The organism is Mesorhizobium sp. WSM4313 (genome assembly GCF_002294725.1).
Lineage (GTDB): Bacteria > Pseudomonadota > Alphaproteobacteria > Rhizobiales > Rhizobiaceae > Mesorhizobium.
Genome location: NZ_NSFT01000010.1, coordinates 1 through 55,052 on the forward strand (window position 1 = coordinate 1; position 55,052 = coordinate 55,052).

Genomic DNA, 55,052 nt, shown 5'->3' on the forward strand with positions numbered 1-55,052 from the left:
TACCGGCCTAGGGGCCGCACCGCCACCATCAAACTCAACCCCAAGGCCAAATCGCCCACCAAGCACAACACACTTCGCGGTCAAAACCCCTCTGCGAGCCTGTTCTCGCTAACTGCGCAACAGGCCCCTTGTGGGAGAAGGTGGATCGGCGCGCAGCGCCGAGACGGATGAGGGGTGTTCCAGCGGAGTGAGGCGTAGGCATTCCCTGGAGCACCCCTCATCCGTCGCCTTCGGCGACACCTTCTCCCACAAGGGGAGAAGGTGGAATCGCACTACTCCCTTGCGATAATCTCCTGGCCGTCGATGACCAGCCTCAGGCCCAGATTGCCGGCCTTGCGGCGGGCGAGGAAGCGCGGGCGGCGCGTGGTGGAGACGCGGCCTTTGCGGCGCTCCTGCGGCGGCAGGGCCTTGATGGCGGCGCCGAGCGATTCTTCCAGGGTGCGGGCAATGCCGTCGGCCTCGATCAGCAGCATCGGCAGGCGATAGGCATCGGCCCAGGCGCGCCAGTCGGCGGCGACGTCGTCGAGGTCGTCGGCGACCAGGAGCGGCACAGACAGCATCGGATCATTGTGGAGGAGCTCGAGCGTCACGGTCACGTTGCCGTCGGGATCCTCCATGGCGCGCGCGGCGACGCCGCGGAACGCATTGGGGGGCAGCGCGATGATCGCCGGCACGCCGCTCATCTCCAGCACACGGCGGATGACGGCGCCGCGCTGGTCGATGGTGAAGGTCACATCGCCATAGTCGTCGCGGGTGGCATAGCTCACCATCTGCGGCAGGCGAAATGGGTCGAGACGCATGTTGCGCCCGGCCCAGACTGGCTTCAGTCCAGTGTTCATCGATGTCTTCCCTGTTAGTCCTGAGGGCCGTTTTTCCGGTTCTCTCAGGGCCGGTTTTTCCGGCCTCGTTATGGGAAGAAACATTAGCGCTCGCTTCTTACCGGCGCGCTTAAGAAAGTCGGTTAAATTTTGCTGATCTGAGCCGATGGTTATCGGAATGCGACCGGCCGGCGGATCGAGGAAGGATCAGATAACCTTACCGGGATTCATGATGCCGGCCGGATCGATGGCCGCCTTCACGCGGCGCATCAGTTCGATCGCCATCGGCGGCGCCGTGGCGATCAGCTCGTCGCGCTTCAATTGGCCGATGCCGTGCTCGGCCGAGATCGAGCCATGGAAGGAGCGCACGACATCGTGCACGGCCTGGTTCATAGGGTGGTAGAGTTCGAGGAACGCCTCGTCCTGCCAATCCACGGGACGCGAGGTGTTGTAGTGCAGGTTGCCGTCGCCCATGTGGCCGAAGCAGACGACGCGCGCGCCGGGGCAGACTCCCTCCACCACGCCGGCCGCCTTTTCAATGAACTCCGGGATCGAGGCGATCGGCACCGAAATGTCGTGCTTGATCGAAGCGCCTTCGGGCTTCTGGCATTCGGGAAGCGTCTCGCGGAAATTCCAGAAGGCGTCGCCTTGGGCAAGGCTTGCCGATACTACCGCGTCGCCGACGACGCCCTGATCGAGAGCCTCGGCCAGGACTTCTTCGATCAGCGCCCTGCCGTCTTCCTCGGAGCGGCCGGAAGAGACCTGCATCAGCACATACCACGGCCAGTCGTCGGCCAGCGGCCGCGTGATGCCTTGCCCGTGCTTGAGCGTGAAATCGTATGGCCTTTTGCCGATCAGCTCGAAAGCGGTGAGCGATGCGCCGGCGCGATCCATCGCCAGGGTGAACAGCGAAAGCGCATCTTTCGGCGACGATGGCAGGCCGGCAAAGGCCACCTCCCTGCCCTTCGGCTTCGGGAACAATTTCATCACCGCGGCGGTGATGACGCCGAGCGTCCCTTCGGCGCCGACGAAGAGGTTCTTCAGATCGTAGCCGGTGTTGTCCTTCTTCAGCTTGCGCAGATCGTCGAACACCTCGCCGGTCGGCAGCACCACTTCGACGCCGAGGCAGAGCTCGCGCGCATTGCCATAGGCAAGCACACCGGTGCCGCCGGCGTTGGAGGAGAGATTGCCGCCGATCTGGCACGACCCTTGCGCGGCGAGCGAGAGCGGAAACAGCCGATCGGCGGCGTCGGCCGCCTCCTGCAGCGTCTGCAGGATGACGCCGGCCTCGACCGTTACCGTGTTCGACAGGACATCGATCTCGCGGATGCGGTTCAGTCGCGACAGCGAGACCACGATGTCGCGGCCGGATTTGTCCGGCACCTGGGCGCCGACCAGGCCTGTATTGCCGCTTTGCGGCACGATCGGCGTTCCGGTCTCGGTCGCAAGTCGCATGATGCGGCTCACTTCCTCAACGCTGCCGGGTCTCAGCACCAGTGATGTGCGGCCGTGCCAAAGGCCGCGCCGCTCGGTGATGTAAGGCGCGATGTCGGCCTGATCGCGCAATGCATATTTGTCGCCGACGATTGCCGCGAAGCGGTCGATGAGGGCGGGATCGAGGTCCAAGGGCTGATCGTTCATGGGCGGCGAGACTAGAGCAATTCCAGGAAAAGTGCGAAGCGGTTTCCGTCCGGAATTGCGTCAGAACAAAGAGATAGACTCAGGCCGGCTTATCACGCGGCGCGGCGGCGCGGGCGAGCCGGTCATTGATCGCCTCGCCCAGGCCCTCGAACGGGATCGGCTCGACGGCGATGGTCGCGGCGCCGACACGGTCGAGCGCCTGCATATAGGCAAAGAGGTTGCTTGCCGCTTCGCGCAGGTCGCCCCTTTCAGAGAGATTGCGCAGCGCAACGGCCCGTTCCCAGCCCTCGGCGCGGTTGCGGCCGAACGCAAGCAACGCCTCGCCTTCGGCAATTTTTCCGACGTTGAGCCGCATCGCGGCGGCCGGCGCGTAATGCGAGGCGAGCATGCCCGGCGCCTCGATGCCGCCAGCGCCGCGCGACAATTTCGCGCCGGCCACCGCCTCGATCTCCTCGGCGCCGATGCCGCCGGGCCGCAGCAGCCGCAACTTGCCGTTCTCGACCTTGAGAATAGTCGATTCCAGGCCTACGGGCGTCGCGCCGCCATCGACGACCAGCCTGATCCTGTCGCCGAGATCGGCGGCGACCGCTTGCGCTGTCGTGCCGCTGATCCTTCCGGAGGAATTGGCGCTGGGAGCGGCGAGCGGCCTGCCGAGCCGGGCAATCAGCTCGCCGCCGACCCCGCGCGGCATGCGCAGCGCGATGGTGTCCAGCCCCGCAGTGACGAGCGGGTGGATGCCGTTGCCGCCGCGCTGCGGCAGCACCAGCGTCAGCGGGCCGGGCCAAAAGGCTTCGGCCAGTTTTGCCGAGAGCGGATCGAAGCCGGCGATACGGTCCGCCATCGCGCGATCGGCGACATGGGCGATCAGCGGGTTGAAGCGCGGCCGTCCCTTGGCCTCGAAGATGCGCGCCACGGCAACGCCATTGGTGGCATCGCCGGCCAGGCCGTAAACCGTCTCGGTCGGGATGGCGACCACGTCGCCACCTTCGAGCAGCGCCAATGCTTGCTCCAGAGCCTCGCCGACCGCCAGTATCTCAGCCAAATCCGTCACCAGTCCTGAACATGCCGGTCCCGTAATACGGCCGCTTGCATCGGGCAAGTGCGGGCATTGGCGATTTATCAATCCCTAAAATGTTAGGTTTCCGCGCAAGCCGGCTTCAATGTGCCGGCCCTAAGGTGCGAGTTCGATGTGGTTGCGGGCTTGGGAGTTGTTGTGATGCGTTTGCTTGGAGCGTTCGGGATCAGCCTTCTGGCGATGAACGGCGCGGCACATGCCTCGTCAATCGTCGTGGTGGCACCCTCGACCTCGACGCCTTCGGTTATCAGGCTGAATGCGATCGACCCGACCAAGCTGTCCGCGGCCTCGGCGCCGTCGATGATAGCGCTTGGCGAGCCTGTGCCCGCCGTCACCGACGAAAAGGTCGCGGCAATCCCCGCGAAGTCCGGGCGCCAGCAGGCCCCGATGATCATTCGCGGCGGCATTGTCGGCGGCGCTTTCGAAACGCCCGCGGCGGCCAAGCCCACAGCACCGGCAAACACTACCGCCGCCGCGCCGGCAAACGGCACCACGCCGGCAACGCCCGTGAACGGCACAGCGTCCGCTTCGAACGGCAACAGCGGAACCGGCGGACAGCCGGCCGCGACGGCCAATGCGTCGGGCGGCGGCGCGCAGCCGCAAGGCGCCCCGTCGGTGCCGCGCGTCGGCAAGGCGATGTAGATCACACTGGATCCGGCCTTGGCATGCTAGGCGCTTAACTTGTCCGATTCCCGTGATCGGATCGGGCACGATTGCGCCGGCATTTCAAAAAAAGGGGGTTTCATGACTGTTTCGAAAGCAATGACCGTTGCCGCACTGTTGGCGACGACGACACTGGGCACGGGTACGGCACGGGCCGACGACATGCTTGGCTCTTACACGGCGCGGATTTCCGACCGCGATCACCGCGCCAGCGACGGCTACCCGCTCGGCAGCGCGGCGCAGATGGTGCGGCAGGACCGCGCCAACTGGCATAAATTCCACCAGCGCGACAGCGACGACCAGGGTGATGCCTGGTTCCGCAGCGACGGCTCGCGCGCCGACCTGCAGCGCATGCTGGAACGCGGCGGCGCCATGAGCAGCGCCACAAGGCGCGCCATCGTCAATGGCGAGCCGTTGATCGAGGTCGATCTCTATTCGGACGGTGTGCGGGTCAGCATAGTGGAGGATTAACGGGTCAATCTTCCTGGAAGACCGACAAGAGCCGCACCGAGGAAAAAGGGCGACGCGCGACGCGCCGCCCCTGATGGTTCAGACGAGAGGAGACGGCTCAGGCCGCTTCTTCCCTGTCGTCATCGTCGGACTCATCCTCATCGGCTTCGTCCTCATCATCGTCGCCATCTTCATCCTCGTCGTCGGACTCATCGTCGCCCGAGGCTTTGGCTTCTTCGTCGGCGTCTTCGTCGTCGCCGTCTTCGTCGCCTTCATCTTGGTCGTCCGACTCGTCGTCGGCCGAGGCAGTGGTTTCCTCGTCGCCGTCTTCCTCGTCGTCTTCGGACGGATCGGCGGATTCGACCGCCGCGGCGGCAGCGTGGTCGAGAAGGTTTTCGGAAGCGGATTCGATCGCCGCGGCGGCGGCCGGGGTCTCTTCATTCAGGTCGATATCGTCAACGGAATTCATGGCATGCCTCCGTGTTTTGGGAATGTCTTACGGCGCGCCCCACGAAACGATTTCGGGCAACGCGCCTTAGGTCTTTGGTTGATGCATGTCGTTGCCCCAGGACCGCTCAGCGCTTCTGGACGACATGCACCTTTGTCCCATGCGGAGGTCATCGTCATATGACTGTAAGCCGGCTCCGGCGCATTAAATTTCGAGCGCCGAATTGTTCAAGCCTGCCGGCATCCTAGCCGATGCGGGCAAGCTCGAATGTGCGGTTTTCCGAGCCGTCAGCCGACGATTTTTGAAAAATCCGCGACCTGATCGGTGGCGGCGCGGATGCGGGCGAGCAGCGCCAGACGGTTGGCGCGCACGGCCTGGTCCTCATCATTCACGAGAACACGCTCAAAGAATGAATCAACCGGTTCGCGCAACACGCTAAGCGCCAGCATGGCAGCAGAAAAATCTTCGTTTTGAATTGCTTGGCCGGCTTCCTTCTCGGCCTGATTCACCGCGGCAAAAAGCTTCTTTTCCGCCTCCTCGCGGAACAGCGCCGGCTCAACGGTCTCGGCGATTGCCGTTTTCTTCTTCTCCTCGGCGGCCAGGATGTTGGCGGCGCGCTTGGTTCCGGCAAGCAGGTTCTTGCCCTCCTCGGTGTCGAGCAAGGAGCCGAGCGCCTCGACGCGGCGCACGATCTGCAGGAGGTCGTCGTTCGGCGATTGCCCAATCTCCCCCCTTGTGGGGGAGATTGGGCGCGAGCCCGCTGACAGCACGGCATCGATCAAGTCATGCCGTGCACCGCTTTCACGCAGATAGACTTTCAGACGGTCGTGGAAGAAGGCAAGGAGGTCGGACGACTGGTCCGCGCCGCCTTTGAAGTTTGCAAAGGCCTTGGCGAAAACAGACGTCAGCGCCAGACGAATCCGGTTCTCGACGAGTATTCTGACCACGCCAAGAGCCGCACGTCGCAGCGCGAACGGATCCTTGCTGCCCGTGGGCTTTTCATCGATCGCCCAGAAGCCGGTGAGCGTGTCGAGCTTGTCGGCGAGCGCGACGGCAACCGAGACCGGATCTGTCGGCACGCGGTCGGATGGGCCTTGCGGTTTGTAGTGCTCCTCGGCGGCCGCGGCGACCGACGGATGCTCGCCCTGCAGCAGCGCATATTTGCGGCCCATGGCGCCTTGCAGCTCGGGGAACTCGCCGACCACTTCGGTTTGCAGGTCCGCCTTGGCAAGCACGGCGGCACGGCTTGCGAGCGCGGTAATCTCCCCCCTCGAGGGGGAGATGTCGCCGGAGGCGACCGTCGGCGCCAGTTCCTCAGCCAACCGCTTGATACGCTCAACGCGCGCGCCTTGCGTGCCCAGCTTCGCGTGAAAAGTCACGTTGAGATGATCGAGGCGCGCCATGCGCTGGTCGAGCGGCTTCTTCAAATCCAGGTCGAACTTCGCCGCCGATTCGTTCAGCTGGTCGAGGTCGGGCAAATCGCCTTGATCGGTCCGCCAGAAATAGAGCGCATCGGACAGGCGGGCGCGCACCACCTTGCCGTTGCCGTAGGCGATCTCCTTGCCGCCGTCGCTCGCCTCGATGTTGGCGACCAGCACGAAGCGGTTCGAAAGCGGCGATTGGCCAATCTCCCCCCTTGAGGGGGAGATGCCCGGCAGGGCAGAGAGGGGGGCCTCGCGCTGAGTCCCCTCTGTCGGCTTCCCCGACATCTCCCCCTCCAGCGGGGAGATCGGGCGCGACGTCACGAAACACTTCTGGTTGGCGCGGATGGTGAGGCGGATGACCTCGCCCGGAATGGTGAGGAAATCCTGCTCGAACTCGCCCATCAGCACGACCGGCCATTCCACCAGGCCGGAGACTTCCTCCAGCAGGCCCTCGTCCTCGACCAGGTCGAGGCCGTTGGCGAAGGCGATGTTGCGGGCGTCGGCCAGGATGATCTCCTTGCGCCGGTCGGCATCGAGCACGACCTTGGCCGCCTCGAGCTTCGCCACATAATCGTCGAAGCGGCGCACGGTGATCGCGCCCGGCGCGTGGAAGCGATGGCCATAGGTGACGTTGCCGGCGCGGATGCCGTCGATCTCGAAATCGACGATCACCGGCTCCTCGGTCTCCGGGCCGAAGGTGCAGACGATCGACTGCAGCGGCCGCACCCAGCGCAGCGAGCCGGGTTTCGCCGAGGCCGGCCCCCAGCGCATCGATTTCGGCCAGGGAAAGCTTTTGATGATGCCTGGCACCAGTTCGGCGATGATCTCTTCGGCCGCCCTGCCCGGCTTGGAGATGTGCGCGACGTAGAAGTCGCCCTTCTTCGGGTCGGAATGGACATGCGCCTCCCCGATCGAGGAAAGCCCGGCCTTGCGAAGGAAGCCCTGCACCGCCTGCTCGGGCGCCGTGGTCGAAGGACCCTTGATCTCCTCGCGGATGTCCTTCGAGCGCGCGGTCAGGCCACGGATGTCGAGCGCCAGACGCCGCGGCGTCCAATATTCGCGCGCCGCCTCATAGGTGAGACCCGCCTCGACCAGACCGTCGGTCAGCATCTTCCTGAGGTCGCCGGCCGCCTTGCGCTGCATGCGGGCGGGAATTTCCTCGGAGCGGAGTTCCAAGAGCAGGTCGGGCATAGTTAAGCTCCCCACCCTCCCCTTGATGGGGAGGGTCGGCGCGAAGCGCCGAAACGAATGGGCGGGAGATAGCAACTCGGCCGCCCGCTGTCACCCCGCCAGCAGATCGCCTCTTCGACCGATTTCGCGGAATTTTTCGACCCGCTGTCGGGTTGGCGCCGGCCCACCCGTCCTTGGAGCAGAACTTCCCATGAACCGAACGCTGCGCTGAAGCGACAAACGCTCAGGCAGAGACCTATTGGCTGAACGGCGATGAAGACGGCATCGAGAACCCTGCAGATCCTGGCGCTCAGCGCCTGCTTCGCCGCCCAGGCGCATGGCACCATCACGATGCCTGGGATCAGGCAGGCCATGCGCACGATCGACGGCGCATCGGCGCAGATCGTATTGCCGGCCGGCGCTGCCGTCGCGGCGGCGAAAGCCGTCTCGGCTTAGGCCGCCGCCAGCCCGCCCGCCCGCGTCTTGAGGAACGCCTCGCCGCAAGCCTTGGCCAGATTGCGCACGCGCAGGATATAGCTCTGGCGCTCGGTGACGGAGATCACGCCGCGCGCGTCGAGCAGGTTGAAGACATGGCTTGCCTTGATGCACTGGTCGTAGGCTGGGAAGACCATGCGGTGCATCGCCAGATTGTCGCTTGGCTTGGGCGTGCCGGCATCGAGCAGCGCCTTGCACTCGGCCTCGGCGTCCTCGAAGTGCCTCAGCAGCATCGCGGTATTGGCGAATTCGAAATTGTGGCGCGAATATTCCTGCTCTGCCTGCAGGAAGACGTCGCCGTAAGTGACCTTCTCGGCGCCCTCGCGGCCGTTGAAATTCAGATCGTAGACATTGTCGACGCCCTGCACATACATGGCGAGCCGCTCCAGCCCGTAGGTCAGCTCGCCGGCCACCGGCGCGCATTCGATGCCGCAGACCTGCTGGAAGTAGGTGAACTGCGAGACTTCCATGCCGTCGCACCAGCACTCCCAGCCGAGCCCCCAGGCGCCCAGCGTCGGGCTTTCCCAGTCGTCCTCGACGAAGCGAATGTCGTGCAGCAGCGGATCGACGCCGATTGCTTTCAGCGAGCCGAGATAGAGCTCCTGCAGGTTCGGCGGATTGGGCTTCAGGATCACCTGGTATTGGTAATAGTGCTGCAGGCGGTTCGGGTTCTCGCCGTAGCGGCCATCCTTCGGGCGGCGCGAGGGCTGCACATAGGCCGCGTTCCAGCGCAGCGGGCCCAGCGCGCGCAAGGTGGTGGCCGGATGGAAGGTGCCGGCGCCGACCTCCATGTCGTAGGGCTGCAGGATGACGCAACCATAGTCCGCCCAGTAATTGTGCAAGGTCAGGATCAGCCCCTGGAAGGAGCGGCTGGGATGCATATGGGCGGGAATCTCGATGGTCACGGCGGCCTCGGAAAGCGCGGGATGACGCTTCCCTAGTTGCCGGGCCGCCGAGCGTCAAGGCGGTGGCTCGCGCCCGGCAAGGCGGAAAGCTTTGCCGCGGTTGGCCCATTGCCGTCGAGCGGCGGTCGCCGTTTGCTCCGTTCCAGCTCAACGACAGAGGTTTCGCTATGTCCGGTCAACTCACCGTCCGACCCGTCACAAGGCAGGATTACGAGCAGTGGCTGCCACTGTGGGACGGCTACAACGCGTTTTACGGACGCTCCGGGCCGACGGCGCTTGCCGGCGAGATCACGCAGATGACATGGTCGCGTTTCTTCGATGCCTATGAGCCGGTGCATGCGCTGGTGGCCGAGCAGGAGGGCAAGCTTCTCGGCCTCGTCCACTATCTCTATCATCGCTCGACCACATCGATCGCGCCGAGCTGCTATCTGCAGGACCTCTTCACCACACAGGCCGCGCGCGGCCAGGGCGTCGGCCGGGCGCTGATCGAAGGTGTGTATGAACGCGCCAGGCAAGCGGGCGCGAACCGCGTCTACTGGCTGACGCATGAGACGAACCACACCGCGATGCAGCTCTACGACAAGATCGGCGAGAAGTCGGGGTTCGTCGTCTATAGAAAAATGTTCTAGTTTCCTCGACACAGGGAAAGGCAGCTGTTTGTCGGCGCAAGATTGTCACCGGTCATTTCCACGACAACCGCTGAGATTGGTTGAAGCCTTCCAACCTCGTCATTCCAGGGCGGAGCAGCTGCGAAGCGGCGTCGCGGAGACCCTGGAATCCATTCCGTGACCTGAGCCGCGGAGTGCAGCGGAGCAGAATTCTGCACCGCGACAGCGCTCGGAAGTCACGGAATGGATCCTCGGGTCTGCGCGCGTCGCTTCGCTCCTTGCTCCGCCCGTGGATGACGACGGGGTGGCCGTTTCGGCCAATCTCCACCTGCCAAGGCCCGAGCTCGGCAGACGCCGAGCCGAAACGAAAACGGGGCTCGATGAGCCCCGCATTCTTCAATGTTGACGAAAAGCGCTCAGCCTTTCGGCGCGGGCGTCGGCTCCGGCTTCACTTTGGGGGTTTCCTGCGCGGTGTTGGATTCGATCGGCGGCAGGCCCTTGAGCAGCTTCTGCTGCAAAGTGGCGAGCACATCCGGCTCGGGCTTCAGGTCGCGTGCCTGCGTCCACTGATAGGTGGCCTCGAGCTTGCGGCCGACGCGCCAGTAGGCATCGCCGAGATGATCGTTGAGGACCGGATCCTCGGGCTTCAGCGAGACGGCGCGCTCCATCTCGCGCACGGCGTCGTCGAAGCGGCCCATGCGGAAATAGGCCCAGCCCAGCGAATCGACGATGTAGCCGTCGTTCGGCCGCAGATCCACGGCCTTCTGGATCATCGCCAGGCCTTCCTTGAGGTTCATGTTCATGTCGACCCAGGAATAGCCGAGATAGTTCATGACCTGCGGCTGGTCGGGCTGCAGCTCCAGCGCCTTGCGGAAATTGGGTTCCGCCTTCGGCCATTCCTTCAGCCGCTCATAGGCGATGCCGCGCTGGTAGAAGATGTTCCAGTTGGCGGCGGTCGGCGTCTTCAGCTGCTCGACAGCCTTGTCGTAGAGACTGGCGGCCGAGCGGAAATCTTCCTTCGAGCCATAGACGCCGCCAAGCGCCAGATAGGCGCGCATGTCGTCCGGATGCCGGTCGAGATAGGCCTTGAGATGCGAAATCGCCTCGTCATGCTTGTCGAGATCGGCAAGGTTGAGGCCGATCTGCAGGTCGGAGAGCTCCTTCAGCGGCGAGGACGCCGGAATGCGGCGGTAGAGCGAGACGGCGCCTTCGCCGTCCTTCAACTGCTCGGCCACGGCGGCAAGCTGCACAAGGGCTGCGTCGCTGTCCGGCTTCAGCGCCAGGGCATATTGCAGATAGAGCCGCACGAAAGGCTCGCCGCCGCCGCGGTTGAGCGCGGTGGCAAGGTCAAGCAGGATTTCGGATGCGCCGTCGGCCGGACCGGTGACGAGCGGCTCGATCTTGTCGCCCTTGCTGATGCGGTCGCGCAGCGTGGTGATTTCGAGCTTGCCCGGCGCGAAGGCCTCGGCCTGGTTCAACACCGCCAGCGCCTTCGACTCGTCGCCCTTGCGGACCAGGAACGAGGCATAGGCCTGGGCGTTGCGCATCCAGGTTTCGGGCGCGGAGCCGCCGGCCGCGGTATCGGCCATGGTGGAGGCGTAAAGTTCCTCGGCCTTGTCGTTCAGGCCGGCGGCGTCGGCGATCAGCGCGCGGTGGAACGATTTGAACAGGCCGAACCAGTCCGGGCCCTTGAGCTTGTCGATGGAGTCCATGGCCTCGGACGCGTTGCCGGCACCTTCCTTGGCCCAGCCGTCCATGACGCCCGAGAGCAGCCGGTCGAGATCGGATTCCAGCGAGAGCTTCAGCCAGTACTGCGCCTTGGCGTAGTCCTTCTTGTGGAAGGAATCGATGGCCAGAGCCAGGCGCGAGAAGCGCTCGACGTCCGGCACTTCCTTCAGCTTGTCGGCATAGACCAGCGATTCCTCGAAGCGGCCTTGCGCGACCAGAGCCAGCATCAGGCTCTGCTGCAATTCCTTGTCGTTCGGCGCAAAGGCCAGCGCCTGCTTGTAATAGGCGATCGCATCGTCGAGATCGTTGTCGCTTTCGGCGATATGAGCCGCGAGATAGGCGCCCGAGAAAGACGTGATCTGGAGCGGTCGGGCCTCTTCCTTGGCCTGGACCGGCAGCACCCAAAGCGCCACACCGGTCAAAAATGCCAGCCTCGTCAGCCAGCGCGCACGTCCTTGCCGCATCGTATCCCTTTCAGCCAGATGCGATCCCGCCCTTGGCGGACCGCCCACAGACTCGCTCTTTTCCGGTCAAAGCATGGCCTTTTTGGGGTCAGGCTTCAATTGCCGGGCGAATCACAATGCAATCATCCGGCTTAAAAAACGATGCCGCGCCAGCGAAAATCCCGCGCGGAGGCCCGGGACGCCCATATGCGGCATCGGATTGCCTACAGATAGGTATCGCTGAATCCGCTGGCGGCAACCGTATCGCACAGGCCGGACCATTCGCAGCCGGAGCACGCCTGGCGCGTCAGGCCGGCGGAAAAAGCCTTGCGCATCCCCGCCAGTTTGTGGGCGTCCAGCACCAACCGGTCTCCGGCCTGGATCGGCCGCCCGAGGAGAGCGCCGACATCGCGCGCCGCTATCCGGTCCCGCTCGGCGGCGCTCTCACGCAGGCAATGCGGCTCCGGCTCGCCGAGCAGCGGGGCGCAGACATCGTCCGGACCGGCAACGATCACCACCGCCTCGCCCTCGCCCAGCCGCTTCACCACCTTGTCGTAATTGGCGGTGAAGGCCGGCGAGTAGCCCTTGCCGACATAGGTCAGCAGGCAGAGCAGATGATGGGCGCGCAGCTTGACGGTCATCGCGTCCCGGACGAGCGGTCGCCTTGCTCCGCACGATAGGTGGAAAAGAGCTTCAGCGTCGCCGCGCCCAGCGCCGACTTGAGCAGGCCGCCGACGATGAAGGGCACGAAGCCGAAGGTGATGGCCTTTTCAGCGCCGATCATGACGGCAAGCCAGGCGGTGCCCAGAACCAGGCAGAGCAGGTTGCCGATGAGCATGGCAGCGAAGGCAAGCATGACGCGGTTCCCGTTCCAGCCGCGTTCGGCCAGCCAGCCGACGACAGCGCCGACGACCGGGAAAGCGAAGAGATAGCCACCGGTCGGGCCAACGAAATGTTGTATTCCGGCCGCTCCGCCCGCCAGCACCGGAAACCCTGCCGCGCCCTCGACGAGCCAGGCGGCGATGGTCAGCGCACCGAAGCGCCAGCCATAAAGCGCGCCGACCAGTGTGACGGCGAAGGTCTGCATGGTGACCGGAACCGGCACCATCGGCACCTCGATATAGGACGACAGCGCCAGGAACAGCGAACCGAGGATCACGGCGCCGATCTGCCAGGCGAGCGAACGGCTGTGCAGCCGCAACGGGCTGAAGGAGGGCTTGTACGTCGAAACGGCTGCGTTGGTCACGGTGTCTTCCTTGGTTGGCGTGGAATTATAGATAATTTTTCGACTTCATCTATTATCGAATCCATATTTTCGCGGAGATGGCAAGTCCGGCTGCGACACGGCTTGCGAACAGATGGCGGATACAGGCGATCTGGGTCGTAACGGATTGTGCCGAAGCGTGATGTCGACGCCGACCGCGATGCGACGGCGTCCGCTACCCCACGATGGCGAAGGCGTCGCGGGTCTTGCCGGAAGCGGTCTTGACCGGCTTCTGGCCGATCCATTGCACGTGCCGCCCGAGTGTCGCGGCGGCCGATTCGGTATTGCCTTGTCTCAGGGCGCTCAGGATCGCCCGGTGATCCTGGTCGGTGCGGATTTCCCATTCCGAGCGCCAGGCCGCGAACAGGAAGCGCGCGCTCGCGGCATGCAGGTCGTCGATGGTGGAGAGCAGGCGCGGCATGTTGCAGGGCGCCAGGATCAGCCGATGGAAGGTGCGATTGGCCTCTTCCCAGGAGCGCACGTCGCGGGATTTGTCGCCGGCCTTGGTCGCCTCCTCGGCTTGATCGAGGATCGACGCCGTCAAATGCGGCACGGCATGGCGCAGCGCCAGCACTTCGAGCGCCGCCCGCATCTCCGCCACCTCCCTGACCTCGCCGAGATCGAAAGAGGCGACGCGCACGCCGCGGCGCGGCTCGCCGATCGCCAACCCTTGAGCCTCCAGGCGCCGGAAAGCCTCGCGCACCGGGACATGACTGGTGTTGAATTCCTCGGCGACATGGTCCTGGCGCAGCCGCGATCCAGGCTCGATCGCACCCGAAATGATGCGATCCGCCAGTTCCTTGCTGATGCGGACGGCGATCGTGTCTTCTTTGCTGGCCATGTTTTATAGATAATTTGCCGGACCGCTCCTTGTCGAGACGGCCGGCGCGGGATTCACAGGCGCCCTGCCCGGCGGACGCAAATGAGCCGAATCCGCGGGCTCAGTTGACGCGGCTGATGCAGAAATCGATCACGTCGATCAAAGCCGACTTCTGCGGCGTCGCCTCCAGCGGCGCCAGCGCGTCGCGGGCGATCTCGCCGAAATGGCGGGCGCGGCCGATCGTATCGGCGATGGCGCCGTGGCGGGCCATCAGGCCGATAGCCTTTTCAAGCCCGGCATCGTCGGCGACGTTGTCCTCGATGGCGCGCTTCCAGAAGGTGCGCTCGGCCTTGGTGCCGCGCCGGTAGGCGAGGATCACCGGCAGCGTCACCTTGCCCTCGCGGAAATCGTCGCCGACATTCTTGCCGAGATCCTTGCTCGAGCCGCCATAGTCCAGCGCGTCGTCGATGAGCTGGAAGGCAAGGCCGAGATTCATGCCGTACGAGCGAAGCGCGGCGCGATCGGTGCGCGAGGCCTGGGCGATGACCGGCCCGACTTCGGCGGCGGCCGAGAACAGCGCCGCCGTCTTAGCCTTGATGACGGCGAAATGCTCGTCCTCGGTGGTCTCGAGGTTCTTGGCGGCGGCAAGCTGCATGACCTCGCCCTCGGCGATGATGGAGGCTGCGGCCGACAGGATGTCCAGCGCTTCCAGCGAGCCGACCTCGACCATCATGCGAAAGGCCTGGCCGAGCAGGAAATCGCCGACGAGCACGCTCGCCTGGTTGCCCCAGATCATGCGAGCCGTCTTCTTGCCGCGGCGCAGCGCGCTCTCGTCGACCACGTCGTCATGCAGCAGCGTCGCCGTGTGCATGAACTCGACCGCCGTGGCGAGCTTGATATGGCCTTCACCGGAATAGCCGAACATCTGCGCGGCGGCGAGCGTGAGCATGGGCCTGAGCCGCTTGCCGCCGGAGGAGATCAGATGATTGGCGATCTCCGGGATCATCTCGACGTCGGAGCCGGCCTTGGACAGGATCAGCTCGTTGACCCGCCCCATATCGGCGGCTGTCAGATCGATCAAATCCTTGATGGAAGCGGGTTCCCGCTTGCCTTCGATGTTGAGAACGACACCCACCACGACAACTCCCGTCAATCTGACGCACCCTTGGTCCCTCGCCGACTCTAGGGCGGCGCAACCGGACACGGCAAGAGGCGAATTAGCGCGGCTCCGCCGACGGAGTGTCCACGCGCACGTTTACACGAACGCCACAACCTGCGATTTTCGTTTCATGATCGAGCTTGTCCGCACCAACGACGCCGTCGTCATCTCCTTTGTCGAATCGCTGATGCGCGATGCCGGCATCGCCTGTTTCGTCGCCGACCAGAATATGAGCGTGCTCGACGGTTCGCTCGGCATCCTGCCGCGGCGCGTGATGGTCGACGCCGAAAAGGTCGATGCCGCACGGCGCATCCTCAAGGATGCCGGCATCGAGAACGAGATCCGCAAAAAATAATGGGAGCCAGCACCGCCCCCGTCCCGGATACGCCGGCGCACACGATCGATGCCTTCCATCGCGGGCGCTTCTGGCTGGTGCAGCCGAGCCGCGGCGGTCATCGCGCCGGCATGGACGCCATGATGCTGGCGGCCGCCGTGCCGTCCGGCTTTTCCGGCCGGCTCGCCGATTTCGGCGCGGGCGCCGGCGCCGCCGCCCTTGCCGTGTTGTCGCGCTGTCCGGCGGCGCAGGCCGTGCTCGTCGAGCGCTCCGCCGAAATGGCCGGGTTCGCCACTGCCACGCTTTCGCATCCCGGCAATGGCCATCTCGGCGACCGCGCCTCGGTGCTGACCGCCGACGTGACGCTGACCGGCCGGGCGCGGACCGAGGCCGGGCTTGCCGGCAACTCCTTCGACTTCGTCATCATGAACCCGCCGTTCAACGCGGCCGAGGATCGCTCGACGCCCGACGCGTTGCGCAGAGAGGCGCATGTGGCCGAGGACGGCCTGTTCGAGCGCTGGATCAGGAGCGCCGCCGCCGTCGCCAGGCCGCGCGGCGGGCTGGCCGTTATCGCGCGGCCCGAGCAGTTGGTTGCCATCCTGGACGCGATCGAGGGACGCTTCGGCGATGCCGAGTTGCTGTGCGTGCATCCGCGGCCGGATGCGGCGGCGATCCGCATCGTCGTCAGGGCGGTGCTCGGCGCGCGCGGAAAATTGTCGATCCGCCCGCCGCTCATCTTGCACGGGCCGTCCGGCAACGGGCCGGCGGAGCGGACGGAAATGATCAATAACGGCCTGGCATCGCTGTTCGGCGATTGATCCTTGAAGCGCGTCGCGTTGAAATGGATTCTAGCGACGCGCTTCAAGTTTTTGTTTTATGCATGTCTTTTTCGCAAAACCGCTGCACACTTTTGCGCGACATGCACTGGCCGGCGATGCGGCATTGCCGTTGGCCGGCGAGTTCCTTACATGCCCAAGCAGGATGATGCCGCGACCGTGAAACAGACCAACCGACCTGATCTCATCTTGCTCCTTTGCCTTTTGTCCGGAGACAATCGTTCGTGAAACGCCTTTTCAACCGCCTGCTGCCGAAATCCTGGCGCTCGACAGTCGTCACCATTCCGGTCATCCGGCTGCAAGGCCCCATCATGGCCGGCGGAGGCCAGTTCCGGCCGAGCCTGTCGCTCGCCTCGACGGCCGGCCTGATCGAAAAGGCGTTCGGCTTCGACGCGCCGGCGGTCGCCATCTCGATCAATTCGCCGGGCGGCTCGGCGGTGCAGTCGCGATTGATCTTCAAGCGCATCCGCGACCTGGCGGCGGAAAAGAACAAGAAGGTGCTGGTCTTCGTCGAGGACGTGGCGGCCTCGGGCGGCTACATGATCGCGGTTGCCGGCGACGAGATCTTCGCCGACCCGTCCTCGATCGTCGGCTCGATCGGCGTGGTCTCGGCCTCTTTCGGCTTCCCGGAGCTGATGAAGAAGATCGGCGTCGAGCGGCGCGTCCACACCGCCGGCCAGAACAAGGCCGTGCTCGATCCGTTCAAGCCCGAGAAGGAGGAGGACGTCGAACGGCTGAAGGCGCTGCAGCTCGAAGTGCACGAGACCTTCATCGACCTCGTCAAGGAACGGCGCGGCAGCAAGCTCAAGGACGACCCGGACCTGTTCACCGGCCTGTTCTGGACCGCCAAGCGCGGTCTCGAGCTCGGCCTTGTCGATGCGCTGGGCGATATGCGTAGCGTGCTCAAGACCCGTTTCGGCGAGAAGACGCAGCTCAAGCTGATCACCGCGCCGCGCGGTCTGTTCGGCCGTTTCGGCCTGTTCGGCTCGCGCGTTTCGGCGCCGGATATCGCGGCGGCCGCCGCCAGCGGCGTCCTCGATGCGGCGGAAGAGCGCGCGCTGTGGGCGCGCTTCGGGCTTTGAAAAAGCCATGAATGCGGCTAGCATGGCCGCTTGACCGACCCATTCGGCCGGCCTTGCCGCGAGGACGCGGGAGGAGTTTTAGAGATGCCGCAGATCATTTTCTTCGCCGTTGTCGGCGCCGCCGCTTACTTTGGCTACCGCGCTTTCGTGCGTGAGGCCGAACGCGTGACGGCCAAGATCCGGCGTACAGAAAGACAGGCGGCGAACGGCACGACGGGCACGCTGGTCAAGGACCCCAAGACCGGCGAATATCGTCTCGCCAAGGACTGATCCCATCTCGCCAGCAGCCGACATCCTGGAGCCCGGCACAGAGGTCCGGACGTGGCTTGCGCCTGCCAAGATCAACCTGGCGCTGCATGTCATCGGACAGCGCGCCGACGGCTACCATCTCATCGACAGCCTTGCCGTCTTCACCCGCTTCGGCGACCGGCTCGAGATCGAGCCGGCGGAAGAGGATGAATTCTCGGTATCCGGCCGTTATGCCGCCGGGCTGCCGCTCGACGGCGACAATCTGGTGGTGAAGGCGCGCGATGCCTTGCGCCGGGAAGCCGGCATGCAACAGGGATCGCCGGTCGCCATCCGGCTGGAGAAGAACCTGCCCATCGCCTCCGGAGTCGGCGGCGGCTCGAGCGACGCGGCGGCCGCGCTTAATGGCCTGGCGCGGCTCTGGAAGCTCGATATCGACGACAATTCGCTGGCCCGGATCGGGCTTTCGCTCGGTGCCGACCTGCCGATGTGCCTCGAATCAAAGCCGCTGATCGCACGCGGTATCGGCGATCAAGTCTCGCCGCTATCCGCCTTTCCTGCGCTTGGGCTGGTGCTGGTCAATCCGGGCATCGCGGTCTCGACGCCGGACGTGTTCAAGGCGCTCTCCAGCCGCGATAACGAGAGGCTGCCGCCGCTGCCGAAGCGCCTCGATTTCCACACGATCCGCAACTGGCTGGAGACGACGCGCAACGATCTCGAGCCCGCCGCCCGTTCGATCCAGCCGGCGATCGGCGAGGCGCTCAAGGCGCTCAAGCGTGCCGACGCCGCGTTCGCGCGCATGTCCGGCTCGGGCGCCACCTGTTTCGGCCTGTTCGAGACCGGCAATGTTGCAAAACGCGCGGCGATCGAGATCCGCGCCCGCCACCCCGACTGGTTCGTTGCCGCGACGCGCAGCATGGAGGTGAGCGATGGCGAAGCTTGACGAAAGCCGGCCCTTCATTCCGGTGCGCATCGCCGTGCTTACCGTCTCCGACACGCGCGGCCTCGCCGACGACAAATCCGGACAGACGCTGGCGGATCGCATCGCGGAAGCCGGCCATACGCTCGCCGCGCGCGATATTGTCACCGACGACCGCGAAAAGATCCGCGACAAGGTGCTCGGCTGGTCGAAGGACGAAAACATCGATGTCGTGATCACCACCGGCGGCACCGGCTTCACCGGCCGCGACGTGACGCCGGAGGCGCTGGAGCCGATCTTCGAAAAGCGCATGGACGGCTTTTCGGAAGTCTTCCACCGCATCTCCTACGACAAGATCGGCACGTCGACGATCCAGAGCCGGGCAACCGGCGGCGTCGTCAACGCCACCTTCGTCTTCGTGCTGCCGGGCTCGCCCGGCGCCTGCAAGGACGCCTGGGACGGCATCATCAAGGCGCAGCTCGACTATCGGCACATGCCCTGCAACTTCGTCGAGATCATGCCGCGGCTGGACGAGCATCTCAGGCGCGGCGGCAAGCCCACCTCGTAAAGCTCAGTTAAGGCGCCCGGCCGGCCCGGCGGGGCATCATTTCGGCGGCGCGATCCAGATTTCGGCGTTCAGCCTTCTGGTCGCCAGGCCGCGCGCCAGGGCTTCGGCGCTGCGCGCGCTCTTTGCCAGAGCCGAGGCCTGACGCTTGCTGATGACAAGCCCCTCGGCCAGCGCACGATTGCTCGAGAACACCCTGGCCAGGAAAGGCGCACGGTTGGCGCGGGCGCGTGAAAAGCGCGCCGGCATGGTCTGTTTCGCCGTGTGCGCCACGACTTCGTCGATCCAGCCCTCGGCGAGCCGCGCCCCTGGCTCGAGCAGGAGCAGCCAGTCGCCCTTGGCCTGGCCGATACCGGCGCCGATCCCGCCGGTCGCATAGTGGCAGCCGGCATGCTCGGCCACCCGGTGCGTCTGATCGGTCGAGCCTTGATCGCAGACGATCACGTCGCGCACGACGCCTTCAACCGCGCCGCCGACCAGCGAGGCGAGCGTACGGGCAAGCCCCTCTTCGTCGTTGCGGGTTTCGATAAGGACGCTGAGCATTTTAGCCGAATAGCGGAAAGTGCGGCGATGCGCCAGTTGTGCGCTTCAAGCGAAAAAGTTCTTGCTTTGTTCTCTTCGGTGAAATAGGAATAGTTTCATGAACAGAGCGATTCGACAGCCTGCCGACAGTCCCTGGGAGAGGGCGAAAATGGAACAGATCGTGCGAGCCGACATTGCCGCTTTCGGAGCAGGCCGAGCCGAGATGGCAAACGTGATGATCGAGCAGAGCGGCATGCGCGTGCGGCCCGATCGAAATCGCGGCCGCTCGGCCGGGATCAATCCGTCCGGCCGGTTCGAGCCGATCAGCCGGCATGTGTTCGACGACGGCTGGAACTCGCTGGAGGAACTGCCGCCGTTCAAGACGGAAGTGCAGGTCGAAAAGCCGCGCACCATCATCACGCGCAACGAGTCGCCTGACATCTCCTTCGACCGTTCGATCAACCCCTATCGCGGCTGCGAGCATGGCTGCGTCTACTGCTTCGCCAGGCCGACGCATGCCTTCATGGGCCTGTCGCCGGGGCTCGATTTCGAATCGAAGCTGTTCGCCAAGCCGGATGCCGCGCGCATGCTGGACAGGGAATTGTCAAAACCGGGCTACCAGCCGCGCACGATCGCTATCGGCACCAATACCGATCCCTACCAGCCGATCGAGAAGCAATACCGCATCATGCGCGAGATCCTGGAAGTGCTGGAAGCGCGCGGCCATCCGGTCGGCATCGTCACCAAGTCGGCGCTGGTGACACGCGACATCGACATCCTGTCGCGCATGGCCGAGCGCGGCCTTGCCAAGGTGGCGCTGTCGGTGACGACGCTCGACCGCATGCTGGCGAGAACGATGGAACCCCGCGCCTCGACCCCGACGAAGCGGCTGGAGGCGATCAGGCAGCTTTCGGACGCCGGCATCCCGGCATCGGTCATGGTGGCGCCGATTATTCCGGGGCTTACCGATCCGGAGATGGAGCGCATCCTCGATTCGGCTAGAGCCGCCGGCGCGCGGGAGGCCGGCTATGTCATCCTGCGCCTGCCGCTCGAAGTGGCGCCGATCTTCAAGGACTGGCTGTTGCGCCATTATCCCGACCGCTACCGGCATGTGATGTCGCTTATCCGCTCGATGCGCGACGGCAAGGATTACGATTCCGAATGGGGCAAGCGCATGAAGGGCGCCGGTCCCTATGCCTGGCAGATCGGCCGGCGCTTCGAGATCGCCGCCAAGCGGCTCGGCCTCAATGTCGAGCGGCGGCAGCTTCGCACCGACCAATTCGTCGCAGGCGCCAGTGCCGGCGAGCAGCTGATGCTGCTTTGACGCCAGCGCCGGCCATGACGACCGGCGCTAAGCACTTCCAGGCAAAGCGATTTTCGGTCTGGAATTGCCATTTGTTTCGAAATCCCGTCCGGCCCCTGTCCCCCGGCTGTGAGACGGTGCCTTCCCGGTCCGACGCCCCATCCGACCCGGAAGGACTTGCGGAGAATCGGAGCCGATGCGAACCTCGCCGCACCATGGCTCGCGCGCGTTCCGATTCTCCGCTTCTCTTTGAAATGGTCGAGAAGCCCGACTTCTCGATCGAGACGAAAGCGATAGCCGACGGGCTGTGGCCGGTCGCCGGCATGGACGAGGCCGGCCGCGGTCCGCTCGCCGGTCCGGTGGTGGCCGCCGCGGTGGTGCTCAACCCCGCCAACATTCCCGAAGGGCTCGACGATTCCAAGCGCCTCACCCATTTGCAGCGCGAGGCGCTGTTTCTCAAGATTCTCGGCTCGGCGCTCAGCATCTCGATGGCTTCGATCAGCGCCGAAGGCATCGACAACAGCAACATTTTGAAAGCCAGCCTCGAAGCGATGTGCCGCGCCGCCGCCGGCCTGTCCTTGCGGCCGAAGCTCGCCCTGGCCGACGGCCGCGACATACCGCCAGGTCTCGCCTGCGAAGCCCGCGCGCTCATCAAGGGCGACCAGCGCTCGCAATCGATCGCCGCCGCCTCGATCGTCGCCAAGGTGATGCGCGACCGCATGATGTGCGGCTGCGGCGGACATCACGAGCACTACGGCTTCGAAGTGCATATGGGTTACGCGACGGTCCGCCACCGCACCGCGATCGAGGCGCATGGGCCGGTGGCACGGCTCCACCGGGCCTCGTTCGCGCCGTTCCGGTTGGGTGGGGTTGAGATGGCGGAAGAGGAAGAGAGCCTCGCCGGGCTGGAGTAGTTAGCTGATCTCCCCCAATGTGGTTACGGCTTGCGGACATCCTCTGTCAGTGGCGTGACTGATCGACCTGAGGCTTGATTGCCGGGTGGTTCCCCCAATCCGTCGCTGCTTCGCAGCGCCACCTTTCCCCCTGCGGAGGGAAAGGAAGGGAGCGTTGCTGGACGAGCATTGACGGCAAAAAGCTTGGCGCCTTCCTCTACCCCCGTCGATCGGGGAGAGGTGGCTCGGCGGAGCCGAGACGAAGTGGGGGTCGACCTGCGCTACATAAGACAAATGCATGCGCCAAGCTGCCATGCACGCTATCGCCAAGACCAGCTGCTCGGAAATGTGTGCATAGCGTAGCCCCTTGTGGGGGAGATTGGCAGCTTCGGCGCCGCGCTCCTTCCAAACAAAAAAGCCGCCGGGTTGCCCAGGCAGCTTTTGAGTTCGAAGTTTCGAAGTCAGCTCAGTTCAGCTTGGCCTTCACATCATTGAGCGCCGACTTGAACAGATCCGCGCCGGTCTTGACGTCGACCTTGGCGGCGAGCAGCGTGCGGGCGGCTTCGACGGCGATGTCGACGGCGGTGGCGCGCACTTCGCTGACCGCCTCGCGCTCGGCCTGGCTGATCTTCTGCTCGGCAAGCGCGGTGCGCCGGGCGACATAGTCCTCGGTCTTCTTGGCCGCCTCGGAGGCAAGCAAGTCAGCCTCGCGTTTGGCGGCAGCGACGATGTCGGCGGCCTCCTTCTCGGCTTCCTTGCGCTTCTGCTGATACTGGCGCAGCAGCTGCTGGGCCTCCTCGCGCAGGCGCCGTGCCTCTTCGAGCTCGCTGCTGATCTTGGCCGCGCGGGCGTCGAGCGACTTGGCAAGCATGCCCGGCACCCTCAGATAGATGACGGCGCCGAGGAAGATGATCAGGGCGATGGTGGCCCAGAGCGTGGCGAGTGATGTGGCGTCCATGATCCCGCTCCTCACCGGCTCGCGGATTTGACCGCGGCCGCGATTTCGGCCTTGTCGGCCTTGCCGCCGACAAGCGCCTCGACGATGGCCGAGGTCGTGTCCTCGGCGATAGTGCCGACTTCCTTCATCGCCTTGGCCTTGATCGAGGCGATGCTCGCCTCGGCCTCGCCAAGCTTCTTCTCAAGCTCGGCCTCGAGCTTCTTGCGCGTGCCCTCGGCTTGCGCCTTGGCGGCGTCGTTCGCCTGCTGGCCGATCTTGTTGGCGTTGACCTTGGCTTCCGCCAGTTCCTGCTCATAGGCAGCAACCGCGGCGTCCGCCTCGCCCTTCAGCCTTGCGGCATGGTCGAGGTCCTGGGTGATGCGGTCGTTGCGGACATCGATGATGCCGCCAAGACGCGGCATCACAACCCGCTTCAGGAACAGGTAGAAGAGCCCGAAGGTGATGACCAGCCACAGGATCTGCGACGGGAAGGTTTTGGCATCGAACGGCGGGAACGCTTCATGCTCCGCGGCAGGCACAGCAGTGCCGGCATGCGTATCGCCCTCGGCCGCGGCCGGCGCTGCTTCTTGCGCATAGGCAGATGTCACGAACATCTCATTCCCCTGTCCCTAGAACGGGCCGCACCATGCGGCCCCTTTCGTCAGCGCCGGCTCTTACTTGAAGACCAGGAGCAGAGCGATCAGGAGCGAGAAGATGCCCAGAGCTTCGGTCACCGCGAAGCCGAAGATCAGGCGGCCGAACTGGCCGTCGGCAGCCGACGGGTTGCGGAGCGCACCCGAGAGGTAGCTGCCGAAGATGTTGCCGAGGCCGATGCCCGCGCCGCCCATGCCGATGCAGGCGATACCAGCGCCGATAGCAGCTGCTGCAGTTGCGTCCATTTCAAAACTCCTGTGGTTTCTCTGTTCGTTGAAGTTGGTACGTTGGGTAAGCTGGCGCCGGGGCGCCGGTGAAAATCAGTGGCTCGGGTGCAGGGCGTCGTTCAGATACATGCAGGTCAGCACCGCGAACACATAGGCCTGCAGGAAGGCGACCAGCAGCTCGAGCGCCGAGAGCGCGACCGCCATGGCAAGCGGCAGCACCGAGCCGGCGATACCGACGGCGCCAAACGCGCTCAGGCTGACGACGAAGCCCGAGAACACTTTCAGCGTGATGTGGCCGGCCAGCATATTGGCGAAAAGACGAACCGAGAGGCTGACGGGCCTCGAGACGAAGGAGATGATTTCGATCGCCACCACCAGCGGCAGAAGATAGCCCGGCACGCCATGCGGCACGAACAGCTTGAGGAAGCCGAAGCCGTGCTTGGCGAAGCCGTAGACGAGGACCGTGCCGATGACCAGGATCGCCAGCGTGAAGGTGACGATGATGTGGCTGGTAACGGTGAAGAAATAAGGGAACAGGCCGATCAGGTTGGCGACCAGCACGAACATGAACAGCGAGAACACCAGCGGGAAGAACTGCATGCCCTGCTTGCCCGCGGCATCGCGAAGCATGTTGCCGACGAATTCGTAGGCCATTTCGGACACCGACTGCAGGCGACCGGGAATCAAGGCCCGGCTGGCGGTGCTCATATAGAGGAAGGCGGAGGCCAGGACGATCGTCACGACCATGAACAAAGAGGAGTTGGTGAAAGATACGTCGTAGCCGCCGATATGCAGCGGGATGATCGGATGGATCTGGAACTGGTGGATCGGATCGACCTTGTCAGCAGCCACTTTAAATCCCCGTCAAAGCCATAAACGGCTTTTAAGTTCACTTTAGCGCCCTGCGGCGCCTCACTTCATTCTCTCGGCTCGCGCGGCTTGCCGCCCTGGCCGAATTCCGATGCCAGTCCCGCCGAGCGCAGGACATTGAGTATGCCTGCGCCAAAGCCCAGCAACAGGCCGACGATCAGACCCCAGGGCGCTATTCCCGCCAGACGGTCGATGATCCAGCCCAAGCCGACACCGACCACCACTCCGGCGATGAACTCGCTGGACAGCTTCAGCGCCTGACCGTAACCGGTCGCAGCTTTCGCTTCGTCTTTCCCCTCGGACCGGTCCGTGCGTCTCGTCGCAAGCGATGCTTCGAGGTCGCGCCGGCGGCGCTCAAGTTCGTCGTCGCGGATGGTGGCTTCTGGCTGCCTGCCGCGGCCGGTTTCTCCGGTTCCGTCTGGCCCGGTTTTGTCGGCCATCGCAACCCCCCTGCCCGGGCAGACGATTGCCGTCCGTCCGCTTCTAAAGTCGCCGGCAACATAGTTAGAGGGTCCGCCCCCGTCAAGCCACGGGCCAAACTTCCGAGCGATGGATTTTTAGCAGTTAAATCAATGGTTTATCGAGGTGCGACATCGTGCCCTTCACGCCTGCGTGAGGTAACGGCGCGAATCCGCGCGACAAGGCGCGTCCGCCCAGGCATTGCCGGGCGTCGAAGGAAGGATAGCCGGGGCGGTGTTTGGGCGGCTCAGTTTGAGCCGCCTAAGCGCGTCGCGATCCTTCAGATTCGCTCCACGCGCTTCAGTTTTTGATTTCGCGCGTGTCTTCCCGAACCGCTTACCACTTTCGGGAGACATGCTTTAGCGGCTCAGCTCCAGCCGCCGCCATAGGTGCGGTAGAAGATATGCAGGCCGATCCTGGTCATCTTGTGCATGGCCCGCGCCCAGCCGGGATGGACGTAATTGGCGTAGTAATGCGTCGAAGAACCGACCTCGGGAATGAATATCTTGCCGGCGGTCACCGCCATGGCAACCTCCTGGGCGGTCTTGTAGGAGGCCAGGTCGGTGATTGTCTTCTTCCTGCCGTCGCAGGCAAAGGAGAACTGGCAGCGGTTGAACCAGTTGTCGTTCTGGTAGACGACGCCGCAGATCGTCTTCGGATAGGTCGGATTGCGGACGCGGTTGAGGATCACCTGCGCCACCGCCGCCTGGCCGCGGACCGGCTCGCTGCGCGCCTCGAAATAGATGCCCTTGGCAAGGCAGGCCTGCTCGGGCTTGGAAAAGACACTTGCCGGCAGGGGGGTCTGCAGCCAGGCATGGTCGCCCTTGCCCATCGGCGGAATGAAGCGGCCATCGTTGGGATCGTCCTGCAGCAGCGCCTCGAAGGGCGAAGCCTTGGCGTAGTCGGGCGCGGACTGGGCATAGGCCGTGGCAAGGATGTCCGGCTTGTCGTTGTTGACGAGAGCGACAAGTGCCGCCGGCAGCGCCGGATCAGGCCTCTTGTCCTCGCGAAGATGGAAGGCCTGGGCGATCTGGACTTCCTTGCCCTTGATGCCCGGCTTGGCGAAGGTGAGCTTCAGGCCGCTGTCCATCGCGGGACGCAGCAGCGAGGAGGTGCGCTCGAAAATCGAGCCGGCGCTGAAATTCTTGGGCGGCGCGACCGGCGACACCTTGACGATGCGGCCCTTCTTGTCGGCGCGTACGACACGATCCTCATCGGGCGTCACGCCCACGGCGCTGCCCTTGCCGCGGAAGGCGACGGTGCCCACCCCCGGCAAATTCACGCCGGAACCGGAGAGCGAGCCGGTGGTGACGGAATCGACAAACGGCATTTCGGCCGCATGCACCGAGCCGGCGGCGGATTTCTCGATATAGGCGTTCCAGCGGGTGTCGGACGATTCCAGGCCGGAGATCAGGCTTGCCATATCCTGGTAGGCGACGGCCGACGGGAAGCCGATCCAAATACCGAGCCCAAGCACCAAAGGAGGAAGAAAGGAACGTTTTTTCGCAACGGCGGCGGCGGCAAGCCGCAATGAAACGCGTCGATGCACGGAACTCTCCAGAACGCTACTGACCCCGGAGAGTCAAAATGAAGCATTAACCTTGATGCGGGGTTAACGACATCGATCATGTTCTTTTCATGTTTGAGGAACGCCGGCTCGCAATTTCCACAGCGGGCCGATGAAGAATCAGCCCTGGGTGGGTGCATCAGTTTGGGTGAATCAGGCGGGGCGCAGGAAGATGGGCCACGCGAGCGCCGCGCAGATCGCGGCCGCGAGCCACACGCCCGGCCATGCGAAGACCACCAGCAGCCATGGAATGGCGATCGGCACCAGGCAGAAGCCGATGAACACAAAACTGTTGGCCAGGCTGAGCGCGGTGCCGACATGGCCGGCGCCGGCAAGCGTGGCAAGCTCGGTATAGGCGACGCCGTGCCAGGCAGAAACGAATATGCCGGCAACGACGACCATCAGCGGAAGCAACGGCAGCAGCGACGGCGCGCCGGCAGCGCCGATCACCAGCAGCCACAGCGCCAGGAAGGCAAATGCGCTCAGCGCGCTGCAGAGTTTCAGGAATGGGCGGCGGTTGCCGTGGCGGTCGGTGAAACGGCCGCTCCATACGCGCATCGCCATGGCGCCGGTCTGCACGGCGGCGAGGCTCGCGCTGGTCACCAAGGTGCCCATGCCCGCAAAGTCATGCAGGAAGACCGAGGCGAAGGTCAGCACCGCGACCTGCGGAAAGCAGAGCAGGCCGATGGCGGTCGACATGCGCCACACCTCGATGTTGCGCAAGGGCGCCGGGCCGCTTGCCGCTGCGGCGGCGTGACCGCCGCTTTCCGCCGGCGGCTCGTACAGCCAGCGCCAGGCAAACCAGGCCGAGAGCGCGGAGACGGCTGCAAGCAGGCCGAAGACCGCCGTGAAGCCCAAACTCAACGCCAGCGACGGCAGGACAAGCGCGCCCAGCCCGCCGCCGAGCGGCACCGCCGTCTGCCTGATGCTCATGGCGAAGCCGCGCTCGCCGTCGCCGAACCAGCCCATGATGGCGCGGCCGCTGGAGCCGTTGACGCTGCCGCCGAGCAGGCCGGCGACGAGCAGGCTGGCCGACAGCAGCGCGACGCCGGGAACGGCCATTTTCGTCGGCACGACAAGCAGCGCCATGATGAAAAGCCATGCGGCCGTCGCCCCGAGCCCGGTCAGGAGCACGCGGCGGTCGCCCCAGCGATCGGTGAGCACGCCCCAAGGCAATTCGCTGAGCGCGACGCCGAGGCCGAGAAGGCCGAGCGCGAGACCCAGCGAGGCATTGTCGAGGTGGTAACCCTGGCGCATCACCACCGCAGTCGCCGGGATGCCAGAGAAGGTGGCGGAGAAGCCGGCATTGGCGGCGACGCCGATGCCCAGCACCTTCCAGCGATGGTTGGGGCCGAAAGCGCGGCGGGCTGAGGCGCTGGCAATGTCTCCCGCGGGCGGCTGGCAGACATTTCGTGTGACGATGGCGGACATGGCTCCATTCCTGTGATGGCCGGCTGACGGCTTGACGGACCGGATGTAGCGCCATAGCTTCATCCATAAAATCAGGAAGTTTTTCACCAACAATCCTGAAAATCAGGACGATCCCGATGCGCCGCGTCACGTTCGACCTCGATGTCCTCAGAACCTTCGTCACCGGCATGGAGCTGGGCAGCTTCGCCAAGGCGGCCGAACGGCTTGGCCGCTCGACATCCGCGGTCAGCGCGCAACTGAAGAAGCTGGAGGAGCAGGCGGACACGCCGGTCTTCCGCAAGGCAGGGCGCGGCCTGGCGCTCACCGAAGCCGGCGAGACGATGCTCGGCTATGCGCGGCGGCTGATCGAACTCAACGACGAGGCGGCCTCCGCTATCCGCGACGTCGAGCTGGAAGGCTGGGTACGGCTCGGCCTGCAGGAGGATTTCGGCGAGGCCGTGCTGCCCGACGTGCTCGGCCGCTTCGCCCGCACTCATCCCAAGGTCCGCATCGAAGCACGGATCGGCCGCAGCCACGACCTTGCCGAGCGTGTCCTGTCAGGTAATCTCGACATCGCGCTTGCCTGGCATGACGGCATGGCCCTGCCCTATAGCCGCCATGTCGCCGACGTGCCGGCGCGCTGGATAGGCCCGGCCAAGCCGATCGAGGCTGGTCCGCGCAATGGCGAGCCGCTGCCGCTGGTGGTGTTCGAGGCGCCGTGCCTGCTCAGAACCGTGGCGACCGAGACACTCGATCGCGCGGGCATGCCCTGGCGCATGTCCTTCTCGAGTCCTTGCCTCGGCGGCATCTGGGCGGCGGTGGCGGCAGGCCTCGGCCTGACGATCCGCACTGATATCGGCCTGCCGGCCAATGTCAGGGCAATCGCGCCGGGCGTGCTCGGGCTTCCTGCCCTGCCGACGATGGCGCTGCACCTGCACCGGAAGGACGCCGAGCTCGACCCGGTGGCAGCGCGGCTGGCGGAGATATTGCTGCAGGCGGCGCTGGAGACGCTGCCGGAGGGGACGCGAACCGGCGATGGACTGCGGGAGGTCGCTTAGCGTCTTAGCCGACGCCTTTCGACATCGTCATTCTAGGGCGAAGCAAGGAGCGGAGCGACGCAGCGCAGACCCTAGAATCCATTCCGTTACTTCGCGCGAGGAATGCAGCGGAGCAGAATTCTGAACCGTCGCGGCGCTTCTAAGTCACGGAATGGATCCTCGGGTCTATGCGCGTCGCTTCGCTCCTTGCTTCGCCCGTGGATGACGAGGGATCAGCGTCGGCGCTTTCCCAGAAGTCACCGCTTCTTCGCCCTGCCCGCAAACGGATTGTCCGAGGTGCGCAGCGCCATGCGGATCGGCACGCCTGGCATGTCGAAGGCCTCGCGCAGGCTGTTGGTCAAATAGCGGACGTAGGATTGCGGCATGGCGTCCGGGCGCGAGCAGGAGACGACGAAGCCCGGCGGGCGGGTTTTTGCCTGGGTGACGTATTTGATCTTCAGCCGGCGGCCGGCGACGGCGGGCGGCGGGTGATGCGCGAGGATGCCTTCCAGCCAGCGGTTGAGCTTGCCGGTGGAGACACGGCTGTTCCAGACCTTGTGCGTCTTGATGACGCTTTCCATCAGCCGGTCGAGGCCGCGCCCGGTCTCGGCCGAGACCGTCACCGCCTGGATGCCGCGCACCTGCGGCAGGAGCCGCTCGGTCTTTTCGCGCAGCTCGGCCAGCAGCTCCTGCGGATTGTTGATCAGGTCCCATTTGTTGAAGGCGATCACCGGCGCCCTGCCCTCGCGGATGATGAGGTCGGCGATCTGCAGATCCTGCTTCTCGAACGGGATGGTGGCGTCGAGCATGATGATGACGATCTCGGCGAAGCGGATGGCGCGCAGGCCATCCTGCACCGAGAGCACTTCCAGCTTTTCATGGATCCTGGATTTGCGGCGCATGCCGGCCGTGTCGAACAGCTTTATCCTGCGGCCACGCCAGTCCCAGTCGACCGAGATCGAATCGCGGGTAATGCCGGCTTCCGGACCGGTGAGCAGCCGCTCCTCGCCGATCAGCGCATTGATCAGCGTCGACTTGCCGGCGTTCGGGCGGCCGACGACGGCGATGCGCAGCGGCTTGGTGTCGTCATAGGGCGCTTCAGCATCCGGGTCGGCGATGTCCTCGCCGATCAGAACCTCGCTGGCGGCGATCTCGCCGGCTTCGTCTTCCTCATCCTCGCCGAAAGCGCGTTCCTGGCCGAGCGCTTCAATTACGGCGTCGCGCAGATCCGGCATGCCCTGGCCGTGCTCGGCCGAGATCGGGATCGGCTCGCCGAGGCCGAGCTCCCAGGCTTCCAGCATGCCCCCTTGAGCGCCACGCGCCTCTGCCTTGTTGGCGACGAGCACCACCGGCTTGCCCGATTTGCGCACCACCTCGGCGAAGGTGCGGTCGTCGGGCATCAGGCCCGACTTGGCATCGACGGTGAAGAAGATGAGGTCGGCTTCGCGAATGGCGATCTCGGTCTGCTGGCGCATGCGGCCGGGAAGCGTCGAAGCCGCTGCGTCCTCGAAGCCGGCGGTGTCGATGACATCGAAATGGAGATCGTAGAGTTTTGCCGCATGGACACGGCGGTCGCGCGTTACACCAGGCGTGTCGTCGACAAGCGCCAGCTTCTTTCCGACCAGCCGATTGAAAAGAGTCGATTTGCCGACGTTAGGCCGGCCGATGATGGCGACTTTGAAGCCCATCCAGGATCACGACACGTTGCCCGACCCGCGGATCAGCTCGGACATCAGCTGCGCGCGCTGGCGCACATTGCGCGGGGCGGCTTCATCCGAAGAGATCTGGTCGAACAGTTTGAGCGCGTCCGCCGACTTGCCGTCCTTCCAGGCGGCAAGGCCAAGCGCCTCGCGCGCCGAATGGCGCAACGGATTGGTGTCGGCGGTAAGCGCCTCGATGCGGCTGGAGACATCGGCGTAGGAGCCGTGGTCGACGAGCAGGAGCGCCGCCCTCAGCCGCGCAATATCGCGAATGCCGGCAGGAATGGCGTTGTCGGCGGCGACCTCGTCGAAATCCTTGACCGCGCCATCGACGTCGCCCTTGTTGGCCTTGACGGTCGCGGCGCGCATGCGGGCGAGCAGCGGATAGGCGCCGTAGCCGTCCTTCTCCAGTTGGTCGAGAGCGGCGATCGCTTCGTCGTTCTTGCCGTCATTGGCGAGCTTGAGGGCCGCCGAGAAGGCGTCGCCCGAGCGGTTGGCGCGGGTTTCGTCCCAATAGCGGTAGCCGACGACAGCGGCGGTGCCGAGCACGATCAGGATGGCAAGGCCGAGAATGGCCGGGCCGAAACGGTCCCATAGCTTCTGCGCCTGCTCGCGACGAATCTCTTCGTTGACTTCGCGGATAAAACTGTCGTCCGACATCAATCAAAACCATTGCGGCCCCAGGAGGGGGCGCTTCTTGAGCCCGCGTTTTAGCGAAATTTCGTCGGCATGGAAGGGGGCGGACCGGAAAATCGGCTGAGAATGCCGGGCGCCCACAGTCCATACCTGAACGCAACCGCGCCACATTTGCGCGGTAGCCGGCTTCCGATCGGCCGGAGACGTCCCCGCCAGAAGGTTGTCAATGCTTCGTTCGTACCGCGTCCTTGCGATCAGTCTTGCCTCGCTCGCCTCAGCCAATGCCGCCTTCGCCGATCCGCCGAAATCGCCAACCGTTTCGCCGGCCAAGCAGGTCGTGCTGATCTCTTTCGACGCCGCCCGCGATATCTCGCAATGGCAGCGCAGCCGGGCGCTGGCAAAGCGCACGGGCGCGCATTTCACCTATTTCCTGTCCTGCGTCTTCCTGCTCTCTCCCGAGACGCGGCTGCACTATGCCGGCCCCGGCAAGGCCGCCGGCAAATCCAATGTCGGCTTCGGCGCCTCAAAGCAGGATGTCGCCGACCGGCTTGAGCAGGTCCGGCTGGCCGCGGCCGAGGGCCACGACATCGGCAGCCATGCCTGCGGCCATTTCGACGGCAAGGCCTGGAGCAAGGCCAACTGGCTGGCCGAATTCGCCTCCGCGCGGCGCATTTTCGAGAACGCCTATGCGATCAACGGCATCCAGGAGCCAGCCGGCTGGCGCGATTTCGCCCGCCATACCGTAACCGGTTTTCGCGCGCCCTATCTGTCCACCGGCAAGGCGCTTTACGAAGCGCTGCCCGAGGCCGGCTTTGAATACGACGCGAGCGGCGTCTCGAGCGGCCCGGTCGTGCCGCCAACCCTGAATGGCACAACCCGCTTCGCCCTGCCGCTTATCCCGGAGGGAGACAAGGCCAAGCCGGTCGTCGCCATGGATTACAATCTTTATGTCCGCCATTCGGGCGGCACCGAAAAGCCGGCCGAGGCGGACGCATTCACCGAGCGCGCCTATCAGGCGTTCCGCGCCGCTTTCGAGGCTCAGTACAACGGCAAGCGCCTGCCGCTGGAGCTCGGCTTCCACTTCACCCTGATGAACGACGGCGCCTACTGGAACGCGCTGGAGCGCTTCGCCGGCGAGGTCTGCGTGAAGGCCGATGTCGAGTGCATCAGTTTCCGCGATTATGTCGCGCGCCAACGCGCCGGCCAGGCACAGGCGACAGCGGGCGGCTAACTGGACCGGCCGCGCTCTAGCCTGCCGGCTGATCTTCGGGACGCATGCCAGCTTGCTCGCGCTCTAGATAGTGCTGATCGATAATCGGCAGTTGCTCACCCTGCAGCGTCGCTTCGAAAGCTCGCAAACGTTTGTGCACCGACTGCAGTTCAACAATCGTCGACCACGAATTCAACAGGAACTGCAGCGAATTCGTCACCTTGCCGAACGCGTTCGATATCTGGTTCAGGGCGCCGAACGTGATCTTATGCGCAACCAGCGAGGGCCCAAGGATGAGCAACGAAAAAATGTTGTCGGCTTGCAGGTAGGTGTAACGAACGACGTTGAAATAGATGTAGTGGAAATATAGCTTGAAATAATTGCGGCGGACATTGGCGAATAATTGTGTCGTCGTCGCCGGCTGCGCCCGATCGGGATGATCCTCGCCGTAGACAAGTTCCTTGCGATAGGCTGCCTCGACGCGCTGGTTGCGGAACTGCAGGCCCGGCAGCTTGAGACCCGCCACCATGACGGAAATCGTTCCGAACAGACACCAGCCCAATGCGGCGACGACCAGCGGCTGCGGGACCGTGCCGATGATCGGCAATTCGGTGATGTGGGCCTGCAGTTGAATCAAGACCGGCAGAAAGGCGATCAATGTCATGATCGACTGAACGAAAGTCGAGCCGAGATCTTCCATGATCTGCGAGAAGCGCATCGTGTCTTCCTGGATACGCTGCGAGGCGCCCTCGATGTGGCGCAGCCGGCCCCAGTTGGCCATGAAGTAATCGTTCATCGCGGTGCGCCAGCGGAAGATCCAATGGCTGACGATGAAGGCGTTGACCACCTGCACGTTCATGCCGACCAGCGCGAGCCAGGAGAAATCGGCCAACCCCTTGTAGAATTCGATGTCGGTCGAGGCCGTCGTTCCCGACATCAAGCCCTGAACATAATCGAAGAACGGGCCATACCAGTTGTTGACCGCAACCGAGACCTGAACGTTGAAGTAGATGAAGAACAGGATGACGGCGGTCATCAGGATCGACCAGTTCTGCCACGGGTGCGGGGCGTACCAGCTCCAGAAGGCGTAGAAGATCGCCACGCAGGCCACGAAGTACATGTAGAACCACAGAAACGGCTTCGACCACAGCACCGCGATGCCGATGATCGGCGGCGAACCGGCCGCCACGGGTGGCAGGCCGAAGACGGCGCCCAACTGCTCGCCGCCGAAGAACCAGAACAAGATCGCGGCAAGGCTCCAGACGGCGGCCGAGGTGAAGAAAAGCTTCGGCTGCGGGAAGAAGGATACGAACACTGTGGCGGGTTTCCTCGGTCTGACCGCAAATCAGCGGCATTGCAGTTCGGCGGGCATAAAGTCACACATTAGGGGGAAAGAAAATGCCCGTGCCCGACGCCCGGCATCGAACAAACCGCAAATCATGGCGATTTTGGCGCAGCCGACCAAGCAATGACGCCGGAGGCAAGCAGCGCCGACGCTGCCATGATCGAAGCAAGCATGTAATTGCCCGAAGCCTGGGCGAGCAGGCCGGCGGCGATCGGGCCGACGATCTGGCCAAGGCCGAAGGCCGCCGTCATCACCGCGAAGATGCGGCGCGGCGCCCGCGGCGCGAGCTGCCTGCCCATCTGTAGGCCCAGCGCCGTGATGGCGATGAAGGTGCCGCCGAGCAGGACGCCGGCGATCAGCGGTCCGGCGGCGCCCTTGACGACGACGCTGGCGGTGACGCCGACCACCTCGACCAGGCAACTCGCGGCATAAGTGGCATAGAGCCCTAGCCGGCCGGCGAGCTTCTCCCACGCCCAAGTCGAGGGAAAGCCAGCGAGGCCGGCGACCATCCAGACAGTCGCCTCGAAGACGCGCCCGCCGCCGCCCTGGCGGACGATGGCGACCAGGAAAGTGGCGGTCACCACATAGCCGAAGCCGAACAGCCCATAGGCGACGATCAACTTCACCAGGGACCCGTCCTTCGGCAGCGCCGGCTCGCGCCCGCTGGCGACATTGGCCGGCATGGTCGAGCCGGCGAGCAGCGCGACGACAAGCAGGCCAAGCGCCGAAAGCGCTCCGGACCAGAGCCAGCCGGCGGCCCAGCCCGCATGTTCGGAGACGAGGACCGCCAGCAGCGCCGAGGACGCGGCAATGCCGAGGCCCACGCCGCCGAAATGCAGCGCCTGCAAATCGCCGCGGCCAGCCTCAGCCAGATGGCTGAAGACGATCGAGGCCATGAACACCATGACGAAGGCACTGGCGAGGCCGGCCAGGAAGCGGATGACGAGGAAGGCGGCCATCGTCTCGTTGAACCCCATGAGGGCCGCGAGCACGGCGCTGGCGGCGAGGCCGGCGAACATCAGCATGCGCTCGCGGCCATGCGCCCAGCCACCGGCCGCGGCAAGCGCGCCGATGAGGTAGCCGAGATAATTGGCGGAAGCGATCCAACCGGCATCGGCTGGCGTCAGGCCAAGTCCCTCCATCATGCCCGGCAGGATCGGCGTGTAGACGAAGCGGCCGATGCCCATGGCGACGGCAAGCGCGACCATGCCGGCGAGAGCAAGCCGCAAGGGAGATGGCGAGGCGTTCATTGCAGTGCACAATAATTGCATGTGCAGGTGAAACAATGCGCTTGCGTTGGGCCAGTGTCACGATCGTAGAAAGGACCGATCGCATCGGACTGGCGCGAAACTTTCTGCGTCAGCGCTGCCCCTCATCCGCCCTTCGGGCACCTTCTCCCCGTATAGTGACGGGGAGAAGGAAACCGGCCGCAACGCTGGCGATTATCCTACAGCGTTGAAAATTAGCGAAAGCGGCGATGACAGCGTCTTTCTCCCCGTCTCTATACGGGGAGAAATGCCCGGCAGGGCAATGAGGGGCAGCGCTGACGCCGGCAACGCTATGCACAATGGTCACATTAGTTTGTCTTTTGGTTTCCGCCGCTGCGGCAACGTGACTTCAACGGCAGCCGGTCTCGTAAGCTGTGCGGCGGGCCGTCAGCCGGAAGGGCATGTCGCCGAGCTCGCGCTCCGACATGGTGTCGAGCATCGGATGCGACAGCGGATCGATGATCCAGCGCGCGATCTCACCGTCCTCGGGCGGCCTCGCCTCGGTGCCGCAAAGCCCTTTCAGCAAAGATAAAATCTTCATCGGGCCACCTCATGGCTCAAGGCTGTTTCAGGTAAATTCTGCCGTTTCCTGTCGGGTTTCAATTGAGATTTCGGTCCGTTCACTTTAGAAAAACTGGATGGCTATGCTGAACCGCGTCCATCTCAACGGCCTGCGCGCCGTGGAAACCGTCGCCCGGCTGGGATCGCTGGCGGGCGCGGCGGCCGAGTTGAACGTCTCGGTCAGTGCCGTCAGCCAGCAGGTCAAGCGCACGGAAAAGCAGCTGGGCCAGGCGCTGTTCGAACGGACGCCGGGCGGGCTCGTGCCGACCGAATTTGGCGCCGCCTTCACGACGCGACTCAGCGCCGGCTTCCGCGAGCTCGCGCAAGCCGTAGCGCTGGCCGACGAGGCCAACGAGTGCACGCTGGTCGTCTCGGTGGCGCCGGCCTTCGCCTCGAAATGGCTGCTGCCGCGGCTGTCGCGGCATTTCGCGCGACATCCGAATGTGCTTTTGCGCATCGACGCCTCGGCCAGGGTCGCCGATCTCGACCGGTCCGACATCGATATCGCAATCCGGCTCGGCGACGGCAAATGGCCGGGCGGGCGCGCCGAGCTCCTGCTTGCCCAGGAAGTGTTTCCGGTCTGCGCGCCCTCGATCGCGGCCAGGCTGAAGTCGATCGGCGATCTGGCGCAGACCTGCGCCATCACCGACGAGCGGGCGATGTTCAGCTGGGACGGCTGGTTCGAGGCGGCCGGCGTCGAGCCAGTCACCTTCCAGAAAGGGGCTCGCTTCACCGATCCGATGCTTTGCCTGGAATCGGCGATCGCCGGCCATGGCGTGATGCTCGCCTGGCAGTTGCTGACCGCCGACGCGCTGGCCGACGGCCGGCTGGTTGCGCCCTTCGGGATCAGGGCCGAGAGCGGTCTGGGTTACTGGCTGGTGACCTCGGCCACCAAGAGCGAAAGCCGCAAGGTGCGCGACTTCAAGGCCTGGATCCGCGAGGAGATCGAGGCGACCATGGCGCAGTTCCGGGCGCTGGACAGCGCCGCCTAACCGCTCCGCACTTTTCAATAATGCGGTCCGTCATGCTTGAGAGCAGGCCCAGTCGATCGCGGTGGAAAGGTCAATCGCAGCGGTCTATGTAAGGATGAGAACCCCAACATAACGGCAGGCAGGATCATGACCACACATTCGCGCGGCGTTTCGGCAAGCATCGACCCGGTGAAGCTCGACAGGCTGGCGGAAGTCGCCGTCAAGGTCGGACTGCAATTGCAGCCCGGACAGGACCTGGTGCTGACCTCCTCGATCGCAGCGCTGCCGCTGACCCGCCGCATCGTCGAGCACGCCTACAAGGCGGGCGCCGGGCTGGTGACGCCGATCTTCAACGACGACGAGATCACGCTGGCGCGCTTCCGCTACGGTGCGGATGCCGGTTTCGACCGCGCCGCCGGCTGGCTCTACGAAGGCATGGCGAAGGCCTTCTCCAACAATGCGGCGCGGCTTGCGGTGCGCGGCGAAGACCCGTCGCTGCTGTCGACACAGGATCCAGCCAAGGTGGCGCGTGCCAACAAGGCGAACTCGATGGCCTACCAGCCGGCGCTGGAGAAGATCACCGGCTTCGACATCAACTGGAACATCGTCGCCTATCCCGATCTTGCCTGGGCAAAACAGGTGTTTCCGGGTGAGTCGGACGACGTCGCGGTGGTGAAGCTTGCCGACGCCATCTTCTCGGCCTCGCGGGTCGACGTCGAGGACCCGATCGGCAACTGGAAGGCGCATAACGCCGCCTTGGCCGAGCGCACGAAGTGGCTCAACGAGCACAGTTTCCACGCGCTGCATTTCACCGGACCGGGCACCGACCTGACCGTCGGGCTGGCGGACGGCCATGAATGGATGGGCGGCGCTTCGACGGCGAAGAACGGCATCACCTGCAATCCGAACATCCCGACCGAGGAGGTCTTCACCACGCCGCATGCAAGGCGCGTCGAGGGCCATGTCTCCTCGACCAAGCCGCTCTCCTATCAGGGCACGCTGATCGACGAGATCTCGGTGCGCTTCGAGGGTGGGCGGATCGTCGAGGCCAAGGCCTCGAAGGGCGAGGATGTGCTGCAGAAGGTGCTCGACACCGACGAGGGCGCGCGCCGTCTCGGCGAAGTGGCGCTGGTGCCGCATTCCTCGCCGATCTCGCGGAGTGGGCTGTTGTTCTTCAACACGCTGTTCGACGAGAACGCCGCCTGCCATATCGCGCTCGGGCAGTGCTATTCGAAATGCTTCGTCAACGGCGCGTCGCTGAGCCAGGACGAGATCGCGGAGCGCGGCGGCAACAAGAGCTTCATCCACATCGACTGGATGATCGGCTCCGACAAAATCGACATTGACGGCGTGGCCAAGGATGGCGGCCGCGTGCCGGTGATGCGCAAGGGCGAGTGGGCATAACGGTACTTTGTTGGCGCAATTCCGAACGGACGGCCACGGCGAAGTCGCCGAGCCCAGCCGCTGCATACTTTGCCGGGGCTTGGCAAAGGAGGCATAAGTGGGCTTCGACATTGCGGTGAAGCGTGTCTATGAGCCGCCGGCGAAAGCCGACGGCCAGCGGGTGCTGGTCGACCGCATCTGGCCGCGCGGCGTCAGCAAGAAGGACGCCGAACTGACGCTTTGGCTGAAGGACATCGCGCCGAGCGACGCGCTGCGCAAATGGTTCGGGCACGAGCCGGAGCGCTGGCCGGAATTCCAGAAGCGGTATCGGGCCGAGCTCGACGCCAACAAGGAAGCGGTAGCGCAGCTGCGTGGCCTGCTGCGTGAGGGCAAGGTGACGCTGCTCTACGGCGCGCATGACGAAGCGCATAACAATGCGGTGGCGCTGGCGGACTATTTGCGCGGGGCGTGATGTATCCCGCTACGTTGGCGATCGGCGAAAGCGACGGCGACATCTGATTTCCCCCCTTGCGGGGGAGATGCCCGGCAGGGCAGAGGGGGGTGCTGTCCCTCCAGCCTCTCAAACATCAACCGCATACCCGAGGCAGCTTCGCGTCGCCACGTTGGCCAACGCCGCGTTCCTTCACACCCCTCTCTGGCCTGCCGGCCATCTCCCCCGCAAGGGAGATTGGGAGCTTCGGCGTCCCGCCTTTACTTCACCGCCTCCTCGTAAACATCCGGCTTGAAGCCAACGATAACGTCATTCCCCACCTCCAGCACCGGGCGCTTGATCATCGTCGGCTTGGCGAGCATCAGCTGCTTCGCCTTCTTCTCGTCCAGCCCGGTCTTGTCCTTCTCCGGAAGCTCGCGAAAGGTCGTGCTGCCCTTGTTGAGCAGCTTTTGCCAGCCGACCTTGCCGATCCAACCGCTGAGCCTGTCGGCCTCGATCCCCTCTGCCCGGTAGTCATGAAAGCGATACGGCACGTCATGGCTTTCCAGCCAGACGCGCGCCTTCTTGATCGTGTCGCAAGTGGTGATGCCATACATGGTGATGGTCAAGGCAGCCTCTGTCGGATGAGATTTTCGAATCCGGCAGAAGCCTAGGCCGGCCCTATAGGCTTTGCCAGCGCTTTACGCCGGTGCGATTGGCTCTTGCCAATACTAAGGTTTTTTCCTAAGTATTTTCTTGCAAGGATCACCTGACCGCCAGGCGGTCTCGGAAGGAACAGCCATGAGCCTGCAGGCCGTCAGCCCAAACCCGCCGCCGATCGACGGCATATTTCGCGCGCTGGCCGATCCGACACGCCGGCGTGTCGTGGAGCGGCTGAACAGGAGTCCCGCCTCAGTCAGCGAGCTGGCGGAGCCGTTCGGCATGACGCTCCCCTCCTTCGTCGAGCACCTAAAGGTGCTGGAAGGTTGCGGGCTGGTGCAATCGCAAAAGTCCGGTCGGGTCAGGACCTACAGCCTTTCGCCCGAGCCGCTGAAGCTGGCGGAAAACTGGCTCGCCGAACAGCGCGCGCTGTGGGAGCGCCGCCTCGACCAGTTCGACGCCTATGTGATGAGCCTCAAGGAGAGTGAAAAGTGAGCTATCCGTTCAAGCCGAACCCGAAACTGGACCTGACGCTGGAGCGCTTTCTCGACGCGCCGCGCGAACTCCTGTGGCGCGCCTGGACGAGGCCGGAGCATGTGAAGCAGTGGTTCACGCCGAAGCCATGGATCATCACCGACTGCGAGATCGACCTCAGGCCCGGCGGTCTGTTCCGCACGCGCATGCAATCGCCCGACGGCAAGGAGGTCAACGACCGCCATTGCTGCTATCTCGAGATAGTGCCGAACGAGCGGCTGGTGTGGACCGACGCGCTGCTGCCGGGCTACCGGCCGTCCGGCGAGCCCTTCATCACCGCGATCATCACGCTGACGCCCGAGGGCAAGGGCACGCGCTACACCGCCACCGCCATCCATCGCGACGAGGCGACCCGCAACAGCCACGAGGAGATGGGTTTCTTCGACGGCTGGGGCACGGTGGCCGACCAGCTTGCGGATTACGTGAAGACGATTTGAGAAGCAGACATGGCGGCCTGGACATCATCCGAGGCCGTCATGCCTGATTTTTTAAATCGCGGCACGAAGGACATTCAGAGCCCAGCAAGGCTCAATAGTAGAACCGCTCTTCGCTGATCTTGCCGTTCTTGACCGTGTAGAGGCCAACCTCGTCCATCTTGACGCGTTCGCCGGTGGATTTGGGCGTCACGTCGAAGCTGAAGCGCAAGGCGAACTGGTCGCCATTGACGTAAGGCCCCTCGACCGAGCCGCCGTGAACCTCATGGTTGGCCTCCCACCACTCGCCCTTCTGCTTGACGGCTTCCTTGCCGTTGCACACGGCCATCGGACCTTCCATGGCTTCGTGGCTGACGATGTCATCGGCATTGTATTTCGCGGCGGCACCGTGGCTGTCGCCCTTCTTGAGGAGCTCGGTGAAATCCTTGGCAATTTCCGCAGTGTTCATGATTTCCTCCCGGTTTGGACAACATATCAAGTAGGTACCGATGGTTCATCTGCCAGCGGTGCGGCGCTCCGCAGGTGACAATTCGTGTCAGGATGACGCGGCCGTCAGCGGCCAGCGGCTCATATCCTTGTAGATCGTCAGGCCGCGCAGGCTGTGAATGAGGACGAACTCCCTTGCTACAAAGCCGATTGGCTCGATCGGCTGCCTGGGGACGAATTTCTCGTCATAGGCAATCGTCATATGCGGGACGAAGTGATCCGCCGATTTGAGACCATTTGCTTTCATGGCGGTGCCAATCAACCGGCTGAGTTCGCAGACCGGCCCATCGTCTGCCAAAAGCACGAACGGACGCGACGGCGGCCTGCCTTTTGCCGCCGGGCGGCCGGGAAAACTTACAGCATGGCTAAACGTGACTTCAAACGCCGGCATTTCAACCATTCGGCCGGCCCGCTTGGCCGCGAATTCGATTTTCGATCTAAGTCTTTTGTAGTCGCCCACATGCTGTTGAGTGATGTGAAATCGCTCTTTCAGCAGCAGCGTCCCGGTTATCCCGTTGAGATCGCACAGATGTTTCTGCAACGACCAAAACGCGGCACGATCCTTGGCCTGCAAAAACAGCGCGAAGAACACCCGGTCCGGCCGCCTCGGCTGCAGTGGAGGAATCGGAATGCCGAAATCAAACTCTTGCTGCCGAGACATCTGTACTCGTTCGGCTGAGAACGCTCCTGTTAAGCTCTTCATGAGAACAAAACATGAACATTGGCAAGAGTCAAGGGCGAATGGTCTTCACGTCTATGAAGTCAATAACACCCGCGCTCGATCGCAAGCCGCCGCACCAGCGCCTGCACGCTGTCGATGGTCGGCGTCGGTTGGCCGGTCAGGCGGCCGAGCTCCTGCACCGCGGTGACCAGCGCGTCGATTTCCATCGGACGGCCGCGCTCGAGATCCTGCAGCATCGAGGTCTTGTGCTGGCCGACATCGCCGGCGCCCTTGATGCGCCGGTCGACCGGGATGAGGAAACGCACGCCGAGGCGCTCACCGATCGCCTGCGCTTCCAGCATCATGGCGCGGGCGACGGCGCGTGTGGCTTCGTCGGCGACGATGGCCGCAAGCGTGCTGCCGGTCAGCGCCGAGATCGGATTGAAGGAGAGATTGCCCCAGAGTTTCACCCAGATCTCCGTGCGGATGTCCTCGCGCACCGGCGCCTGCAGCCCGGCCTTGACCATTTCGCGCGCAAGCGCGGTTGCCCGCTCGCTCTTCTCGCCCGAAGGCTCGCCCAGCGAAAAGCGCCTGCCTTCGACATGACGGATCAGGCCCGGCGCATCGACCTCGACAGCGGGATAGACGACGGAGCCGATGACGCGCTCGGGCCTGATGCGCTGCCAGATCGCTCCGCCCGGATCGACCGCGTCCAGCCGCGTGCCTTCGAGAGCGCCACCCGCCTTGTAGAAGTACCACCAGGGCACGCCGTTCTGCATGGTGACGACGACTGTCCCCTCGCCCAACAGCGGCGCGATCTCGTCCAGCGCCGGGGCCAGCGAATGCGCCTTCAGCGCCAGCACGACATAGTCCTGCACGCCGAGTTCCTCGGCGCGTGCCGCCGCCCTCACCTGCGCCACGGTTTCCTTGCCGTCCTCGATCAGGCGCAGGCCGCCGGCCTTGATGGCTTCGAGATGCGCGCCGCGCGCCACAATCGACAGATCGACAGAACCGGAGATCGCCAGCTTCGCGGCGAGGTAGCCGCCGATCGCGCCGGCGCCAAAGACTGTAACGCGCATCAGCCGAGTCCGAGCTTGGCCGCCAGCCCGATGCGCTGCAGCTTGCCCGTCGCGCCTTTCGGGATCTCGTCGAGGATCACCACCTTGCGCGGCACCTTGAAATCAGCGAGCCGGGTCGATGCAAAGCCACGGATATCGGCCTCGCTGGCCCTCTCGCCTTCGCGCAGCACGACGGCCGCCGCCACCTCTTCGCCCAGCTTGTCATGCGGCATGGCGAAGGTGACGACCTGCGCCACCGCCGGGTGATCCATCAAAACGCCGTCGACCTCGAGCGGCGAGATCTTCTCGCCGCCGCGGTTGATGATCTCCTTCAGCCGGCCCGTGACGCGCAGATAGCTATCCTCGTCAAGCACGCCCTGGTCGCCGGTGTGGAACCAGCCATGGGCGAAGGCGCTGGCATTGGCATCCGGGTTCTTCTCGTAGCCTGCCGTGACGTTCGGTCCGCGAATGACGATCTCGCCGACCTCTCCGGGCTTGAGCAATCGCCCGTCCGGCGCCATGACGGCAACCTCCGGCCCGGCCGACGCGCCGACGCTGCCGGGCTTGCGCACGCCCGGCGGCAAACGGTTGGACGCCATCTGGTGCGCGGCCTCCGTCATGCCGTAAGCCTCGATCACCGGGCAGCCGAAGGTGGATTCCAGCTCGGCCATCACTTGCGCCGGCAGCGAAGCGGACGACGAGCGGATGAAGCGCAGCTTCGCCTCGGCAAGCTGCTCGGGATTGCGGGCGGCGCGCGGCAGGATCGCCTGATGCATGGTGGGCACGGCGGTGTACCAGCTGGGCTTGGCCTCAGAGAGCCACTGGAAGAAACGCAGCGCGTTGAAGCCCGGCGTGCAGAAGACGCTGCCGCCGGCGGCGAGCGAGGACAGCACGGCGGCGATCAGCCCATGGATGTGGAACAGCGGCATGATGTTGAGGCAGCGGTCGGCCGGCGTCAGGCCGAGCGTCGCGCCGATATGCGCAGCCGACGCCGCAAGGTTGGCGTGGCTGAGCGGCACCAGTTTCGGACGCGACGTCGTGCCGGAGGTGTGGAGCAGCAGCGCAACATCGCTTTCCGCGGCGAAGCCAGACGAGACCGGCGATCCAACCGGCTCACCCTCGATCGTGAAGGTTCCGGACGGCGCGCCCTCCGGCACGACCAGCCGCAGCACCGGGATGCCGAGGCGCCCGGCAACTTCGACCGAGAAGCCTGCCTCCTCTTTGCCCACGAGGATCGCCTTGACGCCGATATCGCTGAGATAAAAATCGAGCTCGTCGGCCCGGTAGGCCGGGTTGAGCGGGGCGGTGGACGCAGCCGCCGCCACCGCGATGAAGGCCGTGGCCATTTCCGGGCCGTTCGGCAGTACGATGGCGACGCGGTCGCCGCGGCCGATGCCGAGCGCGTTGAGCCGAGTAACGGTCTCATGGATTAGGCGGCGCAGCCCGCCATGCGAGAGTGCTGCCCGTTCGGGTGCGACGATGGCCGGCGCGTCGTCAGCGCCGGGGGCAAGGCGATGGGCGAGATCGTTGGCGTTTTCGCTGTTTGTCATGGTTCCAGACTATGTTTCGAACGATCGGCTTATGTCCAGCAAAGCGCCGCTCAATATCCGAGCGCCAGGCCGTCCTTGCGCGGATCGGACGCGCCGGTCAGCGTGCCCTTTTCCCAGTCGATCAGCACCGCCTGACCGCCGCCCAGCGGGTGGTCGGGCCCCACAATGCGATGTCCACGCCGGCGCAGGCCTTCGATGGCCTCTGGATGCACGCTTCGCTCGGTCTCGACGACGTCGTGGTTATAGAAGACGCGGGCCGCATCAATCGCCTGCTGCGGATCCATGCCGAAGTCGATCATGTTGGTCAAAAGATGCACATGGCCGAAGGGCTGGTAGCCGCCACCCATGACGCCGAAAGGCATGAGGGCGCGGCCATCCTTCGTCATCATGCCCGGCATGATCGTGTGCATCGGCCGCTTGCCGGGCGCTATCACATTCGGGTGCTTCGGATCGAGGCGGAAGCTGGAACCGCGGTTCTGCAGCACGACTCCGGTCTTCGGGCCGACAACGCCGCTGCCGAACGAATAATAGGTCGAGTTGATGAAGCTCACCGCGTTGCGGTCGCGGTCGACGACGCTGATATAGACCGTGTCGCTGCCGGGAAGATCGAGACGCGGCAGATCGGTCATGGCGCGTTCGGGATCGATCGCGGCGCGCAGGCTGTCGGCATAGGCGCTGGAAAGCAGCGCCTTGACCGGGACATCGACATGATCCTGGTCGGCGAAAAAGGCATCGCGATCCTGATAGGCGAGTCGGCCCGCCTCGATCTCGAGGTGCAGCCGCGCGGCGCCGTCCGGATCGAGCCTGCCCAGTTCGAAGCCCGAGAGCAGGTTCAGCATCAGAAGCGCGGTCAGGCCCTGGTTGTTGGGAGGCATCTGGTGGATGTCGTAGCCGCGATAGGAGGTGCTGACCGGAGTCCGGTAATCGCCCTTGGTGGCGGCGAAATCGTCGAGCGTATGCAGGCCGCCGAGCGCGCGAAGCCGTCCGACCAGATCGTCCGCGACCGCGCCTTCGTAGAAACCGGCGCGGCCCTTCTTCGCGATGATGCGCAGCGTCTCCGCCAGCTCGGGCTGGCGATGAACATCGCCGGCCTTCGGCGGCTTGTCACCCGGCAGGAAGATGCGTGTGGCCACCTCGTCGGCCGTCAGGTCGGTCTCGGGATCCCTCCAGTCGAAGGCGACGCGGTCGTGCACGACATAGCCTTCTTCCGCGTAACGGATGGCCGGAGCGAGCGCGTCGGCCAAACCCTTGCGGCCATGATCCTCCAGCAGCCGACACCAGGCGTCGACGGCGCCTGGGATGGTGACCGCGTGCGGACCCTGCTTCGGAAGCTCGCTGAATCCTTTGTCCAGATACCAGTCGACCGTCGCGGCCTTGGGTGCACGGCCCGAGCCGTTAAAGGCAAGCACGTTGCCGTCGCCCTTCGGGCAATAGAGGACAAAGCAGTCGCCGCCGATGCCGGTCGATTGCGGCTCGACCACAGCCTGAACCGCGGCCGCGCAGACCGCGGCGTCCATCGCATTGCCGCCGGAGCGCAGCATGTCGATGGCCGCGAGCGTAGCGAGCGGATGCGAGGTCGCGGCCATCGCCTCGGTGGCGCGGACCGGGGAGCGGCCGGGAAACTGGAAATCACGCATGCGGGTCTGGGTATCCTTGTATCAACGTCCGCGGCCGAAAAGCTGGGCAGCGGACAACAAGACGATCGATAGCACGATCAGGCAAGTCGAAATGGCGGCGATCGTCGGATCGATCTGATCGCGCAGCGCATTGAACATGCGCCGCGTCAGCGTCGTGGTCTCGCCGCCGGAGATGAACAGCGACACCACCACCTCGTCGAAGGAGGTGATGAAGGCAAACAGCGCGCCGGAGACGATCGAGAAGCGTATCTGCGGCATCGTCACCTGGAAGAAGGCCGAGAAGCGGCCGGCCCCGAGGCTGCGCGCCACCATCTCCTGGTTCATGTCGTAGGACCGCAGCCCCGAAAGGACTGTCAGCACGACCAGCGGCAGCGCCTGCACTGTGTGCGCGATGACCAAGCCGGTCAGTGTGTTGTTGAGGCCGATGCGGGCATAGAGGAAAAAGGTGCCAATGCCGATCAGGATGACAGGGATGATCAGCGATGCCGTGAGCAGCGCGTTGATCGCTCCGGTCAGCCGCAGTGTGCGGGCGTAGATGGCGTAGGCGGCGGCGGTGCCGAGCAGCGTTGCGACGATCGCCGTCATCACGGCAACCTTGACCGATACGACGGTGGCGTCGCGCCATTCGACCGAGCCGAAATAGCTTTCATACCAGCGCAGCGACCATTCCTGCGGCGGGAACTCTAAGAGCGACGAGCCGGAAAAGGACATGATGACGATGATCACCGACGGGGCGATCAGGAACAGCATGACAAGGCCGCCGAGCGCGTAGAGCCACAGGCGTTGCCGATGCGAGATGGGCAGGGCATTTTCCATACTCATCGCTCGCTCCACACACCGGTGGCGCGGGTGCCGAGCAGCCAGTGGAAGAGGCCAAGCAGTGCCAGCGTGACGGCGAGCAGCACGACTCCGAGGGCGGCGCCCGCGCCCCAATTGGAATAGAGGCTGGTGGTCTGCTCCATGCGCATCGCCCACATGATGACCTTGCCGCCACCCATCAGCGCCGGCGTGACGAAGAAGCCGAGGCACAGCACGAAGACGATGACCACGCCCGAGGCCAGGCCGGGCAGCGACAGCGGGAAGAAGACCTGCCGGAAAGTGGCGGCCGGGCTGGCGCCGAGATTCATACCCGCGCGCAAGCAGTCGACGTCGATGGTCTTCATCGAGGCGTAGAGCGGCAGCACCAGGAAGGGCAGCATGATGTGGGTCATGCCGATGACGACGCCGGCGAAATTGTTGGCGAGCGGCAGCGGCTGGCCAATGACGCCGAGATCCATCAGCCATGTGTTGACCAGCCCCTTGCGCTGCAGGATGACGAGCCAGGCATAGGTGCGCACCAGCACCGAGGTCCAGAACGGCAGGATGACGAAGATCAGGCAGACCCCGGCGGCGCGGCGCGGCAGTTGCGACAGCATATAGGCCAGCGGATAGCCGAAGAGCACGCAAGCGCCGGTGACGACGAAGGCCACCTTGAAGGTGGTGACGAAGGTCTTGATGTAGGAGGCCTGCTCGAAGAAGCGCGCATAATTGGCGGCGCTGAGCTGGCCGCTCTCGTCGAACAGCGAAAGCCAGAACAGCCAGCCGATCGGCACGATGATAACGGCGAAGACCAGAAGCAGTCCGGGGGACAAAAGCGCGAACAGGCCTCGCGATTCCCGCCGTGCGTCGGCGCGCAAGGCATCGGTATTGAGCGCGCCATTGGGCCGCCCGGCGTGGTCGAGGCTTACGGACGCGGTACTCATTGGTCCGCCACCAGCACAACGTCCTGCGCATCGATGCCGAGCGTTATCGGCTCGCCCGGCGCCGGCAGTCTCGCCAGCACGTCGGAGCGGCAATAGTCGCGCAAAATCACCTGCCGGCCGTCCTTGAGCGTCGCATAGCAGACGAAGCTGTCGCCCTGGTAGATAACATCGCCGACCGTTGCCGGCAGCGCATTGATCTCGCCAGTCTGTTCGCCAGCGATCAGGCGCAGCTTCTCCGGCCGCACCACCATCAGATGCCGGCCCGAAGACGGCATTGGGTCCTTCATGCGCAGCTTGTTGCCTTCATGCCAGACGCCGCCATTGCGGCATTCGACCGGAATGAAGCTGGATTCGCCGATGAAGCCGGCAACGAACTTCGTTTTTGGCCTGGCGTAGAGGATCTCGGGCTGATCGATCTGCTCGATGCGCCCCGCATTCATGACGGCGACGCGGTCCGACATGGTGATCGCCTCGCGCTGGTCGTGCGTGACGTAGACCGTCGTCATGCCGAGCCGGCGGTGCAGGTTGCGCAGCTCGATCTGCATATGCTCCCGCAGGCTCTTGTCGAGCGCGGACAGCGGCTCGTCCATCAAAACGATGCGCGGCTCGAAGACAATGGCGCGGGCCAAGGCCACACGCTGGCGCTGGCCGCCGGAGAGCTGGTCGACACGGCGCTCGCCGAGGCCTTTCAGTTGCACAAGGTCCAGCGCCCTCTCGACACGCTCGGCCGTTTCGGCCGTCGACACGCGGCGCTGCTTCAGCGGAAAGGCGATGTTGTGGAAGACGTTCATATGCGGAAACAACGCATAGTTCTGGAACACCATGCCGATGTTGCGCTTGTGCGGCGGCATGGTGATGATCTCCTCGCCGCCGACCTTGATGGAGCCGGCATTGGCCCGCACGAAGCCGGCCAGGATCATCAAGAGCGTCGTCTTTCCCGAGCCGGACGGCCCGAGCAGCGTCAGGAATTCGCCCGCCGCCACATCGAGGCTGAGATCGCTGAGGATGGAGACAGCACCGAAGCGCTTCTCGATACCGCTGATGCCGATGGGAAGCGCGGACTGCGCGAGAGACAAGAGCATCTCCTTCAACTCCGGATCATTTTTCGCGAAACGATGCGAAGCGGCGCCTCGTGGACGCCGCTCCGATGTCGTTATTGCTGGATCAGGTTGTTGAATTTCTCGGTCGCCTCGACGAGGGTATCGCGCCAGAAGGCGGGATCCTGCAGCACCTGTTTCTTGACGTTCTCCGGCGCGGAATTGATGTCCTTGATCCGCTCCGGCGGAATCTTGCCCGTCTCGAAAGCCTTCTCGTTGGCCGGGCCATTGTCGACATAGAGGGGCAGGTTGGCCTGGAGGTCGGGGCTGACGAACTTGGCCAGCGCCTTCATGGCGATGTCCTTGTTCTTCGAACCCTTCGGGATGACCATGCAGTCGGCGGTGAGCACGCCCTGATCGAAGGAGAAGCTGACCGGCGCGCCTTGCTTCTTCAGCGTGCCGGCGCGGCCGTTCCAGATGCTCGCCATGTCGACCTCGCCGTCTTTGACGAGCTGCATGGCCTGCGCGCCGGAGGTCCACCAGGCATCGATATGGCCCTTGACCTTGTCGACGGATTGCAGCGCGCCGTCGATGTCGACCGGATAGACCTTGTCGATTGGAATGCCCTTGGCTAAAGCGGCGACGCTCAGCGTCTCCGTCGCCTGGCTGCCGGAGAGCGCGCGGCGCCCAGGGAATTTCTCGACATTCCAGAAATCGGCCCAGGTCTTCGGACCTTTGTCGCCGAAAACATCGGTGCGATAGATCAAAACCACCGACGTGTAGGAAATGCCGACCCAATCATCGTGGACAAGCTTCGGGTTGATGCCGCTCTTGTCGATAACGTTGTAGTCGAGCTTCTCGAACAGGCCTTCCTTGGAGCCGCGCGCGCATTCGTCGGCGCCGAGTTCGGTGATGTCCCATTTGACGGCATTGCCGGTGACCTGCAGCCGCACGTCGTCGAGGCCGTTGGTGGTGTCCTGCTTGATGGTGATGCCGAGTTCCTTGGCCGTCGGATCGAAGAACGCCTTGGTCTCTGCTTCCTGATAGGTGCCGCCCCATGAGGCGACGGTGATGGTGTCGGCGGCCGAGGCCGGAACAGCGACCGTGGCCAGCAGGCCGGCGACGGCCAAGCCTTGAATACAGAGTCTCTTCGTCATTTTCGCTTCTCCAACCGGTGTTCCCGTTATCGTTGATTTGGTATGCGAATTTGTATACAATTTTGAGTGTAATTCGCCGGAAGCCGATGTCAACACGGGGTATCGGGTTTTTTGGTGTGCAGAAGCAGGGCAGTTTCGGAGCGGTTGCGCCGAGACAGGATCTGTTCAAGCAGGCGCTAAAAGGCACTAGACTGCGATTCCATGACTGACCGTTGGAGGCGGGGCGCTTGAAGGAAAGAAAGAACACGCTGCGCGACTCGGTGTTCGAGGCGCTGAAGGCGTTGATCATCACCGGCCAAATCCCGCCGGGCGGCCGCGTGACGGAAAACGAAATCGCCGAGCGCCTGAAGGTGAGCCGCACACCGGTGCGCGAGGCCTTCAACCGTCTGGAGCGCGACGGCCTGGTGATCGGGCGCCCGCGCCAGGGCTATGTCGTGGCCGAATTCAACCTGACCATGTTCCGCGAGGCTTTCGACATCCGCGAATTGCTCGACGGGCGCGCGACCGAGCTGGCGGCGGCCAACGCCACCGCCGCCGACAAGGCGCGGCTGCGCGAGATGCTCGCCGAATGCGAGCGGCTGGCGGCGATCCCGGATCGCAGCACGCGGGAGAAATTCGAGGAGCTCCAGGTCGGCATCGACCTGCACCGGGTGATCGCCGAAATCAGCGGCAATGAGATGCTGCATGGCATGCTTTGCGGCATCCTCGACAAATGCCAGCAATATGTGTGGACCGAGCTTCTGTGGCTGGACGAATGGAAGCTCACCCGCGAGGAACATGCCGGCATCGTCGACGCGATCTGCGCCGGCGATGTCGCCTTGGCCGGCGAGCGCGCCCGCGCGCATGTGCGCGGCTCGCGCGAGAACATTCTGCGCCTGCTGCAGGCCAAGTCCGACTATCAGGGATTCTTCGCCAAAGCGTCGTGAGTCTAGGCCCGTTCCATCAGGCGGAAAGCATTGGGCAATTGGCGCCGCGCCGCAGGCTGACATGGGCTACGTCGCCGACGCTGAATTGAGTACCGTCGGCGCGGCGTGGGGCATCGATGACGATCGAAGTCCCCTGTCCGAGCTCGGCATGCAGGCGCAGCGTGCGGCCATGGAAGACGACGCCACTGACGCGCGCCGGCGCGGTGCCTTCGCCGGCTTCACCGACAACCAGGAGATCTTCCGGCCGCACGCCGATGGTTCGCGTGTCGCCGGCGGCCGGCGTCTCGCCGCTGTCTGAGATCGCTTCCAGCGGCAGGTCGCCGGCGGCAAAGCGCAGGCGCTCGCCGTCGCGGCCGACAAAGCGCGAGCGCAACAGATTCATGGTGCCGATGAAGGAGGCGACGAAGCGTGTCGCAGGCCGGTCGTAAAGCGTGGCCGGCGGCGCGATCTGCTCAATGCGGCCCTTGTTCATGACGACGATGCGGTCGGAGATCGACAGCGCCTCGGTCTGGTCGTGCGTGACCATGACGAAGGTGGTGCCCAGCCGCGACTGCAGCCGCTTCAATTCGACCTGCATCTGCTCGCGCAGATGCGCATCGAGCGCCGACAGCGGCTCGTCGAGCAGAAGCACGCGCGGTTCGCAGACGATGGCGCGTGCAAGCGCCACGCGCTGGCGCTGGCCGCCGGACAGTTCCGAAACGCGTGCGCGCAGCTTGTCGGCGAGCCCCACCATGTCGAGCGCGTCGCGGACGCGTTTGGCCTGCTCGGCGCCGGTGAGCTTGCGCAGCGACAGGCCGAAGCCGACATTGGCCGCGACATCCATATGCGGGAACAGCGCATAGTCCTGGAAGACGGTGTTGACCGGGCGTTCGAAGGGCCTGAGGCCAGTGATGTCGCGGCCGTCGAGCAGGACATTGCCGCCGGTCGGGCTTTCGAAGCCGGCGATGACCCGCAGGCTCGTCGTCTTGCCGCAGCCGGAAGGGCCGAGCAAGGTCAGGAATTCGCCGGGGGCGATATCCAGATCAACGACGTCAAGGCCGACCACGCCACCTGGAAAAACCTTCGAAACCTTATGCAACCGAACGAGTGGTTCAGGCGCCATCGCGCACCTCGGACGGTTTTGTCGTGTTGACCCACAGGATCTGGCAGCGCTCGGCGCCGGGATTGCGGAAGGCATGCAGCAGCGTGCTCTTGAAGGCAAAGCTGTCGCCGGCTTTCAGCACATAGGTGGTCGCATCGACCACCAGCTCGACCTCGCCGGTCATGACGAAGCCGAATTCGTGACCGGCATGGGCGTAGGCTTCCGCCGTGCCGCCGCCGGCCTCGACCGTGACCAGCATGCCGGTAAGCGTGGCGGCAGGGGGCGACAGCAGCGCCTTGGCGATACCTTCGGATTTGACCGGAATCTGCCGTCGCTTGTCGGCGCGCACGCAATAGAGATCGTTGACCGCTTCGCTGCCGTCGGCGATCAGCGCCGACGGCTCGATGTCGAGCGCCGCGGCCAGCGGCCAGATCACCTTGACGCGTAGCGAGGACATGCCGCGCTCGATCTGGCTGAGCGCACCGATGGAGATGCCGGCCTTGGCCGCGAGCTCGGCCAGCGACAGCTTGCGCTCTAGCCTGAGCGCCCGCACGCGGCGGCCGACGCGGATATCGGCATCGTCTTTCGGCTTTGCCGCCGCTTCGTCAAGAATGTCCATGCGTTGGTCCTTGTTGTCTTTCCCCGGTGTGGTGCAGCGCCGCCAGGCTCCCCCTTCTCCCCCTGTGGGAGAAGGTGGATCGGCGCGATAGCGCCGAGACGGATGAGGGGTGTCCCAGCGAAGTGAGACGTCTGTGTTCCCTGGAGCACCCCTCATCCGGCCGCTTCGCGGCCACCTTCTCCCACAAGGGGAGAAGGGGGAGCTGGTCATCCCCCGGCCTTCACCTTCTCGAACATCTTCGCCATATCGTCATTCTGCTTCATCGGGCCGGTGAAGATGGTGCTCTTCAGCATCACGTCCGGATCCGCCGGCAGCTGCAGTTTCTCTAACTCCTCCTTCGACACGCCGGCGAACGCGGTCGAGAGCGAGCTGCCGTAGCCATAGGACTGGATCAGGAATTTCCCCGAGTCGGCGTCGAGGCGGCTGTTGATGAAGTCATAGGCGAGATCGACGTTCTTGGCGTCCTTGAGCATGACGAAGCCGCAGGCCCAGGTCAGCATGCCTTCTTTCGGCTTCATGAACTCGACCGGCACGCCCTGCTTCTTCAGCGAGGTGGCGGACGCGTTCCAGGTCATGGCGGCGACCAATTGGCCGCTGGCCAGCGCCTGCTCGACCGAGGTCATGTCGGTGGTGTAGCTCGACAGCAGCGGCCGCTGCTCGCGCAGTTTTGCCGCCACCTTGTCCATCTGGTCCGGCGTCATGTCGAAGGGGTTCACACCCGCCAGCAGGGCCGCGACGATCGGCGTGTCGTGCACGGCGTCGATGGTCGCCATGCGGCCGGCATAGTGCTTGTCCCACAGAAGATTCCAGCTCGCCTCGGGGTTCTTCACCAGGTCGGTGCGGTAGAGGATCGAGGTGTTGCCCCAATCCCACGGCACCATCCACACCTTGCCGTCGCCGGCCTGCAAGTCGGGCAGGTTCTTGAACACCGGGAAGATCGAATCCCAGTTCTTGATGCGCTTGGTGTCGATCGGCTGCAGCAGGCCTTCCTTGTTCCAGCGCGCCACCTTGTCGTAGCAGGGATGCGCGATGTCGGGCCTGAAGCCGGCCTTGACCTTGGTGAAGGCGTCGTCATCATCGCCGAAGATCGTCGCCTCGACGCCATCGGGATGCGCGGCAAGGAAGCTCTTGTTGAAGTCGGGCAATTCGTAGCCAGACCAGGTGAAATATTGCAGCTTGTCGGCGGCCAGAGCGACCGTCGAGGACAGCGCGAGCGCCAGTGCGGCAAGACCGGCCCGGGCTTTTTGTCCGGTGAGCGATTTCAGGTGGACTGTCATTTTCGTTCTCCTCTTCTTTGTTGTGGTTCAGGCTGGATTGCGGCGCGCAGCGCCGAGGCCGCGATGGCGAAGGATTTCGGCTGTGCCCGCGATGATGAAGGAGACAGTGAGGATCACCGTGCCGAGCGCCATCACGGTCGGCAGCGAGCGCGGGAAGCGCAGCTGGCTCCAGATGTAGAGCGGCAGCGTCGGCTCGGTGCCGGCGAGGAAAAAGACGACGATGAACTCGTCGAAGGAAATCAGGAAAGACAACATGAAGGCCGACAGCACGGCGGGCGCACTCAGCGGCAGCATCACGCGCCGGAACGTCGTCCAATCGGAGGCGCCGAGATCGAGCGCGGCTTCGCGGATCGTCTTCGGGATAGCGGCGAAGCGGCTGCGCATCACCACCACGGTAGTCGGCAGCGCGACCAGGATATGGCTGAGCACGATCGAAACGCGCGATGGGCCGAGCCCGATGAGGTTGACCAGGATCAAAAGCGAGATGCCGACGATGACGCCGGGGATCAGGATCGGCAGGCGAGCGATGGCGCTGATCGTGGCGGCGAGCGGCGAGCGGCCATAGAGGTCCATATAGGAGACGGTGATGCCGCAGAGCGTCGCGCCGAAGGCGGCGATGACGCCGATGACCAGGCTATTGGCCAAGGCGTCGGAGAGCGCCGGATTGCCATAGAGCGTCCGGTACCATTCGAGCGTGAAACCCTGCAACGGAAACGCCGCCTGGATCGAGTTGTTGAAGGAAAACAGCGGGATCAAGAGCACCGGCAGATAGAGGAAGACGAGATAGCCAAGCACGTAGACGCCGAGCCAGCGGCCGTCGCTATTGATGTCTGCCCGGGCGCTCATGTGCGGCTGCCGAACCGGCGGTCGGCGCCGCGCGCGACCAGCACCACGCAGAGGATGACCAGCATGACGCAGACCGAGAGCGCGGCGCCGAACGGCCAGTCATTGGCTTTGCCGAATTGCGACTGGATCAGCGTGCCGATCATGGTGCTGGCCGGACCGCCGACCATGGCCGGCGTGACATAGTCGCCGACCGTCGGGACGAAGACGACGAGCGCCGCCGCCAGAACGCCCGGCATCGAATTTGGGAGCACGACGCGGCGGAAGCTGGTGAAGGGCCGCGCGCCAAGATCGGAGGCTGCTTCGAGCAGCGATTTGGGGATCGTGTCCAGCGCCACGTAGATCGGCAGGATGGCGAAAGGCGCATAGGCGTGGGCGAGTGTCACCACGACCGCGGCCGGCGTGTTGAGGAAGGCGAGCGTCGGCTCCTTCCAAAGGCCTGTCTCGATGAAGGCCGAGTTCAGAACGCCATTATAGGCAAGCACGATCTTCCAGGCGAAGACGCGCAAAAGATAGCTGGTCCAGAACGGCAGCGTGACCAGGAAGAGCAGCAGGTTGCGGCGCCGCCCGGCATGAAAGGCGAGATAATAGGCGACCGGATAGGCGGTGACGACGGTGGCGAGCGTCACCAGGCCGGCGATGACCAGCGAGCGCAGCGTCACCGTCCAATAGAGCGGATCGGTGGCGACGGTGACGAAGTTCTCCGCTGTCAGCCCGACGCCGAGCAGCGAGCCGTCATTGCCCCTGAAGGCGAGAAAGACCACCAGGCCAAGCGCGAACAGGATCAGAAAGAAGGTGACCAGCCCACCCGGCAGCAGCATGGCGAAACGGAAGACCGGCGAGATGCGGTTTTCCGGCAAGGGCCGTGTTCCGG

The 55,052-nt window shown here is 64.5% G+C and carries 59 protein-coding genes (1 of these 59 running past the window's edge); 20 read left to right on the plus strand and 39 right to left on the minus strand.

Features of this window, described 5'->3' with window-relative positions:
* Positions 1-272 precede the first annotated feature (272 nt).
* From CK219_RS21190 to CK219_RS21200, 3 genes are all read right to left on the minus strand, one after another.
* The gene (locus tag CK219_RS21190; protein ID WP_071074058.1) at positions 273-839 is read right to left on the minus strand and encodes a DUF6101 family protein; all 567 of its coding nucleotides are present in this window, start codon (positions 837-839) and stop codon (positions 273-275) included.
* A 186-nt stretch (positions 840-1,025) separates the two neighbouring features.
* Positions 1,026-2,459: an FAD-binding oxidoreductase gene (locus CK219_RS21195; protein WP_095768701.1), complete on the minus strand. Its 1,434-nt coding sequence runs from the start codon at positions 2,457-2,459 to the stop codon at positions 1,026-1,028.
* A 79-nt stretch (positions 2,460-2,538) separates the two neighbouring features.
* Positions 2,539-3,501, minus strand: a complete 963-nt coding sequence (locus tag CK219_RS21200) for an L-threonylcarbamoyladenylate synthase (RefSeq protein WP_176477108.1) — start codon at positions 3,499-3,501, stop codon at positions 2,539-2,541.
* 174 nt (positions 3,502-3,675) lie between these two features.
* Here CK219_RS21200 and CK219_RS21205 point away from each other — a divergent pair, with 174 nt between their 5' ends.
* Together CK219_RS21205 and CK219_RS21210 are read left to right on the plus strand one after the other, a co-directional pair.
* Positions 3,676-4,176, plus strand: coding sequence for a hypothetical protein (locus tag CK219_RS21205; protein ID WP_176477109.1), 501 nt, complete (start codon positions 3,676-3,678; stop codon positions 4,174-4,176).
* A 102-nt stretch (positions 4,177-4,278) separates the two neighbouring features.
* Positions 4,279-4,668 (plus strand): hypothetical protein, encoded by a 390-nt coding sequence (locus tag CK219_RS21210; RefSeq protein WP_095768703.1) that lies wholly within the window; start codon positions 4,279-4,281, stop codon positions 4,666-4,668.
* A gap of 97 nt (positions 4,669-4,765) precedes the next feature.
* On the opposite strand, the gene CK219_RS31780 is transcribed toward CK219_RS21210, so the two are convergent.
* Positions 4,766-5,116, minus strand: a complete 351-nt coding sequence (locus CK219_RS31780) for an ATPase (RefSeq protein ID WP_176477110.1) — start codon at positions 5,114-5,116, stop codon at positions 4,766-4,768.
* A gap of 266 nt (positions 5,117-5,382) precedes the next feature.
* Positions 5,383-7,710 carry a glycine--tRNA ligase subunit beta gene (glyS, locus tag CK219_RS21220; RefSeq protein ID WP_095768704.1) on the minus strand — a complete coding sequence of 776 codons (2,328 nt, stop codon included), beginning with the start codon at positions 7,708-7,710 and terminating at the stop codon, positions 5,383-5,385.
* A 252-nt stretch (positions 7,711-7,962) separates the two neighbouring features.
* Between glyS and CK219_RS21225 the strand changes: the two genes are divergently transcribed.
* A complete protein-coding gene (locus CK219_RS21225; RefSeq protein ID WP_095768705.1) occupies positions 7,963-8,145 on the plus strand; it encodes a hypothetical protein in 183 nt (60 codons plus the stop codon).
* Here the strand turns inward: CK219_RS21225 and CK219_RS21230 are convergent.
* Complete coding sequence (locus CK219_RS21230) at positions 8,142-9,065, minus strand: glycine--tRNA ligase subunit alpha (RefSeq protein WP_176477116.1); 924 nt, start codon at positions 9,063-9,065, stop codon at positions 8,142-8,144. The two genes, CK219_RS21225 and CK219_RS21230, sit on opposite strands and share 4 nt — an antisense overlap.
* A gap of 191 nt (positions 9,066-9,256) precedes the next feature.
* Between CK219_RS21230 and CK219_RS21235 the strand changes: the two genes are divergently transcribed.
* On the plus strand, positions 9,257-9,718 hold the full coding sequence (locus CK219_RS21235) for a GNAT family N-acetyltransferase (protein WP_095768707.1): 462 nt from the start codon (positions 9,257-9,259) through the stop codon (positions 9,716-9,718).
* A gap of 395 nt (positions 9,719-10,113) precedes the next feature.
* Here the strand turns inward: CK219_RS21235 and CK219_RS21240 are convergent, their stop codons facing one another.
* From CK219_RS21240 to CK219_RS21260, 5 genes are all read right to left on the minus strand, one after another.
* A complete protein-coding gene (locus CK219_RS21240; RefSeq protein WP_095768708.1) occupies positions 10,114-11,889 on the minus strand; it encodes a tetratricopeptide repeat protein in 1,776 nt (591 codons plus the stop codon).
* Positions 11,890-12,092: 203 nt separating this feature from the next.
* Positions 12,093-12,509, minus strand: coding sequence for a DUF1284 domain-containing protein (locus CK219_RS21245; protein WP_095768709.1), 417 nt, complete (start codon positions 12,507-12,509; stop codon positions 12,093-12,095).
* Positions 12,506-13,114, minus strand: a complete 609-nt coding sequence (locus tag CK219_RS21250; RefSeq protein WP_095768710.1) for a biotin transporter BioY — start codon at positions 13,112-13,114, stop codon at positions 12,506-12,508. Before CK219_RS21250 ends, CK219_RS21245 begins: the two co-directional genes overlap by 4 nt.
* Positions 13,115-13,307: 193 nt before the next feature.
* Positions 13,308-13,973 carry a GntR family transcriptional regulator gene (locus CK219_RS21255; RefSeq protein WP_095768711.1) on the minus strand — a complete coding sequence of 222 codons (666 nt, stop codon included), beginning with the start codon at positions 13,971-13,973 and terminating at the stop codon, positions 13,308-13,310.
* 100 nt (positions 13,974-14,073) lie between these two features.
* The gene (locus CK219_RS21260; RefSeq protein ID WP_095768712.1) at positions 14,074-15,087 is read right to left on the minus strand and encodes a polyprenyl synthetase family protein; all 1,014 of its coding nucleotides are present in this window, start codon (positions 15,085-15,087) and stop codon (positions 14,074-14,076) included.
* Between the two features lie 154 nt (positions 15,088-15,241).
* On the opposite strand from CK219_RS21260, the gene CK219_RS21265 reads away from it, so the two are divergent.
* The 6 genes from CK219_RS21265 to moaB all read left to right on the plus strand — a co-directional run bounded on the left by CK219_RS21265 (position 15,242) and on the right by moaB (position 19,096).
* The gene (locus CK219_RS21265) at positions 15,242-15,466 is read left to right on the plus strand and encodes a DUF2007 domain-containing protein (RefSeq protein ID WP_027164594.1); all 225 of its coding nucleotides are present in this window, start codon (positions 15,242-15,244) and stop codon (positions 15,464-15,466) included.
* On the plus strand, positions 15,466-16,263 hold the full coding sequence (locus CK219_RS21270; protein WP_095768713.1) for a methyltransferase: 798 nt from the start codon (positions 15,466-15,468) through the stop codon (positions 16,261-16,263). The genes CK219_RS21265 and CK219_RS21270 overlap by 1 nt, the downstream gene beginning before the upstream one ends.
* A gap of 242 nt (positions 16,264-16,505) precedes the next feature.
* Positions 16,506-17,363: a S49 family peptidase gene (locus CK219_RS21275; protein WP_095768714.1), complete on the plus strand. Its 858-nt coding sequence runs from the start codon at positions 16,506-16,508 to the stop codon at positions 17,361-17,363.
* A gap of 84 nt (positions 17,364-17,447) precedes the next feature.
* Positions 17,448-17,633 carry a hypothetical protein gene (locus CK219_RS21280; protein WP_095768715.1) on the plus strand — a complete coding sequence of 62 codons (186 nt, stop codon included), beginning with the start codon at positions 17,448-17,450 and terminating at the stop codon, positions 17,631-17,633.
* A gap of 25 nt (positions 17,634-17,658) precedes the next feature.
* Positions 17,659-18,552 carry a 4-(cytidine 5'-diphospho)-2-C-methyl-D-erythritol kinase gene (locus CK219_RS21285; protein WP_095768716.1) on the plus strand — a complete coding sequence of 298 codons (894 nt, stop codon included), beginning with the start codon at positions 17,659-17,661 and terminating at the stop codon, positions 18,550-18,552.
* Complete coding sequence (gene moaB, locus CK219_RS21290; RefSeq protein WP_095768717.1) at positions 18,539-19,096, plus strand: molybdenum cofactor biosynthesis protein B; 558 nt, start codon at positions 18,539-18,541, stop codon at positions 19,094-19,096. Before CK219_RS21285 ends, moaB begins: the two co-directional genes overlap by 14 nt.
* A 36-nt stretch (positions 19,097-19,132) precedes the next feature.
* Here moaB and CK219_RS21295 read toward each other — a convergent pair whose 3' ends face one another.
* Positions 19,133-19,636 (minus strand): glycosyltransferase, encoded by a 504-nt coding sequence (locus CK219_RS21295; RefSeq protein ID WP_095768718.1) that lies wholly within the window; start codon positions 19,634-19,636, stop codon positions 19,133-19,135.
* A 148-nt stretch (positions 19,637-19,784) separates the two neighbouring features.
* On the opposite strand from CK219_RS21295, the gene CK219_RS21300 reads away from it, so the two are divergent.
* Positions 19,785-20,939 carry a PA0069 family radical SAM protein gene (locus tag CK219_RS21300; RefSeq protein WP_141245395.1) on the plus strand — a complete coding sequence of 385 codons (1,155 nt, stop codon included), beginning with the start codon at positions 19,785-19,787 and terminating at the stop codon, positions 20,937-20,939.
* 194 nt (positions 20,940-21,133) lie between these two features.
* Positions 21,134-21,832 (plus strand): ribonuclease HII, encoded by a 699-nt coding sequence (locus tag CK219_RS21305; RefSeq protein ID WP_095768720.1) that lies wholly within the window; start codon positions 21,134-21,136, stop codon positions 21,830-21,832.
* 445 nt (positions 21,833-22,277) lie between these two features.
* On the opposite strand, the gene CK219_RS21310 is transcribed toward CK219_RS21305, so the two are convergent.
* From CK219_RS21310 to CK219_RS21340, 7 genes are all read right to left on the minus strand, one after another.
* Positions 22,278-22,769 (minus strand): F0F1 ATP synthase subunit B, encoded by a 492-nt coding sequence (locus CK219_RS21310; protein WP_095768721.1) that lies wholly within the window; start codon positions 22,767-22,769, stop codon positions 22,278-22,280.
* A gap of 11 nt (positions 22,770-22,780) precedes the next feature.
* Positions 22,781-23,362 carry a F0F1 ATP synthase subunit B gene (locus CK219_RS21315; RefSeq protein WP_095768722.1) on the minus strand — a complete coding sequence of 194 codons (582 nt, stop codon included), beginning with the start codon at positions 23,360-23,362 and terminating at the stop codon, positions 22,781-22,783.
* A 60-nt stretch (positions 23,363-23,422) separates the two neighbouring features.
* A complete protein-coding gene (locus CK219_RS21320; protein WP_027164582.1) occupies positions 23,423-23,647 on the minus strand; it encodes a F0F1 ATP synthase subunit C in 225 nt (74 codons plus the stop codon).
* A 75-nt stretch (positions 23,648-23,722) separates the two neighbouring features.
* The gene (locus tag CK219_RS21325) at positions 23,723-24,481 is read right to left on the minus strand and encodes a F0F1 ATP synthase subunit A (RefSeq protein ID WP_095768723.1); all 759 of its coding nucleotides are present in this window, start codon (positions 24,479-24,481) and stop codon (positions 23,723-23,725) included.
* 65 nt (positions 24,482-24,546) lie between these two features.
* Positions 24,547-24,939 (minus strand): AtpZ/AtpI family protein, encoded by a 393-nt coding sequence (locus CK219_RS21330; protein ID WP_095768724.1) that lies wholly within the window; start codon positions 24,937-24,939, stop codon positions 24,547-24,549.
* 386 nt (positions 24,940-25,325) lie between these two features.
* Positions 25,326-26,507, minus strand: a complete 1,182-nt coding sequence (locus tag CK219_RS21335; RefSeq protein ID WP_095768725.1) for a cell wall hydrolase — start codon at positions 26,505-26,507, stop codon at positions 25,326-25,328.
* Positions 26,508-26,678: 171 nt separating this feature from the next.
* Positions 26,679-27,956, minus strand: a complete 1,278-nt coding sequence (locus CK219_RS21340) for an MFS transporter (RefSeq protein ID WP_095768884.1) — start codon at positions 27,954-27,956, stop codon at positions 26,679-26,681.
* A gap of 116 nt (positions 27,957-28,072) precedes the next feature.
* Here CK219_RS21340 and CK219_RS21345 point away from each other — a divergent pair, with 116 nt between their 5' ends.
* Positions 28,073-28,993, plus strand: coding sequence for a LysR substrate-binding domain-containing protein (locus CK219_RS21345; RefSeq protein WP_095768726.1), 921 nt, complete (start codon positions 28,073-28,075; stop codon positions 28,991-28,993).
* A gap of 236 nt (positions 28,994-29,229) precedes the next feature.
* On the opposite strand, the gene der is transcribed toward CK219_RS21345, so the two are convergent.
* Complete coding sequence (der, locus tag CK219_RS21350; RefSeq protein ID WP_095768727.1) at positions 29,230-30,660, minus strand: ribosome biogenesis GTPase Der; 1,431 nt, start codon at positions 30,658-30,660, stop codon at positions 29,230-29,232.
* Between the two features lie 6 nt (positions 30,661-30,666).
* Positions 30,667-31,332, minus strand: coding sequence for a tetratricopeptide repeat protein (locus tag CK219_RS21355; protein WP_095768728.1), 666 nt, complete (start codon positions 31,330-31,332; stop codon positions 30,667-30,669).
* A gap of 202 nt (positions 31,333-31,534) precedes the next feature.
* Between CK219_RS21355 and CK219_RS21360 the strand changes: the two genes are divergently transcribed.
* Positions 31,535-32,539 (plus strand): polysaccharide deacetylase family protein, encoded by a 1,005-nt coding sequence (locus CK219_RS21360; protein ID WP_095768729.1) that lies wholly within the window; start codon positions 31,535-31,537, stop codon positions 32,537-32,539.
* 16 nt (positions 32,540-32,555) lie between these two features.
* On the opposite strand, the gene sbmA is transcribed toward CK219_RS21360, so the two are convergent.
* From sbmA to CK219_RS21375, 3 genes are all read right to left on the minus strand, one after another.
* Positions 32,556-33,833 (minus strand): peptide antibiotic transporter SbmA, encoded by a 1,278-nt coding sequence (gene sbmA / locus CK219_RS21365; protein WP_095768730.1) that lies wholly within the window; start codon positions 33,831-33,833, stop codon positions 32,556-32,558.
* A 122-nt stretch (positions 33,834-33,955) separates the two neighbouring features.
* Positions 33,956-35,113 (minus strand): YbfB/YjiJ family MFS transporter, encoded by a 1,158-nt coding sequence (locus CK219_RS21370; RefSeq protein ID WP_245340571.1) that lies wholly within the window; start codon positions 35,111-35,113, stop codon positions 33,956-33,958.
* A 367-nt stretch (positions 35,114-35,480) separates the two neighbouring features.
* The gene (locus CK219_RS21375; protein WP_095768732.1) at positions 35,481-35,672 is read right to left on the minus strand and encodes a hypothetical protein; all 192 of its coding nucleotides are present in this window, start codon (positions 35,670-35,672) and stop codon (positions 35,481-35,483) included.
* Positions 35,673-35,769: 97 nt separating this feature from the next.
* Here CK219_RS21375 and CK219_RS21380 point away from each other — a divergent pair, with 97 nt between their 5' ends.
* From CK219_RS21380 to CK219_RS21390, 3 genes are all read left to right on the plus strand, one after another.
* Positions 35,770-36,684, plus strand: coding sequence for a LysR substrate-binding domain-containing protein (locus tag CK219_RS21380; protein WP_095768733.1), 915 nt, complete (start codon positions 35,770-35,772; stop codon positions 36,682-36,684).
* A gap of 126 nt (positions 36,685-36,810) precedes the next feature.
* Positions 36,811-38,067, plus strand: coding sequence for an aminopeptidase (locus CK219_RS21385; protein ID WP_095768734.1), 1,257 nt, complete (start codon positions 36,811-36,813; stop codon positions 38,065-38,067).
* A 97-nt stretch (positions 38,068-38,164) separates the two neighbouring features.
* Entirely contained in the window at positions 38,165-38,518 is a 354-nt protein-coding gene (locus tag CK219_RS21390) for a DUF488 domain-containing protein (RefSeq protein ID WP_095768735.1), read from the plus strand.
* Positions 38,519-38,757: 239 nt separating this feature from the next.
* Here CK219_RS21390 and CK219_RS21395 read toward each other — a convergent pair whose 3' ends face one another.
* The gene (locus tag CK219_RS21395; protein WP_095768736.1) at positions 38,758-39,105 is read right to left on the minus strand and encodes an ArsC family reductase; all 348 of its coding nucleotides are present in this window, start codon (positions 39,103-39,105) and stop codon (positions 38,758-38,760) included.
* A gap of 172 nt (positions 39,106-39,277) precedes the next feature.
* On the opposite strand from CK219_RS21395, the gene CK219_RS21400 reads away from it, so the two are divergent.
* Together CK219_RS21400 and CK219_RS21405 are read left to right on the plus strand one after the other, a co-directional pair.
* Positions 39,278-39,631 (plus strand): metalloregulator ArsR/SmtB family transcription factor, encoded by a 354-nt coding sequence (locus CK219_RS21400; protein WP_095768737.1) that lies wholly within the window; start codon positions 39,278-39,280, stop codon positions 39,629-39,631.
* Positions 39,628-40,107 (plus strand): SRPBCC family protein, encoded by a 480-nt coding sequence (locus tag CK219_RS21405; RefSeq protein WP_095768738.1) that lies wholly within the window; start codon positions 39,628-39,630, stop codon positions 40,105-40,107. The genes CK219_RS21400 and CK219_RS21405 overlap by 4 nt, the downstream gene beginning before the upstream one ends.
* Positions 40,108-40,198: 91 nt before the next feature.
* On the opposite strand, the gene CK219_RS21410 is transcribed toward CK219_RS21405, so the two are convergent.
* From CK219_RS21410 to CK219_RS21450, 9 genes are all read right to left on the minus strand, one after another.
* A complete protein-coding gene (locus CK219_RS21410; protein WP_095768739.1) occupies positions 40,199-40,552 on the minus strand; it encodes a nuclear transport factor 2 family protein in 354 nt (117 codons plus the stop codon).
* A gap of 87 nt (positions 40,553-40,639) precedes the next feature.
* The gene (locus tag CK219_RS21415) at positions 40,640-41,251 is read right to left on the minus strand and encodes a 2'-5' RNA ligase family protein (protein ID WP_095768740.1); all 612 of its coding nucleotides are present in this window, start codon (positions 41,249-41,251) and stop codon (positions 40,640-40,642) included.
* Between the two features lie 101 nt (positions 41,252-41,352).
* Positions 41,353-42,330, minus strand: coding sequence for a 2-dehydropantoate 2-reductase (locus CK219_RS21420; protein ID WP_095768741.1), 978 nt, complete (start codon positions 42,328-42,330; stop codon positions 41,353-41,355).
* Positions 42,330-43,859 (minus strand): acyl--CoA ligase, encoded by a 1,530-nt coding sequence (locus tag CK219_RS21425; protein ID WP_095768742.1) that lies wholly within the window; start codon positions 43,857-43,859, stop codon positions 42,330-42,332. The genes CK219_RS21420 and CK219_RS21425 overlap by 1 nt, the downstream gene beginning before the upstream one ends.
* A gap of 50 nt (positions 43,860-43,909) precedes the next feature.
* Complete coding sequence (ggt, locus tag CK219_RS21430; RefSeq protein ID WP_095768743.1) at positions 43,910-45,496, minus strand: gamma-glutamyltransferase; 1,587 nt, start codon at positions 45,494-45,496, stop codon at positions 43,910-43,912.
* A 21-nt stretch (positions 45,497-45,517) separates the two neighbouring features.
* Positions 45,518-46,318 (minus strand): ABC transporter permease, encoded by an 801-nt coding sequence (locus tag CK219_RS21435; RefSeq protein WP_095768744.1) that lies wholly within the window; start codon positions 46,316-46,318, stop codon positions 45,518-45,520.
* On the minus strand, positions 46,315-47,238 hold the full coding sequence (locus CK219_RS21440; RefSeq protein ID WP_095768745.1) for an ABC transporter permease: 924 nt from the start codon (positions 47,236-47,238) through the stop codon (positions 46,315-46,317). Before CK219_RS21440 ends, CK219_RS21435 begins: the two co-directional genes overlap by 4 nt.
* A complete protein-coding gene (locus CK219_RS21445) occupies positions 47,235-48,314 on the minus strand; it encodes an ABC transporter ATP-binding protein (RefSeq protein WP_095768885.1) in 1,080 nt (359 codons plus the stop codon). Before CK219_RS21445 ends, CK219_RS21440 begins: the two co-directional genes overlap by 4 nt.
* A 77-nt stretch (positions 48,315-48,391) precedes the next feature.
* Entirely contained in the window at positions 48,392-49,432 is a 1,041-nt protein-coding gene (locus tag CK219_RS21450; protein WP_095768746.1) for an ABC transporter substrate-binding protein, read from the minus strand.
* A 227-nt stretch (positions 49,433-49,659) separates the two neighbouring features.
* Here CK219_RS21450 and CK219_RS21455 point away from each other — a divergent pair, with 227 nt between their 5' ends.
* On the plus strand, positions 49,660-50,358 hold the full coding sequence (locus CK219_RS21455; protein ID WP_176477111.1) for a GntR family transcriptional regulator: 699 nt from the start codon (positions 49,660-49,662) through the stop codon (positions 50,356-50,358).
* A 16-nt stretch (positions 50,359-50,374) separates the two neighbouring features.
* On the opposite strand, the gene CK219_RS21460 is transcribed toward CK219_RS21455, so the two are convergent.
* The 5 genes from CK219_RS21460 to CK219_RS21480 form a co-directional block, all read right to left on the minus strand.
* A complete protein-coding gene (locus tag CK219_RS21460) occupies positions 50,375-51,460 on the minus strand; it encodes an ABC transporter ATP-binding protein (RefSeq protein WP_095768748.1) in 1,086 nt (361 codons plus the stop codon).
* The gene (locus tag CK219_RS21465) at positions 51,450-52,058 is read right to left on the minus strand and encodes a cupin domain-containing protein (RefSeq protein WP_095768749.1); all 609 of its coding nucleotides are present in this window, start codon (positions 52,056-52,058) and stop codon (positions 51,450-51,452) included. The genes CK219_RS21460 and CK219_RS21465 overlap by 11 nt, the downstream gene beginning before the upstream one ends.
* A 206-nt stretch (positions 52,059-52,264) precedes the next feature.
* On the minus strand, positions 52,265-53,335 hold the full coding sequence (locus CK219_RS21470) for an ABC transporter substrate-binding protein (RefSeq protein ID WP_095768750.1): 1,071 nt from the start codon (positions 53,333-53,335) through the stop codon (positions 52,265-52,267).
* 27 nt (positions 53,336-53,362) lie between these two features.
* Positions 53,363-54,181 (minus strand): ABC transporter permease, encoded by an 819-nt coding sequence (locus tag CK219_RS21475; protein ID WP_095768751.1) that lies wholly within the window; start codon positions 54,179-54,181, stop codon positions 53,363-53,365.
* Positions 54,178-55,052: the 3' portion of an ABC transporter permease gene (locus tag CK219_RS21480; RefSeq protein WP_095768752.1), read on the minus strand. The gene runs 13 nt beyond the window's last position; only the last 875 of its 888 coding nucleotides appear in the window; its start codon lies off the right edge, out of view — the gene reads right to left on this strand; it ends in the stop codon at positions 54,178-54,180. Before CK219_RS21480 ends, CK219_RS21475 begins: the two co-directional genes overlap by 4 nt.

What these genes read in the sequence shown, in the direction of transcription:
- CK219_RS21190 (WP_071074058.1), bottom strand. Translation starts at nt 839, where the DNA reads ATGAACACTGGACTGAAGCCAGTCTGGGCCGGGCGCAACATGCGTCTC.
- CK219_RS21195 (WP_095768701.1), bottom strand. Translation starts at nt 2,459, where the DNA reads ATGAACGATCAGCCCTTGGACCTCGATCCCGCCCTCATCGACCGCTTC.
- CK219_RS21205 (WP_176477109.1), top strand. Translation starts at nt 3,676, where the DNA reads ATGCGTTTGCTTGGAGCGTTCGGGATCAGCCTTCTGGCGATGAACGGC.
- CK219_RS21210 (WP_095768703.1), top strand. Translation starts at nt 4,279, where the DNA reads ATGACTGTTTCGAAAGCAATGACCGTTGCCGCACTGTTGGCGACGACG.
- CK219_RS31780 (WP_176477110.1), bottom strand. Translation starts at nt 5,116, where the DNA reads ATGAATTCCGTTGACGATATCGACCTGAATGAAGAGACCCCGGCCGCC.
- glyS (WP_095768704.1), bottom strand. Translation starts at nt 7,710, where the DNA reads ATGCCCGACCTGCTCTTGGAACTCCGCTCCGAGGAAATTCCCGCCCGC.
- CK219_RS21225 (WP_095768705.1), top strand. Translation starts at nt 7,963, where the DNA reads ATGAAGACGGCATCGAGAACCCTGCAGATCCTGGCGCTCAGCGCCTGC.
- CK219_RS21230 (WP_176477116.1), bottom strand. Translation starts at nt 9,065, where the DNA reads ATGCATCCCAGCCGCTCCTTCCAGGGGCTGATCCTGACCTTGCACAAT.
- CK219_RS21235 (WP_095768707.1), top strand. Translation starts at nt 9,257, where the DNA reads ATGTCCGGTCAACTCACCGTCCGACCCGTCACAAGGCAGGATTACGAG.
- CK219_RS21240 (WP_095768708.1), bottom strand. Translation starts at nt 11,889, where the DNA reads ATGCGGCAAGGACGTGCGCGCTGGCTGACGAGGCTGGCATTTTTGACC.
- CK219_RS21245 (WP_095768709.1), bottom strand. Translation starts at nt 12,509, where the DNA reads ATGACCGTCAAGCTGCGCGCCCATCATCTGCTCTGCCTGCTGACCTAT.
- CK219_RS21255 (WP_095768711.1), bottom strand. Translation starts at nt 13,973, where the DNA reads ATGGCCAGCAAAGAAGACACGATCGCCGTCCGCATCAGCAAGGAACTG.
- CK219_RS21265 (WP_027164594.1), top strand. Translation starts at nt 15,242, where the DNA reads ATGATCGAGCTTGTCCGCACCAACGACGCCGTCGTCATCTCCTTTGTC.
- CK219_RS21270 (WP_095768713.1), top strand. Translation starts at nt 15,466, where the DNA reads ATGGGAGCCAGCACCGCCCCCGTCCCGGATACGCCGGCGCACACGATC.
- CK219_RS21280 (WP_095768715.1), top strand. Translation starts at nt 17,448, where the DNA reads ATGCCGCAGATCATTTTCTTCGCCGTTGTCGGCGCCGCCGCTTACTTT.
- moaB (WP_095768717.1), top strand. Translation starts at nt 18,539, where the DNA reads ATGGCGAAGCTTGACGAAAGCCGGCCCTTCATTCCGGTGCGCATCGCC.
- CK219_RS21295 (WP_095768718.1), bottom strand. Translation starts at nt 19,636, where the DNA reads ATGCTCAGCGTCCTTATCGAAACCCGCAACGACGAAGAGGGGCTTGCC.
- CK219_RS21300 (WP_141245395.1), top strand. Translation starts at nt 19,785, where the DNA reads ATGGAACAGATCGTGCGAGCCGACATTGCCGCTTTCGGAGCAGGCCGA.
- CK219_RS21305 (WP_095768720.1), top strand. Translation starts at nt 21,134, where the DNA reads ATGGCTCGCGCGCGTTCCGATTCTCCGCTTCTCTTTGAAATGGTCGAG.
- CK219_RS21310 (WP_095768721.1), bottom strand. Translation starts at nt 22,769, where the DNA reads ATGGACGCCACATCACTCGCCACGCTCTGGGCCACCATCGCCCTGATC.
- CK219_RS21315 (WP_095768722.1), bottom strand. Translation starts at nt 23,362, where the DNA reads ATGTTCGTGACATCTGCCTATGCGCAAGAAGCAGCGCCGGCCGCGGCC.
- CK219_RS21320 (WP_027164582.1), bottom strand. Translation starts at nt 23,647, where the DNA reads ATGGACGCAACTGCAGCAGCTGCTATCGGCGCTGGTATCGCCTGCATC.
- CK219_RS21330 (WP_095768724.1), bottom strand. Translation starts at nt 24,939, where the DNA reads ATGGCCGACAAAACCGGGCCAGACGGAACCGGAGAAACCGGCCGCGGC.
- CK219_RS21340 (WP_095768884.1), bottom strand. Translation starts at nt 27,956, where the DNA reads ATGTCCGCCATCGTCACACGAAATGTCTGCCAGCCGCCCGCGGGAGAC.
- CK219_RS21345 (WP_095768726.1), top strand. Translation starts at nt 28,073, where the DNA reads ATGCGCCGCGTCACGTTCGACCTCGATGTCCTCAGAACCTTCGTCACC.
- der (WP_095768727.1), bottom strand. Translation starts at nt 30,660, where the DNA reads ATGGGCTTCAAAGTCGCCATCATCGGCCGGCCTAACGTCGGCAAATCG.
- CK219_RS21355 (WP_095768728.1), bottom strand. Translation starts at nt 31,332, where the DNA reads ATGTCGGACGACAGTTTTATCCGCGAAGTCAACGAAGAGATTCGTCGC.
- CK219_RS21360 (WP_095768729.1), top strand. Translation starts at nt 31,535, where the DNA reads ATGCTTCGTTCGTACCGCGTCCTTGCGATCAGTCTTGCCTCGCTCGCC.
- CK219_RS21370 (WP_245340571.1), bottom strand. Translation starts at nt 35,113, where the DNA reads ATGAACGCCTCGCCATCTCCCTTGCGGCTTGCTCTCGCCGGCATGGTC.
- CK219_RS21375 (WP_095768732.1), bottom strand. Translation starts at nt 35,672, where the DNA reads ATGAAGATTTTATCTTTGCTGAAAGGGCTTTGCGGCACCGAGGCGAGG.
- CK219_RS21380 (WP_095768733.1), top strand. Translation starts at nt 35,770, where the DNA reads ATGGCTATGCTGAACCGCGTCCATCTCAACGGCCTGCGCGCCGTGGAA.
- CK219_RS21385 (WP_095768734.1), top strand. Translation starts at nt 36,811, where the DNA reads ATGACCACACATTCGCGCGGCGTTTCGGCAAGCATCGACCCGGTGAAG.
- CK219_RS21400 (WP_095768737.1), top strand. Translation starts at nt 39,278, where the DNA reads ATGAGCCTGCAGGCCGTCAGCCCAAACCCGCCGCCGATCGACGGCATA.
- CK219_RS21410 (WP_095768739.1), bottom strand. Translation starts at nt 40,552, where the DNA reads ATGAACACTGCGGAAATTGCCAAGGATTTCACCGAGCTCCTCAAGAAG.
- CK219_RS21415 (WP_095768740.1), bottom strand. Translation starts at nt 41,251, where the DNA reads ATGTCTCGGCAGCAAGAGTTTGATTTCGGCATTCCGATTCCTCCACTG.
- CK219_RS21420 (WP_095768741.1), bottom strand. Translation starts at nt 42,330, where the DNA reads ATGCGCGTTACAGTCTTTGGCGCCGGCGCGATCGGCGGCTACCTCGCC.
- CK219_RS21425 (WP_095768742.1), bottom strand. Translation starts at nt 43,859, where the DNA reads ATGACAAACAGCGAAAACGCCAACGATCTCGCCCATCGCCTTGCCCCC.
- ggt (WP_095768743.1), bottom strand. Translation starts at nt 45,496, where the DNA reads ATGCGTGATTTCCAGTTTCCCGGCCGCTCCCCGGTCCGCGCCACCGAG.
- CK219_RS21435 (WP_095768744.1), bottom strand. Translation starts at nt 46,318, where the DNA reads ATGAGTATGGAAAATGCCCTGCCCATCTCGCATCGGCAACGCCTGTGG.
- CK219_RS21440 (WP_095768745.1), bottom strand. Translation starts at nt 47,238, where the DNA reads ATGAGTACCGCGTCCGTAAGCCTCGACCACGCCGGGCGGCCCAATGGC.
- CK219_RS21450 (WP_095768746.1), bottom strand. Translation starts at nt 49,432, where the DNA reads ATGACGAAGAGACTCTGTATTCAAGGCTTGGCCGTCGCCGGCCTGCTG.
- CK219_RS21460 (WP_095768748.1), bottom strand. Translation starts at nt 51,460, where the DNA reads ATGGCGCCTGAACCACTCGTTCGGTTGCATAAGGTTTCGAAGGTTTTT.
- CK219_RS21465 (WP_095768749.1), bottom strand. Translation starts at nt 52,058, where the DNA reads ATGGACATTCTTGACGAAGCGGCGGCAAAGCCGAAAGACGATGCCGAT.
- CK219_RS21470 (WP_095768750.1), bottom strand. Translation starts at nt 53,335, where the DNA reads ATGACAGTCCACCTGAAATCGCTCACCGGACAAAAAGCCCGGGCCGGT.
- CK219_RS21475 (WP_095768751.1), bottom strand. Translation starts at nt 54,181, where the DNA reads ATGAGCGCCCGGGCAGACATCAATAGCGACGGCCGCTGGCTCGGCGTC.